Raw genomic sequence first — 56776 nt, 5'->3', positions numbered from 1 at the left:
ATGTCGATGGTCTTGTCGATGGCGGCATCGGTCACTTCGGCCGACAGCTTTTCAACTTCAGCGTCCGACAGGTCGGCGATCTTGACTTCAGGGAACACTTCGAAGATGGCGTCAAACGTAACCTGACCTTCAGGAGCGCCTTCCTTTTCGGTGATGCGGGGCTGGCCGGCCACGCGCAGGTTGGCTTCGTTGGCGGCCACCGCAAAGGCTTCACCAACCTTGTCGTTGAGCACTTCGTACTGCACCGAGTAGCCATAGCGCTGGGCCACCACGGTCATGGGGACCTTGCCTGGACGGAAGCCGTCCATCTTGACCGTGCGTGCCAGGCGCTTGAGGCGCGTGTCGACTTCGGACTGAATCAGGGTGACGGGCACGCTCAGCGTGATCTTGCGCTCGAGCTTCTCAAGGGTTTCAACAGTAACGGCCATGGCTATTCCTCTTATGAATGTGGATCGTGCTGGCTGCAGCGCAGCAGCGCCGTGTTCCGCAAAGTCTCACATGGGTGGTGCGCGGGGGGGGACTCGAACCCCCACACCATTGCTGGCGTCAGGACCTAAACCTGGTGCGTCTACCAATTTCGCCACCCGCGCGGTTCTACAAACAAACAGGCGGCAACCACAGCTGCCGCCTGCATGAAATCGGTCAACCTTCTATTTTACCCTGATGCGAGAGGCCTCCCGAATCGGCCTCAGGCAAGAACCTCAGGCTCGGGCCTTTTGACGCGGAACCAGGCCGCGTACATCGCGGGCAAAGCCAGCAGCGTCAGCACCGTGGCCACGATGAGGCCGCCCATGATGGCCACGGCCATCGGACCCCAGAACACGCTTCGCGACAACGGGATCATGGCCAGCACAGCCGCCGCCGCGGTCAGCACGATAGGGCGCAGACGGCGAACCGCAGACTCGACGATGGCATCCCAGGCAGGCACGCCGCGGGCGCGGTCCTGCTCGATCTGGTCGATCAGGATCACCGAGTTACGCTGAATCATGCCCATGAGTGCGATCACCCCCAGCAACGCCACAAACCCGAACGGGCGGTTGAGCAGCAGCAGCGCCGCCGCCACGCCAGCCAGTCCCAGCGGCCCGGTCAGGAACACCAGCATGGCGCGGCTGAAGCTGTGCAGCTGCAGCATCAGCAGCGTGAAGGTGATGAACAGCATGATGGGGATACCCGCGGCAATCGACGCCGAGCCCTTGGAGCTTTCCTCCACCGCGCCAGCCACCTCGATGCGGTAACCGCCCTGCCCGGCCGAACGCCAGCCGGCTTCGATGGCCTTGAGCGACGGCAGCAGCGATGCCGTGACGGTAGCGCCCTGCAGGCCCTCGGTCACGTCGCCCTGCACGGTGATGGCGTAGTCGCGGTTCTCGCGCCACATCACACCGGGCTCCCAGGTGAACACGGGCTTGGCGATCTGCGTGAGCGGAATCGACTTGCCTGATGCCGTGGGCAGATAAGCGTTGGCGATGTCGGTAATGGCGTTGCGCTCGTCCAGAGGCTGGCGCAGCAGGATGTCGATGAGCTTGTCGCCCTCGCGGTACTGGCCCACCTGCGTGCCCGACAGGATGGTCTTGGAGGCCTGCGCGATCGACTGGCTGGTCACGCCCAACGCCCGCGCCTTGGCCTGGTCCACCTCCAGGCGCAGCACCTTCACCGATTCGTTCCAGTTATCGTTCACGCCGCGCATGTCCGGGCTCTTGCGCAGCTCGGCCTTGACCTCGTCGGCGCGTTCGCGCAGCGCCACCGGGTCGGGCCCGACCACACGGAACTGCACCGGGTACGGCACCGGCGGGCCATTGGGCAGCAGCTTGATACGGCCCCGGACCTCGGGAAACTCCTGCGCCAGCAGCGCGGGTAATTTCACCCGCAGTGACTCCCGCACCTTCAGATCCTGCGGCACCACGATGAACTGCGACACGTTGCTTTGCGGGAACACCTGGTCCAGCGGCAGATAGAAGCGGGGCACACCCGAACCCACCCAGGTACTGACCGTGTTCACGCCAGGCTCGGCCAGCAGGCGCTGTTCCACGCGCTTGGTGACTTCTTCATTGCCGGCAAACGACGTGCCCTCCGGGAACCAGATGTCCACCAGAATTTCAGGACGGCTCGAATCCGGGAAAAACTGCTGCTGCACCTTGCCCATGCCCGCAATACCCAGCGCAAAGGTGAGCACGGTCGCGCCGATGGTGATCCAGCGGTGCTGCACGCACCAGTCCACCATGCGGCGGAAGGTGCGATAAAACGCGCTGTCAAACACCTCGTGCGGGTCTTCGGTCACGCCCTTGCTGGCCTGCGCAGCCAGCACATGAGGTGGGACACGCAGTAGCAACGTTCCCAGGTAAGGGACGAAGTAGACAGACACGATCCAGCTGAGCACCAGCGCGATCACCGTCACGGCAAAGATCGCAAAGGTGTACTCGCCAGTGACCGATTTCGCGATGCCGATGGGCAGAAACCCGGCCGCCGTGATCAGCGTACCCGTCAGCATGGGCATGGCCGTGATCTCGTAGGCAAAGGTCGCGGCGCGCACCTTGTCGTAGCCCTCTTCAAGCTTGAGCACCATCATTTCCACAGCAATGATGGCGTCGTCCACCAGCAGGCCCAGCGCGATGATGAGCGAGCCCAGCGAGATCTTGTGCAGCCCGATGCCCCAGTACCACATGGCCAGAAACGTAACGGCCAGCACCAGCGGAATGGTGATGCCCACCACCAGCCCTGGGCGCGGGTCGATGTACCACTGGCGGTAGAACGGATGCTTGCCCGGCCGCTTGTGCAGCCCCAGGGCCACAAAGCTCACGGCCAGCACGATGACCACGGCCTCGATCAGCACCTTGACGAACTCGTTGACCGAAGTGGACACGGCCTTGGGCTGGTCCTGCACGTTGACCAGCTTTACCCCTGCGGGCAGCGAAGCTCCGATGCGGTCGACGGTCGTGTGCAGTGCCTTGCCCAGCGCAATGATGTCGCCACCCTTGGCCATCGACACGCCCAGCGCGATCACCTCGCGCCCCTGGTGGCGTACCTTCACAGTGGCCGGGTCCACATACCCGCGCTTGATTTCGGCAATGTCGCCAAGGCGCAGTTGCGCGCCCCCGGCACCGGCCCCCGAGCCCGGCCCACGGATCGGCATGGCGCGCAGGTCTTCAATGGCGTTGAACTGGCCTGCCACGCGCACCTGCACCTGGTCTTGCGGCGTCTGCACGGCACCCGCGGCTTCCACGGCGTTTTGCTGACCCAGCTGCGCCAGCACCTGGTTCATGTCCAGGCCCAGCTGCGACAGGCGCTTTTGCGAGATCTCGATGAAGACCTTTTCATCCTGCACGCCAAACTGCTCGACCTTGGCCACGTCGGGCACGCGCAGCAGCTGCTGGCGCACGTCGTCGGCAAACGACTTGAGTTCGGCATAGCTGAAGCCTTCGGACTCCAGCGCGTAGATCACGCCATACACGTCGCCGAAGTCGTCATTGAAGAACGGCCCCTGGATGCCCTGGGGCAAGGTGTAGCGCATGTCGCCCACCTTTTTGCGCACGGTGTACCAGACGTTGGCCACCTCGCTGGCCTTCGACGAATCCTTGATCTGGAAAATGATCTGCGACTCGCCGGGCTTGGAGTAGCTGCGGATCTTGTCAGCGTAGGGCACCTCCTGCAGGGTGCGCTCGATCTTGTCGGTCACCTGCTCAGCCACCTGCTGCGCCGTGGCGCCCGGCCAGTACGTGCGCACCACCATCGCGCGGAAGGTAAACGGCGGGTCTTCGTCCTGCCCAAGCTGGAAGTAGGCGGCGAAGCCCAGCAGCATCAGCACGACCATGAGGTAGCGGGTCAGCGCCGGATGGTCGAGGGCCCATTTGGAGAGGTTGAACCCCTCTTTGGGTTGTACTTGCGTCATGGCGTGGCCTCAGTTAGCGGCAGACGCCGGGGCGGATGCAGGTACGGCGCCTGCAGCGGGCGCAGCCACGGCAGAGTTTGCTACTGAATTGGTAGCTGTCTGCGCTTTGGTGACGGGCGCTGGGCCGCCTTTTTGCTGGTAAACCGTGACTTTTTGCCCCGGCGACAGCACATGCACGCCGGTGGCCACCACCTGCATGCCGGGCGCAAGGCCCGCAGCCACCACGGCCTGGTTGCCGTCTGCCGTGGCAATCTGCACCACTTGCGACTTCACGGTGCTGCTGGCGGCGTCGTACACCCACACGGCGGTGGATTGGCCTTCCTGGCGCAGCGCGCTGGTGGGCAGCTTGATGGCTGCGATGCCCGCATGGCTCAGGGCCTTGGGCGTGGCGTACACGGTGGAGCCCAGCGGCGGCGCCTGCACGCCGTCAATCGCCACCTTCACCTGGAAGGTACGGGTAGCCGCATCAGCGCTGGCAGCCACTTCGCGCACGCGGCCGGTCAGCGCCTGGCCGCCCGCCCAGCCGCGCACCGCCACTTCCGAGCCCGTGGTGATCAGTGCAACCTTGTCTTCCGGCACGGCAAACACCACATCGCGCGGGCCGTCCTGGGCAATGCGCACCACCGGCGTGCCGGCCGACACCACCTGGCCCGGCTCGGCATCGATGCCGGTGACCACACCGGCCACGTCCGACACCAGCGTGGTGTAGGCCGCCTGATTGCCCTGCGAAGACAGCTGTGCTCGCGCCTGGTCGAGCGTGGCCTGCGCGGCCTTGAGGGATGCCTCGCGGCGCTCCAGCTCGGCACCGCTGATGAAGTTCTGGTCCTTGAGCGTCTGGTAGCGCTTGAAGTCGGCCGCCGCCAGGTCGCGTTGGGTAGTAGCCGATGCCAGCTGCGCGCGGGCCGCATCGGTGGCCAACTGGTAGTCACGCGGGTCCAGCTGGGCCAGCACCTGCCCGGCCTTCACGCGCTGGCCCAGCTCGGCCTGGCGCTGCACAATCTTGCCCGCCACCCGGAACCCCAGACGGGATTCCACCCGGGCACGCACCTCGCCCGAATACTCCAGCGTGGACTCCATCGCGCCCACCCCCACCGTCATCAGCTTGACGGCCCGCACAGGCTCTTCAGGCGGTGCGGGGCGGGAGCATGCGGCCAGGGCGGCCGCCGCTGCCAGCGCGATCAGATACCTGGAAGGCCGTGTGTAGGACCGCGAAGCGGGGTGTGAGCGCATGGGAAATCCGGTGAAAGAAGGGTGCGACAAGCCAAGGCACGCGTGCCCGAAACCGGCTGGCGCGTGCGCAGGCAGGAAGCCGCCTGGACCCTTGTGTGAAACATCTGTTGGCAGATTACTGACTGACCGGTTAGTAATCTATGAGAACCGCTGGACCTTGTCAAGCGACAATCGGGCCGTGAACCCGCACGCAAAACCCACGCCCGATACCGCGGCGACGCCCCCGTCCACCCCACCGGTGCCCGTTCAGGCCGCACCGGTGACGCACTACGAAAACTTCCCCGTCGCCTCGGTGCTCTGCCCGCCGCACCTGCGCCAGCCCATCGCGGCCATCTACGCCTTTGCCCGCACGGCCGACGACATCGCTGACGAAGGCGACGCCCCGGCACAGGAGCGCCTGGACGACCTGGCCGCCTACCGTACAGACCTGCAAGCCATTGCCGAAGGCCGCTCCCCCTCCCCCCGCTGGGCCGCCGTGTTCGGGCCCCTGCAAGGGGTGCTGCGTACGCACCACCTTCCGGTGCAACTGCTGGATGACCTGCTCAGCGCCTTCATGCAGGACGTGCACAAGACGCGCGACGCCGAGGGCTACCTGGACCGGGGCGAGCTGCTGGACTATTGCCGCCGCTCGGCGAATCCTGTGGGGCGCCTGCTGCTGCACCTGTATGGCGTAACGGATGCGCAGGCCCTGGCGCAGAGCGACGCCATCTGCACGGCGCTGCAGCTCATCAACTTCTGGCAGGACCTCTCGGTCGACATCCCGCGCGGCCGCCACTACCTGCCGCGTGCCGACTGCGTGACCCACGGCGCCTGCCAGGCCGAGCTGCAAGCCTTGCAGAGCACGCCCCAGAACATGCGGCTGATTGCCGACTGCACCCGCTGGGCACGCACCCTGATGGAAAGCGGTGCCCCCCTGGTGCACCGCCTGCCCGGCCGCGCCGGGTGGGAACTGCGCCTGGTGGTGCAAGGCGGCCTGCGCATCCTCGACAAGGTCGAGGCGCTGCGCGGCGGCAGCCTGCACACCCGCCCGCGCCTGCACGCCTGGGACTGGTGCGCGATGCTGGCCCGCGCGGTGGTCATGTAAGAAAGATTCATGGGCAGCAAGCGGCGGCAGCCTTCCGGGGGATGCCCGGGCTGTTTTTTGAGTCAAATCTGGCGCTAGCGCTTGTATTTATTGCCCTCAATGCTATCAATTAGATAGCACGCGGCAGTCCCATCCATGGCGTGTCGCCAGGCCCGTCACTGGCCGGCAAGGGATTGCGAGCATGCGCCGCGCGCCCATCGGCAGTTAGCCTCGCGGCCGCCAGGTTCAACGCACGGGTCATCCCCCCGTGCCGCGGACTACCGCCCTCGCCCGGCCACCCGCCGGGCGAGGCTTTCTTTGTTGCACCCCTGTCGGTACCGGCCGACCCCGCCACCATGCCCGTCAGCGTTTTCGACCTCTTCAAGATCGGTATCGGCCCCTCCAGCTCGCACACCGTGGGGCCCATGATTGCGGCGCGCCAGTTTGCCTGCCACTTGCAGGATGCATTGGGGCTGCAGGCAGTGCACAGCGTGACGGTCGAGCTGTTTGGCTCGCTCTCGGCCACGGGCGTGGGCCACGGCACCGACAAGGCCGTGCTGCTGGGCCTGGCCGGTCACGAGCCCGACCGCATCGACCCCGACCAGATCGCGCCCGTCATTGCCGATATCCGCGCCAGCGGCTCGCTGCTGCTGATGGGCCAGCACCGCGTGCCGTTCACTGAAAAGGAACACCTGCTGTTTCGCCGCAAAAGCCTGCCGCTGCACCCCAACGGCATGTGCTTTCACGCGTTGGATGCCGCGGGTGCCGAACTGGCAACGCGCGAGTACTACTCGGTGGGCGGCGGATTTGTGGTGGATGCAGCCGGCGAGCGGGTGCTCAACCACGCCACCGCCCTGCCCGGCACCGCGGGCCACGGCCAAGGGCTGCCGCACCCGTTTCGCACCGGGTCCGAGCTGCTGGCGCAGTGCCAGGCCACAGGCCTTTCGCCCGCAAAGGTGATGGCCGCCAATGAACAGCACTGGCGCAGCAGCGCCGAGGTGCGCCGCCAGCTCATGGCCATCTGGCAGGCCATGGCCGGGGCCGTGCGGCGCGGCTGTGCCAGCACCGGCCACCTGCCCGGCCCCATGCAGGTGCGCCGCCGCGCCGCCGAGCTGCAGCACCAGCTCAGCAGCGCGCCCGAGGCCGCCCTGCGCGATCCGCTGTCAATGCTGGACTGGGTGAATCTGTACGCCATGGCCGTGAACGAGGAAAACGCTGCGGGCGGCCGCGTCGTCACAGCCCCGACCAACGGCGCAGCGGGCGTCATCCCGGCCGTGCTGCACTACTACGTGAACTTCATCCAGGGCACGCACAAGCCCAATGAAGACGGCATTGCCGACTTTTTGCTCACCGCAGGCGCCATCGGCCTCATCTACAAGGAAAACGCATCGCTTTCCGGCGCCGAAGTGGGCTGCCAGGGCGAGGTGGGCGTGGCCTGCTCCATGGCCGCCGGGGCCCTGGCCGCGGTGATGGGCGGCACGCCCGAGCAGATCGAGAACGCGGCCGAGATCGGTATGGAGCACAACCTGGGCATGACCTGCGACCCGGTGGGCGGGCTGGTGCAGATCCCCTGCATCGAACGCAATGCCATGGGCGCCATCAAGGCCATCAACGCCGCGCGCATGGCCTTGCGCGGCGACGGCCAGCATGTGGTCTCGCTCGACAAGGTGATCAAGACCATGATGCAGACCGGCGCCGACATGAAGAGCAAATACAAGGAAACCTCGCGCGGCGGCCTGGCGGTGAACGTGGTGGAGTGCTGACGGGGCCGCACTGCCAGCGTGCCAGCGCGGCGGCGAGGTAGTGCCGTGTACCAAGCCACAGCTCCAGGAGCATTTGCTATTTATTCAATAGCTATAAGTGCAATCAACACGTGCGCTAGCGGCCAAAAAAACCTCAAAACCCGCCATACCGCCTGCCCCGGTGTGCCATGGGACAATCCCGCCCCATGACACCGCAGCAGTACGTACAACAAAAGGCCGTGGCCTCGGGCAGCAGCTTCTATTACGCCTTTCTGTTCCTGCCCGCGCCGCGCCGCGCGGCCATCACGGCGTTCTATGCGTTCTGCCGCGAGGTGGACGATGTGGTGGACGAGGTAAGCGATGCCGGTGTGGCCCGCACCAAGCTGGCGTGGTGGCAGAGCGAAGTGGCCAAGTCGTTTGCCGGGCAGCCCACTCACCCGGTGATGCTGGCGCTGATGCCACACACCACTGAATACGGTATCGAGCAGCGCCACCTGCAGGCCGTCATCGACGGCTGCCAGATGGACCTGGAGCAGACGCGCTACCTGGACTTTGCGGGCCTCAAAGGCTACTGCCACCTGGTGGCGGGCATCGTGGGCGAAGTGGCGGCGCGCATCTTTGGCCAGACCGACCCGCGCACCACCGAATACGCGCACACGCTGGGCCTGGCGTTCCAGCTGACCAACATCATCCGCGACGTGGGCGAAGACGCCATGCTGGGCCGTATCTACTTGCCGGTGAGCGAGCTGCAGCAGTTCGACGTGAAGGCGCACGAGATCCTGAAGCGCACGTATTCAGACCGGTTCACCGCCCTGATGCGCTTTCAGGCCGAGCGCGCACACGGCCTGTATGACCAGGCGCTGGCCATGCTGCCCGACGCCGACCGCCGCACCCAAAAGCCCGGTCTGATGATGGCCAGCATCTACCGCACGCTGTTGCGCGAGATCGAGCACGAAAACTTCCAGGTGCTGCACCAGCGCATCAAGCTCACGCCGCTGCGCAAGTTCTGGCTGGCCTGGAAGCTGCAGGCGCTGGGCAGGATGTAGTGACCCGCCCCATGCAGGTCGCCGCGAACGTGGCCGTGGTGGGCGCAGGCTGGGCCGGCATGGCCGCAGCCATTGCGCACACCGAGGCCGGCCACAAGGTTACGGTGCTGGAAGCCGCCCGCACCCTGGGCGGCCGCGCGCGCGCCGTGCCGGGCGTGCTGCCCAATGGCGCGCCCGCCACCCTCGACAACGGCCAGCACATCCTCATTGGCGCCTACACCGAAAGCCTGCGCCTGATGCGGCTCGTGGGCGTCAACCCCGATGCAGCCTTGCTGCGCTTGCCGCTCACCCTGCAGTTCCCCGACGGCCAAGGTCTGCGTCTGCCCGATTTGCCGCCGCCGCTCGATGCCCTGCTGGGCATTGCGCGCGCCAAGGGCTGGGGCTGGGTCGACAAGCTGGCGCTGCTGCGCACAGCCACAGCCTGGCAGCTGCGCGGGTTCCGCTGCGACGCGGACACATCGGTGGCCACGCTCTGCGCTCCTCTCACCCCGCGCCTGATGGCCGAGTTCATCGACCCGCTGTGCGTGTCGGCCCTTAACACCCCGGCCACCCAGGCCAGCGGCCAGGTGTTTCTGCGGGTACTGCGCGACAGCCTTTTCAGCGGTCGGGGCGGCTCCAACCTGCTGCTGCCGCGCGTGGACCTGGGCAGCCTGTTCCCGCAGGCGGCAGCGCAGTGGCTGGCGCAGCGCGGCGGGCAGGTGCTGACCGGCCAGCGTGTGCAGGCGCTGCAGCCGCTGGCAGGGGGGCGCTGGGCACTGGAATGCAAACGAGATGCAGCCGGCACCGACAGCCCTGCATCAACGCCTGCCGTGTTCGATCACGTCACGCTGGCCTGCCCCTCATGGGAGGCTGCCCGGCTGGTGGCGGATGTGGGCCAGGCGCCGGATGCAGCCCATGTCAGCACCGCCAGCGCTTGGGCCGCCTGCGCCGGTGCGCTGCGTTTTGAAGCCATCACCACCGTCTATGCCCACGCCGTGGGCGTGCGCCTGCCGCAACCCATGCTGGCGCTGCGCAGCTCGGCCACGCAGCCTGCGCAGTTCGTGTTTGACCGGGGCCAGCTGGACGGCCAGCACGGCCTGCTGGCCTTTGTGGTGAGCGCCAGCCAGGGCGACCGCGCCAGCATCGGACAGCAGGTGCTGCAGCAGGCCACGGTGCAACTGGGCCTGCCGCCGCTGCAGCCCGTGCAGACCGTGGTGGAAAAGCGTGCCACCTTTGCCTGCACGCCCGGCCTGCAGCGGCCCGCCATGCATGTGCTGCAGGGGCTCGCGGCCTGCGGCGACTATGTGGACGGGCCCTATCCGGCCACGCTGGAAGGTGCGGTGCTGAGCGGCACGGCCGTGGCGCGCAGCGTCGGCGCATCTGCCACTGCCTGATCCCGCTGACCCCGTCAGCAACCGGTTGCCGGGAAATCCGGTGACTGACAGCATTCCGAAAGCTGGCTTTGGGCAGCATGGGCTCCCAGGACGCGGGGCATGCCGCCCGCGCGCCCCTATTCCAATATCTCGGAGACACCCCATGCCTGCAGACCACACACCCCACTTCCTGAACCCGAGCCGGCGCCAGCTGCTGGGCGCCAGCGGCGCACTCGCCCTGGGCGGCCTGCTGCCCGCAGCGGCCTCGGCCCAGTCCGCATGGCCCGCGAAATCCGTGCGCTTCGTCGTGCCGTTTGCGCCGGGCGGCAGCTCGGAGATCGTGGCCCGGTCCACCGCGGCCGAGCTGTCCAAAACCCTGGGCCAAAGCGTCTATGTGGACAACAAGCCCGGCGCGGCCGGCAACATTGCCATGTCGGAAGTGGCGCGTGCGGAAGACCAGCACACGCTGATCCTGGGCCACATCGGCACGCTGGCGGTCAACCCGTTCATCTTCGACAAGCTACCCTACGACGCCAACAAGGACTTCAAGCCCGTGAGCCTGCTGGCCAAGGTGCCCAGCCTGTACGTGGTGCACCCCGACGTGCCCGCCACGAACCTCAAGGAGTTCATCGCATACGTCAAGAAGAACCCCGGCCGCCTGAGCTACGGCTCGGCAGGCAACGGCAGTGCAGGCCACCTGGCGTTTGAATACCTCAAGATGACGGCCGAGATCTTCATGCTGCACGTGCCCTACCGCGGCACCGGCCCCATGATGACCGACCTGCTCGCAGGCCGCCTTGAAGCATCTGCCGTGGGTGCGGCTGCGGTGCTGCCGTTCATCAAGTCGGGCAAGGTGCGCTGCATCGCCACCGGCTCGGCCAAGCGCCTGCCGCAGCTGCCCGACGTGGGCACTGTGGCTGAGCAGGGCTTCCCCGGCTTCGAGATGACGCAGTGGTACGGAATGATGGCACCCGCCAACATCTCCGCCGCCAACCTCGACAAGCTGGCCACGGAGACTGCCAAGGCGGTCAAGGCCCCCGCATCGCTGGAGCGCCTGAACGCAGACGCGGCCGAAGCCATCGGCGGCACGCCTGCGCAGTTCGCACAGTTCATTGCGGCCGAGCAGGAGCGTTGGAAGAAGGTGCTGTTGCGCGCGAAGGTGAAACCTGATTAACCCCCTGAGCCGCTTCGCGTCTTCCCCCTTTCTCTCGACCCGCTACGCGAGTCGGGAAGGGGGACGCAGCCAGTGCAGCGGGGCGGCCCTTGCACGGCTGCCTGGCATGGGGAGGGCGTTTTCGCAGGCCCGCTGCTGGCACAAACGCACCGCGCTGAACTGCGCGATCGGAAAAAAGCGCTACGCCGCACAAACAGTAGCATCCCCCCATGCGCATCCTTCTGGCTGAAGACGACCACCACCTGGGCACCTGGTTGAGCCGGGCGTTGGAGCATGCGGGCATCCAGGTCGAGTGGGTGAACGACGGCCGGCTGGCCGACCGGGCCTTGCAGCAGAACGACCACGATGCGCTGGTGCTGGACCTGGGCCTGCCCGGGCTGGATGGCCATGCCGTGCTGCAGCGGCTGCGCGCGCGCGACCAGCGGCTGCCCGCCCTCATCCTCACCGCGCGCGACTCGCTGGACCAGCGGGTGCAGTCACTGAATGCGGGTGCGGACGACTTCCTGGCCAAGCCGTTCGAGCTGGCCGAGCTGGAGGCGCGCCTGCAGGCCCTGGTGCGCCGCGCGCGCGGCAGCGATCACCCGCGGCTGGCTTGCGGCCCGCTGGTGTACGACGGCGCGCGCCGGCAGTTTGTGCTGCACGGCGAGCCGCTGTCGCTCTCGCCGCGCGAGCAGGCTGTGTTGCGCGTGCTGGTGCAGCGCAGTGGCGAGCCGTTTTCCAAGCAGCAGATCCTGGATCGCGTGTTCCCGGACGATGAAGACGTGCACCCGGAAGCGGTGGAGGTGTTTGTGCACCGCCTGCGCAAGCGTCTTGATGGCAGTGGCGTGCGCATCACCACCCTGCGGGGCCTGGGCTACGCGCTGGAGACCGGAGGCCCGGCGTGATCAGCCCGCACCGCCGAATACACCGTGCCGCATGGGCAGCGGAGCCCGCACCGTGCGCCTGACCCGCCGCCTGCGCCGCGCCAGCCTGTGGCAGCTGCTGGCATGGCTGCTGCTGCCACTGCTGGTGGCGGTCACCAGCATCGAGCTGTGGATGACGCGGCAGGATGCGCTGGGCGCCGCCAATGCGGCGTACGACCGGTCGCTGCTGGGCGCGCTCAAGTCGATTGACGCCAACATCTCGGGCAGCTCGGGCGGGCTGTCGGTCGAGCTGCCCTACACCATGCTCGAGTTCTTTGAGCTGACCGCCAGCGGCAACGTGTACTTCCGCGTGGCGTCATCCGACGGGCTGGTGGAGCTGGGCAACGCCGACCTGCCCCTGCCCCCCGCACCGCTGGCCGCGGGCGTGCCCCTGTTCTACGACGCCACCTACTTTGGCGAGACGGTGCGGCTGGCCGCCTACCGCCGTGCACTCGACCCGGCCACGCCCGAGCGCACGGTGCTGGTACAGGTGGCAGAAAGCACGCGCTCGCGGCAGGAGTTCACCGCCCACTTCGTGCAGCGGGCGGCGCGGCGCGATGCGCTGGTGCTGGCGCTGATGGTGCTGGGCACCGCGGCCATGCTGGCGTTTGCCCTGCGCCCGCTGGCACGGCTGGCACAGGGCGTGCGCACCCGCAGCCCCGACGACATGACACCGCTGGCCGACGCCGACCTGCCCGCCGAAGTGCGCCCGCTGGTCGATGCGGTCAATCAGCAAATGGCGCGCACGCAAGACCTGGTGGCGCAGCAGCGGCAGTTTCTGGACGACGCATCGCACCAGCTGCGCACCCACCTGACCACGCTGCAAATGCAGGCCGACTACGCCCGGCGCGAGGACGACCCCGCACAGATTCGGCAGGCACTGGACGCCATGGGCAGCGAGCTTGCCCGCGCCACGCGCAGCACCCAGCAGCTGCTGGCCCTGGGCCGCAGCGACACCGCCGCCGTGGACCTGGCCCCGTGCGACCTGGCCGAGCTGCTGCGCGCGGTGGCGCTGCAGTTGCTACCCCAGGCACGGCAGCGGCAGATTGACTTTGGCATCCACGCCGCCACGGCTGATCTGCAGGCCATTGCCGACAGCGGGCTGCTGCGCGAGGCGCTGACCAACCTGGCGGCCAACGCCATTGCCTACACGCCCGAGCACGGCACCGTCACCGTGTGCGCCGCCAGCGACAGCATGGGCTGGAGCATCAGCGTGGAAGACAACGGCCCCGGCCTGAGCCCGGACGAACGCGACGCGCTGGGCCAGCGCTACCGCCGCGGCTCGCAGGCCACGGCGGGGGGCTCGGGCCTGGGGCTGGCCATTGCCAGGTCGATTGCCGAGCGGCACCGCGGCAGCCTGCGCCTGCAGGCACGCGATGACGGCCCCGGCCTGCGGGCCATACTGTGGTGGCCAAGGCCCTGAGCCGCGAGAGCCCACACCTGTCCGGCACACCCATTTCAGACACGTACACACACCGCCATGGCCCACCACCGCCGCCACGCACTGCTTGCACTGGCCTGCTGCGCCGGCACTGCCGCTGCCTCGCAATGGGCGCGTGCTGCCAGCCCGGCACCGCCATCGGTACGCCCCAGAGAGGCACTGGCCGATGCGACCACCGGCCCGGCCGAATGCGTGGCCCCGGCGCGCCCCGGCGGCGGTTTTGACCTGACCTGCAGCGTAGTGGCCGAGGCCCTGCAGGCCGTGCGCCCCGGCCGCGAACCGCTGCGCACCCGCTATCTGCCCGGCGGCATCGGTGCCGTGGCGTTTGACCAGGCGGCCACCGGGCGGCTGGGCGGGCCGGGCACGCTGGTCGCGTTTTCCAGCGGCTCGCTGCTCAACATCGCGCAGGGCCGCTTCGGCCCGCACACGGCATCGGCCGTGCGCTGGATTGCCACCCTGGGCAACGACTACGGCGTGGTGGCCGTGCACCGCGACTCGCCTCACCGCCGCCTGCAGGACGTGGTGGCGGCCCTGCAAAAGGATCTGTCGCGGGTCGTGTTTGGCGCCGGCGGCACGCTGGGCAGCCAGGACTGGATCAAGGCGGCCCTGCTGGTGCGGGCAGCCGGGCAAGACCACAAGCGCATGCGCTTTGTGTCGTTCGAAGGTGGTGGCGAGGCCCTGAAGGCGCTGCGCGGCGGGCATGTGGGCGTCTTCACCGGCGATGCGGCCGAGGCCAGCAAGGCCCTTTCGCAAGACATGCCTGTGCGCATACTGGCCGTGCTGTCGGCCGAGCGGCTACCAGGCCGCATGGCCCAGGTGCCCACGGCGCGTGAGCAGGGTGTGGACCTGGTGTGGAGCACCGTGCGCGGCCTGTACATGGCCGCCAGCGTGCCCGATACAGCGGCCGCTGCGTGGACCGCCGCCCTGCAAGAGGCCCAGGCCGCGCCCGGCTACCCTGCGCTGTGCGAGCGGCTGGGGCTGTACCCGTTTGCGCTCAGCGGGGCCGCGCTGCAAGACTTTGTGCAGCGCAGCCTGACGGAATACCGGCAGCTGGCACAGGATCTGGGCCTGCGTACCTGGCCGAAGTAGCCAGCGCTAGCGTGCCGGGTGCACTGACGGCGCTGCTACGGGCACCGTGTGCCGTGCGGGCCGCGCGGCCATTGCGCGGTGCCGCCCACGGTCAACCCTGCGGGCGTTCTGCAGCCAAGGGCACCGTGGCAGCGTTGCCTGCCACCGATGCAGGTTGCACCGGTGGCCGCGCGGCCGGCGGCGACCACGGCCCCGGTGGCACCACCTGCGGCTCGGCCGTGTCGGCCATGTAGTGCGGCGACATGATCTGCACGCCGTTTTCGTTGAACACGTCCTGCACATTGGCATGCAGCTCGTTCATGGCCTCCACGCGGCGGCGGGGCGCATTCTTGGTGCTCTGGGCACACAGCCGGTACTCCACATAAAAGTCCGACAGCGCCGTCTGCACGACATACGGCGCAGGATGCGTGGCCACCGACGGGGTGCGCGCAGCGGCTTCCAGCAGCATCGCGTGCACCTGCCGCCAGGGGGTGGAGTAGCCAATGGTGACGGACGTGTGCAGCACAAAGTGCCCGTCTTCCACCAGCCGCGAAAAGTTGCGGATGGGCTGGCTGAACATCACGCTGTTGGGCACGCTCACCTCTTCGCCCATGCCGGTATGGATGCGCGTGGTGAACATGCCCAGCCCCACCACAGTGCCTTCCGTATCACCCGCCTTGATGTATTCGCCCACCCGCAAAGAGCGCGAATACATGAGGCTCAGCCCTGACAGCGCCTGCCCCACCACGCTCGATGCGCCCAGCGAGATCATCAGGCCCACCAGCACCGACAGCCCCTTGAACGCCTCGCTGCCGGCCCCCGGCAGGTACGGGTAGGCCATGACCAGCGCAAACAGCCAGATCAGCACCGTGGCCAGGCGCCGTGTGGGCAGGGCTGTGTCCACATCCAGCCAGGCATAGCGCACCTCGCCGCGCTGCACACGGTCAAGCACGGCCGCCGTGGCGCGGGCGGCCAGGCGCGCCATCACAAAGATCAGCCCGGCTACCAGCAGGCCCGGTATGGCACTGGCAATGCCCAGCGCCAGGTCCTTGACCACGCCCAGGACCCAGGCGGTGGAGCGTTCGCTCCACGGACGCGTGTAGGCAAACTGGTGCAGCACGTAGATGGCCCACGCGTCCACCAGCACCACCACCACCGCCCAGCTCACGGCACTGGCCGCCATGCGGATGGCCGAGGCGGTGTGTGCAAGGTAGGTGGCCAGCACGCGCCGCGCCGTGCTGCCGCTCGCAGCCGGCTGTGCCAGCCCCGACTGCAGCCGCACCACGGCGCGCCTGCGCAGCACAAACACCAGCCGGACCAGCACCCCCGCCAGCACCGTGGCCGCCAGGGCTTTGGCTGTGGCCCACAGCATGCGGCGCGGGTCGCGTGCCTCGCGGTACTCGGCCACCGCCAGGTTGAGCTTTTGCAAAACGTTGAGCGAAGCCGCGTCCATCTGGCTGGCGGCACGCAGCACCGACAGGTCGCCCGGCACCATGAAGAACAGCGTGGTGCCATGCAGCTCGAAGCGCACGGCATCGACCAGCGGCGTGCGCGTGACCACGCCGTCACCGGGCAGGGCCAGCGCGGTTTCCAGCGCCGCCTGCGCCAGCCGCGCGCGGTCGGCCGGGGTGTCGCCCAGCAAAGTGGCGCGGAAGGTCATCACCTGGCGCTGCTGCAGCCAGAGCACGGCGGCAGCGTCTTCGGACGGCACATGCGGCGCGACGGCACCCGGGGAGGCGGCAGGGGCGGCAGGCCCAGCCGCCGCCACAGTCAACGCAGCGGGCGGCGCGGCCGGGCTTTCAAGGCCCTGCGCTGCTGCGTGGCGCAGCGGCAAAATGGCCAGCGTCAGGGCCGCGAGCAGCCAGCACATCCACGGGCCGCAACCCGCGCGCAAGGGCAGTTTCATCAACAGCGTCACCGGGCTCCGCTCCTCGTGCATGGGCACCAAAAGCACCGAAGATACCGGATGTAAGCAGTACCCTATTGCTTATTTTTCCAGCCACCACTGGATGATGACCTTGGCGATAAAGCCCAGAAAGCCCACACCCAGCCCCAGAAACAGCACAAAGGTGCCAAAGCGCCCGGCCTTGGACTCCCATGCCAGCTGGCCAATGATGAACAGCATGTAGGCAATGAACGCGCCCACGCCATAGGTCAGGAAAAAACCCGAGATCTGCGCCTCGGTAAAGCCGAAGATCACGGTGCCGCTCCGGGTCGAGTCACTGGCGGTGACGCGGCCTCGCGCTCCGGCAGGCTTGAAGGGTCCACCAGGTCGCGGTAGGCGTGCCAGCTGGCATGGCCCAGCATGGGCATGATGAGGATCAGCGCCAGCAGCAGCGAGCCCAGCCCCAGCAGCGTAAAGCCCAGGATGAGGGCCGCCCAGAACGCCATGGGCAGCGGGTTGACCAGCACTGCCTGCCAGCTGGTCAGCACGGCCTGCAGCAGCGTGGCGCGGCGGTCCAGCAGCAGGGGCATGGCCACCACGCTGGATGCAAAAATGGGCGCGGCCATCAGGCTGCCCAGCGCGAGCCAGAGTTCGAACAGCCAGCCATCACGCGCCATGACCACATGGCGCAGAAAATCCACCGGCGTCTCGATCGGCACCGGCGCCAGCAGCGTGATGAGCGCCGCCGAGGTGACCACCCAGCCCGTGGCCGCCAGCGCCAGCAGCGCGCCGAACTGCACCATGCACCAGTAGTCGTTGCCCCATTTGTTGACGTGGCTGTTTTGCCAGTTGGCCCAGGTCTTGAGCACCACGCCCAGGTTGGCGGGTTCCCCGCGCTCCAGGGCGCGGCTCAGGGCATACAGGCTGGTGGCCAGCACAGGCGCAATGACCAGAAAGCCCGACAGGGCACCGGCCAGAAACCAGAAGCGGTGGTACCCCACGGCAAAGATCACCGCGCCAAACAGCGACAGCGCAAAGCCGTGCGCAAAGCTGATCCAGCCCGCGCGTGCCATGTCGCGCCACGCCAGCACCAGCCAGGTCAGGGGCTGCATGAGCCCTATGGAACGGACCGTGGGCAGGTGGATGGTGTTGCGGGGCATGGCGGGGTGTGAGGGGACGGGTGAGTCTGACGCGATCAGTGGGCGCGATCAAGCGCCCGGGCGGGTGTCGCGCGCAAGTCTTGATCTACGACAAGAAACGACGCGGCGAGCGTGGCCGACGTGGCCAGGCACCTACGCCTCCAGGGGTGACCTGCGTAACCCTCGCGAGGGGTGGTAGTGCGGATCGGGATGGGCCGCAAGGCGTCTTTTTGCAGCCAATAGCCGGGCTATTGGCAAGAAAAGCAACGCAGCGGACCGCCCGAGGCCGCGCTATCACAGCCCGCAGGGAGTTACGCTGGTCATCCCTAGGAGGCGGCACAGCTCCGACAGGCTGCTCACCGTGGCGTGCGGCGGCGTGTCGTACGGCCAGGCGTGCTCGGCGGGGTTGAACCACACGGCCTGCATGCCAGCGTCCATGGCGCCGCGGGCGTCCAGCGTGGCGTCGTCGCCCACATGCAGCACCTCGTGGGGCTGCACCTGCAGCGCGGCGGCGGCAGCGTGGAAGATGCGCGCATCCGGCTTGGCAATGCCAAACACCTGGGCGCTCAGGCTGTGGCGGAAATACTGGCCAATGCCCACGCGGTGCACATCCGCATTGCCGTTGGAGACAGCCGCCACCGGGTACCGGGCCGACAGAAAAGCCAGCGACTCGTGCGCGTCGGCAAACAGGTCCACGCGCTGGCGCTCCGTAAAAAACAGGTCAAACGCGGGCTCGGCCAGCGAGGGCTCGTCGCCCGCCTGCGTGAGCGCCATGCGGATGGATTCGCGCCGTAGAGCGCTCAGGTCGTGCTGCAGGTCGGGCCGCAGCGTGACCATCTGGTTGCGAATGGCGCGCAGCGCGGCCGTGTCCTTGAACAGCGCGGCCGTGGCGGGGGCGTGCTCGGTCATCCAAGCCAGCAGCACGGCCTCGGCCCGCTCAATGGTGGGCCAGATGGGCCAGAGCGTGTCGTCCAGGTCGAGCGTGACGGCGCGGATGCGGGAGAGGTCGAGGTTCTGTGGATGTGGCATGCGGTGCGCCGTAGGCCGTGCGGCCCGGCCAGCAGTGGGTGACGGTCACGAAGAATAGCGCGGCCCGCAAAGACCCGGCGTCACCGGCGCTGCACACGTTTTGCCACAATCGCCCCCATGCTTTCATCCCCTTTCGCCTCCGAACCCCCCTACACCCACGGCCAAGCCGAGCGCACCGCCGTGCTGCTGTGCAACCTGGGCACGCCCGATGCAGCCACCGCACCAGCCGTGCGCCGCTACCTGGCGCAGTTTCTGGGGGACCACCGCGTGGTCGAGATCCCCCGGCTGGTGTGGATGGTGATCCTGCACGGCATCATCCTGCGGGTGCGGCCCGCCAAGTCGGCCGCCAAGTACGCCACCGTATGGACGCCCGAGGGCTCCCCCCTGGCGGTGTGGACAGCCAAGCAGGCCACGTTGCTGCGCGGCTGGCTGGGCGAAGCGGGCCACGGGGTGCTGGTGCGCCACGCCATGCGCTACGGCAACCCGTCCATCGAAAGCCAACTGGATGCCCTGAAGGCCGAAGGCGCCACGCGCATCCTCATCCTGCCGCTGTACCCGCAATATTCAGCCACCACCACGGCCAGCGTGTTTGATGCCGTCTACACCTGGGCCGCGAAGACCCGCAACGTGCCCGAGCTGCGTTTTGTGAACCGCTACCACGACGCTCCCGGCTACATCGACGCCCTGGCCCGCACCATCGAATCGCACTGGAAAACGCACGGCCAGCCCGACCAGCTGGTGATGAGCTTTCATGGCGTGCCCGAGCGCACCCTGCACCTGGGCGACCCCTACCACTGCGAAGCCCGCAAAACCGGCCGCCTGCTGGCCGAGCGCCTGGGCCTGCGTGAAGACCGCTACCGCGTTACCTTCCAGTCGCGCTTTGGCAGGGCGAAGTGGCTGGAGCCCTACACCCAGCCCACCATCGAGGCCCTCGGTGCCGCCGGTACGCGGCGCGTGGACGTGGTGTGCCCCGGCTTTACCAGCGACTGCCTGGAAACGCTGGAAGAAATCAACATGGAAGTGCGCGAGGCCTTCCTGCACGCGGGGGGCCAGGAGTTCCACTACATCCCGTGCCTGAACGACAACAACCACTGGATCACCGCACTGAGCCGCGTGGCCCAGCAGCACCTGGCCGGCTGGCCCACCGAAGCGCCTTCGGCCGCCACCCTGGCCGATGCCCGCAAGCACGCGCTGGCGGGCGGGGCACCCCAGGGCGTGTGCCCCGTCAAGCACTGACGGACTGCTGCGCGGGGCGCATGGCTGCGCGCCCAAACTCCGCCGCCGGTTGAGGCATGGCATGGCCGCGCCGCGGCTTTACAGGCGTTGGGGCAGACCTTGGGGCAGGCACTTGCGCCAAACACTACGCTTTTGATAGCAATCAAGGCATTAATATCAAGGGCCATAGGCCGTTTTCGCTCAGAATCGGCCTCCAGACACGCTTTTCGGGCTCCGGTAGCCCTGCCAGCCCGTACCCCCGGCCCCCCGCACCATTCACCCGCGCCCATGCCCGCCATCGCCCTTGCCCCGCACCAGCTCCGCCTGACCATCGACCCCGACTCACTGGGCTTTGCCAGCACCGCGGAACTGCAGGCCCTCCCCCTGCCGTGGATCGGCCAGGAGCGGGCCCAGGCAGCAGCACAGTTCGGGCTGACCATGGTGCAGCCCGACTACCACCTGTTTGTGCTGGGCGAAGTGGGCAGCGGCCGTGCATCGCTCATGCACCAGGCCATGCGCGAAGTGGCCGCCACGCGGCCCGTGCCGCCCGACCTGTGCTACCTGCACAACTTTGACGCGCCTGAGCACCCCCGTGCGCTGCGGCTGCCTGCGGGCCAGGGCCGCTTGCTGCGCAAGGCGATGGCAGAACTGGCGCGCACGCTGCAGACCGACATCCCGCGCCACCTCAGCAGCCCCGACTTTCGCGCCCAGGCGCGCACCATTGAGCAGGCCTACGAGGTGCAGGAAACCCAGGCCTTTTCTGCACTGGAAGGCTTCGCGCGCGAGCGCGAGTTCCGCCTGTCGAGGTCAGACGACGACGGCGGCCACATGGTCTTCACCATCACCGGCCCCAACGGCCAGCCGCTGACCGAAACCGAGGCACGCGCCCTGCCGCCCGAGCAGCGCGCTCGCATCGACGCAGCCGAGCAGGCCCTGCGCGCCGAGATCGTGGCGTTTGCACAAACGCTGCGCCCGCTGGAGCGTGTGCGCGACGATGCCCTGAACGACCTGCGCAAGCGCACCGTGCGCCCGCTGGTGCAGCAGGCACTGGAGGCCGTGCGCAGTGCCGTGGCGGCCCAGCCCGACGCACTGCAGACCTGGCTGGTGCAGGTGGAGCGTGAACTGCTGCAGCACCTGCACTGGTTCGAGCTGGCCGAGCCACCCGCACGGGATGCCGCCGCCGATGCACCGATGCCAGCCGACAAAGGTAGCAGCAGCAGCGGCAGCAACACCGACGATGGCGATGACGGCGACGACGCGCAAGACGCGCTCGACCACCTGCTGCACCTGTGCCAGATCCACCTGGCGGTAGACCACCACGACCAGCGCGGCGCGCCGGTGATCGTGGAAGACAACCCCCAGCACCGCACGCTGTTCGGCAGCATCGAAACCCGCCACGACGGCGACACCCCCCAGGCCGACTACACCGGCATCCGCGCGGGCAGCCTGCTGCGGGCGCACGGCGGCTTTGTGCTGCTGCACCTGCACGACCTGACCGGCGAAGACGGCCTGTGGGCGCGCCTGCGGCGCTTTCTGCGCTCCAGCCGCCTGCACATCGACGAATCAGGCAGTGGCGGCAGCGGCGGCGCACCCGTGGCGCTGCAGCCTGAAGCCGTGCAGGTGGACGTGAAGATCGTGCTGATCGGCACCGTGGACGAGTACTACGCCCTGCAAGAGGCCGACCCCGACACCGCACGGCGCTTTCGGGCCAAGGTGGATTTTGTGGAGCGCTTCGCCGCCAGCGCCGACACGCGCCGCGCCACCGCCATCTTTGTGGCGCACAGCTGCCAGCGCCGGGGCCTGCCGCACTTTGGCGCAGCCGCCGTTGCGCTGCTGCTGGAGCAGGCCCACCGCGAGGCCGATGACCAGGGCCGCCAGAGCGCCCAGTTTGGCCACATCGAGGCCTCGCTGATCGAAGCCGCCGCCCTGTGCCAGGCACGTGGCGGCACGCTGGTCGAGGCCGCTGACGTACAGGCCGCCCACCACGCCCGCATGCTGCGCCACAACTACCCCGAAGAGCAGCTGCACGAATCCATCGTGGAGGGCGAACGACTCATCACGCTGACTGGCAGCGTTGCGGGGCAGATCAACGCCCTCACGCAGATCGACCTGGGCGACTACCGCTTTGGCTTCCCCGTGCGCATTACCGCGCGCACCTTTGCCGGGCAAGAGGGCCTGCTCAACATCGAGCGCGAGGTCGACATGTCAGGCCCCATCCACGACAAGGGCGTGCTCATCCTGCACAGCTACCTGACTGCCCTGTTCAGCCATGTGGCACCGCTGGCGCTCAATGCCTCCATCGTGTTCGAGCAGGAATACAGCGGCGTGGAAGGCGACTCGGCCTCGTGCGCCGAGCTGTACGCGCTGCTGTCCAGCCTGTCAGGCCTGCCTCTGCGCCAGGGCATCGCCATCACCGGCGCGCTCAACCAGCATGGCGAAGTGCTGCCCGTGGGCGGCATCAACGAAAAGATCGAAGGCTGGTTCCGCACCTGCGCCACGGCGGGGCTGGACGGCACGCAAGGCGTACTCATCCCCGCCCGCAACCAGCGCCACCTGATGCTCAGCCGCGCCGTGCTGGACGCGGTGGAAAGCGGGCTGTTCCACGTCTACACCATGCAGCATGTGAGCGAAGGCATTGCGCTGCTGACGGGCGAGGCGTCGGGGATGAGCCCGGCGGAGTTGGTGCGTGCGCAGGCCGATGCACTGGCCGGAGGCGCGGCCACGGTGGAAGACACGGTGATGCAGCGGGCGGAGCAGACGCTGCGGGCGTATCGGAGGGCTTGTCAGGTGGCGGGGGGAGCGCGGAGGGGGCGTGGGGGGCGGGGTCGGATAACAGGGAGAAGTTTCTTATGAGCACGAGCGCCATTCAACACATCATTGCCATGCCTACGGATGTTGCTGCGTCTGGCCAAACCTTCTTCCAAGGGTTTGCTTTGGCGTTGATTCCCGACTACTTGGCAATCATGGACATGCTTGTCAGATTTCCACACGACATGGTGGAGCTTGGCCTTGCGGGGGACGCATTTATTGCATCCAAGATAGCAGGCTCGGCCCTCTGCATTCGCATGCTCAGGGCAGACCTGCTCACAGAGGGCCATGCCGAGGTTGGAGGGTTGCCTACCGTCATATGGAGCACAGACAAGTCGGCAGCTGATGTAGAGGCGAGGCTGCACTGCTTCGCGGTTAGGCCATTGCATATAACGCTCAACCGCTTTGCGGGCGCAGTCTCAATGGCCGATCTCAGCGCCGACGCGATTTATGGTCATCTACTGGCGCTGGCGGAACGAACTGCGGCCCACGACAGCAGTTTTCAAGTTCTCGTCGAGTTAATGAAGGCACGCCCTCCTGCCGATAGGGAGCAAGGGCTGCTCCCATTCGTCCCGAAGCTACACAACTGCACGAAACCGTCAGCTGCAGTGCTACGGCTGTACGGCTACAACTTGGACAACAGTGAGGTTATAGAGCCGACGCTTGGCCGTGGCATCGAGGCACACATTGATGCAATCGTAGAGTTTTCCGAAATGATCGATCAGTTGCGGCAAGGCCTTGAGGTGTACGCCCTGCGGAAAAACGACGCGATCATCTTCTGCGCGTCTATCTATGCCTTGCTGTACAAGATCGACAACAAGATTTGGAACCCTATTCTTCGTGATCTGGATCGTGACAAGCGAAATTTCGTCAAGGCCATGCTGGTACGCAGCAGGGGGTACGGCAATGGCAGCATCACATTCGCCGGAACAAAGGTAGAAGACTTCAATCCATACGCGGACCCTGTCGTGGGCCCGCTCTTGAAACACAGGCAATTCGAACAGCGTTTTTTTTCAACTGTCATCGCAGTACTGGCTGCAAATCAATTCGTACCGGCATTTCGGCTGCCAGATGCCGTAATGCTCCACCACGACCGGCTGAGTGAAATCTACTCGCTAGTTAGCTCGAATAAGCCGACCCGGCTAGCAGAGCTAAATCGACATTTGGCCGAGTACAGCGGCGAGATCCGCAGCGAGGTAGGAGAGAAGTTGTGGAAGGCGATGTTCGACGGCCGCGAACGACTGCTGACCATCTGTGATTTTCCGATCGAGTGGCTATCCATCGACGGTTTACCGGCGATGTTCCGCTACGAGATGTCGCGCATCCCATCCACGCCAGGGAATGTGGCAGTCCAGGTGGCCCTAGCCCATCCAAGGATTACGGTACCGAAGATGGCGTTAGATCACATCCTTGTGATCCGGTCGTTCGCACCGGACGACCCGATTCGTAGCGACCTTGAGCTAGCCATCGCCAAATACGACTTGGGCGAGATGAAGGTCGAGATTGTCGACGTGTCTACGAGAGATGAGCTGATCGACGCGATGAACGCGCATCAAGGGGTCATGGTCATTTTCGACTGTCATGGCAACCATGGCGGAAAGACGCAACCAGCATGGCTGCAGATCGGTAAAGAGAAAGTCGACGTTTGGGATCTCAAACATGTAGCGCGCATGACTCACATCGTGGTGCTGGCAGCATGCAGCACCCATCCCGTGGACGGATCGCATGCCTCCGTGGCCAACGGGTTTCTCGCCAACGGCGTTCAGTCAGTGTTAGGGACCTATGCGCCCGTGGACTCGCGCCACACGGCGATCTTCGTCGGACGGCTTTTGTATCGGGTTGCTGCATACCTGCCGCTAATTTCAAAGGATAGGCCCGTGAACTGGCGCGAGATTGTCGGCTCATTCTTCCGGATGTCATACGTAACAGATGTCCTGCAAGACCTCCTTGAAGTGCGCAAGGTGATCAACGAGACCCAGTATCGCAAGCTCCACTATGAAGCAAACATGGCGATAAATGGCAGAGCCCCCGATTGGCTGGAAAAGCTGCAGCAAGGCGTCGCTGATTTCACTGCGATGGAACCAGGCGATGTCAGCAAAATCTGGGCTGCACGGTATCAGTTTGTTGAAACGATGCTGTTTGGGCAGTTTGGGCAGCCGGAAAACATTTTCATCGTAAGTAACGATTCGTACAGCGAAGTCGAAAGTGATGGATAGCTATTCCAGCACGAAGGGGCTTTGCCATAAGTAGAGTCATAGAAGTTCATTGCCATCATCTAGCGAACTGAGGCAACAAATAGCACGACAGAGCTCATGCGTTAATGCCTGCATCTACTCTACAGGTAGACAGCGCGCAGATCGCCATCGCAGTATTTAGCATCGACTACGCCACCTCGACACGCCCCCGCAACCACCCCACAACATCCCCCGTCACCTCATCCCGATTCGTCTCATTCAAGATTTCATGCCGCGCCGCCGGGTACAGCTTGACCGTCACGTCGGCCACACCGGCATCCCGATACCGCTGGCCCAGTTGCTCCAATAAGACCCCGCCTGCGGCCAGCGGGTCTGCGTCGCCGGATGCGATGAGGATGGGCAGGTCGCTGCGGATGCGCGCGAGTTGAGTGGGGTCGGCCAGGCGGGGGGCGGGGGCGAAGAGTGCGGGGATGACATCAGGCGGCACGTCCCAGCCGCACCAGGGGTCGGCCACGTAGGCGTCAACCTCGGCACGGTCGCGCGACAGCCATTCGTAGCCGGTGCGGTGTTCAAAGCCCGCGTTGAAGGGGGCAATCCCGGCTAGTGCGTATGCAGGCGCGTCGGCAATGGCAGCGGCGAGCAGATCGAGGGCGGTGGAGCCTGACAGGATGACGCCGGACCAGGTGGCGGAGTGGTCGTAGTGGCCGCGCAAGTTGCCCGCGCCTTCCTGGGCGGTGCGCGCGGGCATTTTTGAATCAAATGGGCCCCTAGCCCTTTTTTTATTTGGTCATCTAGCTATTAAATAAATAGCAACCGTATTCCCATCCATGGTGCACGGCACGCTCCTGGCGGGGCCGCCCACAGCGGCTCATCCACCATGGCGGCATCCTGCGCAAACGGCTACTGCGCCCTATGCACATCCCGCGAAACACGGGCAGCCCGCATTGCCTCCCGGATTGCACCGACCACGGCCTCGGGCTTTTCCAGCGGAATGCCGTGGCCGCTGTCCACCCACAACTGGGTGGAGCCCGGGTACAGCTGGGAAATGTCGGCGCGCTTACGCTCGGCATCGGTGGCCAAGGCCGACGGGGCACCCGCGGCGCGCAAGGCACTGAGCACCCACACGGGCACGGCTGGGTCTACAGGCAGGCTTGACACTTGTGTGCCCGTGTCGTCCAGCGCTGCGAGTTCATGCTTGGCGGTGTCCGATGTCGTTGCGCGGAACACCAGCTTCAGCCACGTCGGCCAATGGTCCGGGTTGCCCGCACCCTTGACCTGATCGGGGTGCGTTGAATCCACCAGCACCAGCGCTGCCACGTCTGCGGGGTATTGGCGAGCGAAGAGCTGCATGTACAGGCCGCCCAGCGAGTGCCCCACCAGCACATAGGGCGGTGGCAGGTCGCGCGCCTGCAGCAGGGCCCGCAGCTCTTCCACCACCTGGGCGCCATCGCGCGGCAGCATGGACGCGTCGCTGCCACCATGGCCTGCGCGGTTGTAGGCCAGTGCGCGGCTATTTGCCACGGTGTCCGGCCATACCTTGGCCCACCAGTCGAGCGTGGCGCCCAGCCCGTTCTCGAACACCACCACGGGCGTGCCCTGGCCCTCCAGCGCGAATTCCACACTGCGCCCCGCTACCGTACCCGTGGTGGTGCCAGGCACCGTTGCGCAGCCGCTCAACAGCAAAAGCAGCAGGCATATTGCCCATGGCCATCGTTTCACGTTGCCTTGCCCATTTCTGCACATACAGCGCCCTTGACCGACCGCAGCCCGGGCACGGGGGTTGCCAGCCATGCACCGGGTCCCCCATGGATGCCGCAGCGACTGCACGCGGCTTCGTGACGAGCCGACACCGCGCTAAGCATCAGCAGCGGCCTGCAGCGCGCAGCAGCGCATTGCACTCCTTGCCACCAGCGGGCCCGCGCTGCGCTGCGGCCGCAGCGGGCGGCGTGCTGCTGTTGCCGCTCTGGCCGCCCACGACCGCGGTGCAGATGGCGTCGGAATGCGGCGTCTGCCCGAAGCTCATGGCACTCTGAAAGCCGGTCGCGCTGTACAGATAGCACCGGTAGCTGGCGCCGTCGCGCGTGGCCACGGTGTAGTTGATGCGGCCACCGGTTTCTTCGCTGCGGTCGCTGATGGTCAACTGGGCCGGGGTGCGCCCCAGCGCCTGTGCGGTGCGTTGTGCCAGCCCGTCCTGGGTGATGGTGGACGCGCAGCCGGTCAGCAGGGCCAACGCGGTCGCAATGGGGAACAGGGATCGAAGGTACATGGCAGGCCTTGGGGTCGTGGAGAAAATCAGAGGAAGAAGGAGGCGTACCGGTCACGGGGCGCGGCGCGGTCCAGGGGCCCGCCCCCGGTATCCAGCGCGCTGATGAAAAACACGGGCCGGGCGCCGCCAGAGCCACCATCGCGCGGTGCGTCGCCCCCGCCGCTGCATGCCGCCAGGGGTAGCGCCGCAATGGCGAACAGCGCCCTCGCCGTCAGTCGGGCCATGCGGCCGCGCAAGGAAAACTGGGAATACACACGCATCAGGGACTCCACGGGCCGAGGCTATGAGCAGGCGGCCTCGGAAAGCAACTTCGGACAAAGGGACAGAAACGACAGGCAATACAAGACCCTGCGGCCCTGCAACGGGCCACACACAGCGGGTGAAACGAAAGAAAAATCAGCCCGGCTTGCGGGTCACGACAAAGGCGCGAATGTCCTTGCCGCGCGTGCCATGCCGTTCGGCGCAGACGGCCTGAAGGCCTTGCTGTGCCAAGGCTGCATGCAGGCGCTGCTCAGACAAGCACAGCACCGGCGGTGCCATGCCGATGGCACGCATCAGCGGCACGGCCACATGGGGAATCAGCGGGTTCATCTCGGCAAGACAGGGCGTCTTGGAAATCAGCAGGCCCCCCGGGCGCAGGGCCCGCGCCAACAGCGCAAGCGCTGCATCCAGGTCGCTGACCAGATGCAGCACATTGAAGGCGAGCACTGCGTCATACGCTCCCTGCCCAAATGCCATGGCGTCGGCATCGGCAACCTCAAAGCGCAGATGGGGCGTTGGCTGCGCTGCCAGCCGCTGGTGCGCAATGGCAATCATTGCGGGCGACACGTCGGTCGCCAGCAGGCTCCGTGTGAACGGCGCCATGCGCAACGCAGTGCTGCCGGTGCCGCAGCCTATCTCGAGCACGTCCTGCGACGGGGAAAGCAGGCTCTGAACGCGGCGCAACGTGGTCTCGTACCCTGCCAGGTCGGCGATGGAGTCGGCCGCGTACTTGGGCGCAATGCGGTCCCAGAAACGGACCCTGGCCGTGCCCGAAGCGGGGACGGCGGCAGCATGCGCAGCGTTGGCAACCGGGGACATTGCGGGAGAGGACGACATGGGATGGGAGCGGCTGAAGTGGAGGCGGTTTCGGGGGCAATGTGCTATGCCCTGATCCTATCCATGCATGAAGCATTGCGAAACTGCGGTAGATTGCAGCGAACATATACATTTCCGCATGGATAACCTCGACTGGAACCAACTGAAAGCTTTTCTGCAGACTGCCCAGACGGGCTCGCTGTCTGCCGCAGCGCGCAAGCTGGGCCTGAGCCAACCCACCTTGAGCCGGCAGGTGGCGGCCATCGAACAGCAGATGGGTGTGACGCTGTTCGAGCGGGTGGGCAAGGCGATGATGTTGACCCCCACGGGGCTTGACCTGCTGGAGCACGCCCGCGCCATGGGCGCCGCGGCCGAGGCGCTGGGCATGGCCGCCAGCGGCCGGTCGCAGGCGGTGGGGGGCGTGGTGTCGGTGTCCGCCACCGACGCAGTGGCCACCTATTTGCTCCCCCCCATCGTGCAGCGCCTGCGGGCGCAGGAGCCCGGCATTGCGGTAGAGGTCATCGCGTCCAACGCCATCAGCGACCTGCTGCGCCGCGAGGCAGACATTGCTATCCGCCACGTGCAGCCCGGGCAGCCCGACCTGATCGCCCGGCTGGTGCGCGAAGCGCAGGCCTTCTTCTATGCATCGGAAGAGTGGGTACGCCACCACGGGCATCCGCGCAGCGCAGAAGACGCCGTGCACCTGCCGTTTGTGGGCTCGGACCGCAATGGCCAATATCTCGGGTATTTGCGCCAGCATGGTCTGAACCTGACCGAGGCCAACTTCAGTTGCTACTCCGATCACACAGTGGCGCACTGGGCGCTCGTGCAGCAGGGCATGGGCATCGGCGCCATGATGAATGAGATCGCCAGCCGGACACCGGGCATGGTGCGCGTGCTGGACGAGGTGCCAGCGGTACGGTTTCCCCTCTGGCTCGTATCGCACCGCGAACTGCGTACCTCGCGCAGGATCCGGGTGGTGTTTGAGGCCCTCGCCCGGGAGCTGGCCGACACGACTTCTTGACCGCGTGCGAGGCGACTCGCATTTGGCGCGGACCCTGCCGCTGTAGAGGGCAATGCACCGGGCCAATTGCACGGGAACGGCCTCACAGGCTAAAATGAAACCTCTTGTAACAGGCAAACCGTGCGAAAGCGCGGGACGCAAAGCCACCGGCCTACCGCGTAACAACGCCATGGCAGCGGGGCCGCCGGCGCCGGGGACCGAATCCCCCGCCGGCCTCTGAACGATGAAAGAGGCCACCATGCAACCGATCTGCCGCGCGCGGTTTCTCCGCCGCTCCATCCTTTCACTGGCGATTCCCGCCGCGCTCTCGCTGGCAGGCCTGTCCCTTGGCGCAAACGCGGGCCCGTCGGCGCCCGGTGCACCAGCCAGCGCCCAGCAACCCGACCGCACACGCTATGTGGTCGTCATGCTGCCTACCGCCAGCGATGTGCGTCAGCATGCCGAATCGCTGGCCAACGGCGCTGGCACCAAGCCGGATTTCGTCTACGAGCACGCCATCAAGGGCTTTGCCGTGACCCTGCCCACGCAGACCAGCGCACACTTTCTGGACGCCATGCGCAGGCATCCCCTGGTGCAGTCGGTAGAAGAAGACGTGGCAGTCCGCCATCAGCAAACCGCCCAGCTCGGCGCAACCTGGGGCCTGGACCGCTCGGACCAGCGCGCACTGCCGCTGGATGGAACCTACCGCTACACAGCCACTGGCCTGGGCGTGCAGATCCTGGTGCTGGACACCGGCGTCCGTGCAACCCACACAGAGCTGAGCGGCCGTGTGCGTGCGGGCTACACCGCCATTGCCGACGGCAACGGCACCAACGACTGCAACGGCCATGGCACCCACGTGGCGGCCACGGCGGCTGGCAGCACCTACGGTGTTGCCAAGGCGGCCAGCGTGGTCCCGGTGCGCGTGCTGGGGTGCGACGGCTCAGGCACCATGAGCGGTGTGCTCGCCGGGCTGGACTGGGCTGCCGTCAACGCGGTACGCCCGGCCGTACTCAACATGTCGCTGGGCGGTGGCGCCACCTCCACTCTCGACAGCGCCGTCGCCAATGTGGTGGCGCGCGGCATCCCCGTGGCAGTGGCCGCCGGCAATTCCAACGTGGACGCCTGCACCACGTCGCCAGCGCGGGAGCCATCGGCAATCACGGTTGGGGCCACGGCCAGCAACGATGCGCGCGCTTCGTATTCCAACTGGGGCCGGTGCCTGGATGTGTTCGCGCCTGGCTCGGCCATTACCTCGGCTGGCATCGCCGGCGACACGGCACTTGCAACCATGAGCGGCACGTCGATGGCTGCGCCCCATGTAGCGGGCAACGTGGCCCTGCTGCTCCATGCGCAACCTGCACTCACACCCAGCCAGGTGGTCCAGCTCATCACCACCCGCGCGACACCGAACAAGGTGACCACGCCGGGCACCGGCTCGCCCAACCTGCTGCTGTACACCGGTACCGACAGTGCCATCACCACGCAAGCCGTGTCGGTGGGCGCACTGACCGGCTCGCGCACAACAGCCAAGAATGGCTGGACAGCCACGGCAACGGTGACAGTGCTCAATGCCAACGGCAGCGTCGTTCCAGGCGCGACGGTTTCTGGTCGGTTCAGTGTGACGACAGGCACCTTTGCATGCACCACGGGCAGCACCGGCACCTGTGCGGTATCGGTCACGCTGAAAAACACGGTGACGTCAGCCACGTTTTCGGTGAGCGGCATCTCCGGCACGGGGATGACCTACGACCCTGCAAAGAACGTGGTGTCGTCCGTGGCGATCACCCGATAGGCCCGAACAACCATCTCGCCCATTTCGCCCAAAACGGGCGTGCATGCCCGCACGCCTTGAAGGTCAGACGGCGCCGTGTGCCTCGACGTACAGCGCATACAGCGAATGGCTGCTGGCCATGTACAGGCGGTTGCCCTTGGGGCCGCCAAAGCACAGGTTGGCACAGCGCTCGGGCAGGCGAATGTGGGCCAGTGGCTTGCCCGCAGGGCTGAAAACCATCACGCCATCCAGTTCCTCGGGCTTGCCCCGGAGCTGGTACACCTTGCGGCCGCCCATGTCGACGGGCTCGGCATTCAGCGCGCCATTGCTGCCCCAGCCGCACCACAGGTTGCCGTCGCGGTCGACCTTGAAGCCATCGAGTGCGCCAAAGTCGGCCGCGTCGATGAGCTTGGTCTTGTTGGACACACTGCCATCGGCCCCCACGTCATACGCCCAGATGCTGCGGTTGGGTGTGCCCTTCCACTCCACCACGTAAAGCTTTTTCTCGTCAGGGCTGAAGGCCAGGCCGTTGGGGTTGACCAGGTCGGTGATGATGGCGGTCAGCTTGCCGTCGGTGCCGATGCGGTAGACATTAGTGGTGGCTTGCTCGGGCTTGGCCCGAGAGCCCTCCCACTCGCCGTTGATGCCGAACAGCGGGTCGGTAAACCAGATGGTGTCATCGCTTCTGACAACGACGTCGTTGGGCGCGTTCAGGCGCTTGCCCTCAAAGCTGTCGGCCAGCACGGTGACCCTGCCGTTGGCCTCGGTGCGGGTCACGCGGCGCGTGACCGAATGCTCGCACGTGACAAGTCGCCCCTGGCGGTCACGCACATTGCCGTTGGCCCAGTTTGCCTTTTCGCGGAACACCGTGAAGCTGCCGGTCTTCTCGTCGAACCTCATGATCCGGTTGTTCGGAATGTCGCTGACGAGCAGATGCCCGGGGCCGCCATCGGCGCCGGGAAAGTACGCAGGACCTTCGGCCCAGCGCATGCCCGTGGCCACCTGCTCCACCGTACTGCTGTAGATGCGGTACCGGGCGAACGACGGGTCCAGGATCTGCACCGACGGGTCGGGGTATCGCTGGTTGGGCACAAAGGCAAAGGACTGCGCAAGGGCCGGAGCCCCCGCTGCAACCAGACCCGCTGCGCTGGCGGCTTTCAGGAAATGACGGCGGTTGTTGTAGTGGCTTGTGTTCATGGGGTCTCCTCGTGGCGGACGCTTTCGCGGGCGCCTGTCACCGCAGCATGCAGGGCTTCTTGTTGTCGAACTTCCAGCCCGGGATCAGGTACTGCATGGCCATGGCATCGTCACGCGCGCCCAGGCCATGCTGCAGGTACAGCTGGTGGGCCTTTTCAACCTCGACCATGTCGATCTCGATACCCAGGCCCGGCTTTTGAGGCACCTGCACATAGCCGCCTTCAATCCTCAGAGGGTCTTGGGTCAGGCGCTGGCCGTCCTGCCAGATCCAGTGGGTGTCGATGGCGGTGACCTTGCCCGGTGCGGCTGCGCCCACATGCGTGAACATGGCCAGTGAAATGTCGAAATGGTTGTTGGAGTGGCTGCCCCAGGTCAGCCCCCAGTCGCGGCAGGTCTGCGCCACGCGCACGCTGCCGGCCATGGTCCAGAAGTGCGGGTCTGCCAGCGGTATGTCCACACTCTGCAGGGCCAGCGAATGCGCCAGTTGCCGCCAGTCGGTGGCGACCATGTTGGTGGCTGTGGGCAAGCCCGTGGCGCGACGGAACTCGGCCATCACCTCTCGGCCGCTGAAGCCATCCTCGGCGCCACACGGGTCTTCGGCATACGCGACGATGCCGCGCATCTTCTCGCCCAGGCGAATCGCGTCTTTCAGCAACCAGCCGCCGTTGGGGTCCAGCGTGACACGCGCCTCTGGAAAGCGCTGGTGCAGCGCGGTCACGGCCTCCACCTCGGCATCGCCCGCCAGCACCCCGCCCTTGAGCTTGAAATCCTGAAAACCGTAGCGCTGGTGCGCAGCCTCGGCCAGGCGCACCACGGCCTCGGGCGTCATCGCCGCTTCATGGCGCAGGCGGCACCAGTCGTCGGCACTGTCGGGTTCGCTGGCCGGGTCCGCATACGGTAGATCGGTTTTGGTGCGGTCCCCCACAAAGAAAAGGTAGCCCAGCATCTGCACCGCATCGCGTTGCTGGCCCTCGCCAAGCAGGGCCGCCACCGGCACGCCCAGGTGCTGGCCCTGCAGGTCCAGCAGTGCCGATTCCACGGCCGTGACGGCGTGGATAGTGGTGCGCAAGTCAAACGTCTGCAGGCCGCGCCCGCCGCTGTCACGATCGGCAAACTTCGTGCGCATGGCGTTCAGGATGGACTGCAGGTTGCCGATGGGCTGACCTTCCACGAGCGGCCGCGCGTCTTCCAGGGTCTGGCGGATCTTCTCGCCGCCGGGCACTTCGCCCAGGCCGGTGTGGCCGGCGTTGTCCGTCACGATGACGATGTTGCGTGTGAAAAAGGGTGCGTGCGCGCCCGAGAGGTTGAGCAGCATGCCGTCCCGGCCAGCAACCGGGACAACACGCATCGACAGGACGATCGGTGCGGTCATGGATGTTTTCAGTCTGCCTTGATGTTTCGGGCCGTGATGAGCTTGGCCCAGCGGGCGTATTCGCCCGCCTGGAACGAAGCAAACTGCTCTGGCGTGTTCAGCACGATCTCGAAGCCCAGCTCTGCCAGGCGCGCCGAGGTGGCTGGCTCGCGGATGATGGAGACGATGGCCTCATGCATGCGCTTCTTGATGTCAGCAGGCAACCCCCTGGGCGCGGCCACGGCCTGCCACGACTGCACGCCTGCATTTTTCACGCCGTTCTCTTCCAGCGTGGGCACTTCGGGCAACAGCGGCGAACGCTTTTCGCTGGTGATGGCCAGCGCACGGAGCTTGCCCGCCTTGATCTGCGGCATGGCCGTGTTGATGTTCATGAAGGACGACTCCACCTGGTTGCCCAGCAGGTCGGTCATCACCGGGCCGCCGCCCCGGTAGGGGATGTGCACGCCACTCGTACCCGTCTGCTGCCAGAACAGCTCGGCCGTCAGGTGGTCGCTGGAGCCGTTGCCCGACGATGCAAACGTCATCTTGCCGGGGTTGGCCTTCAGGTAGGTCATCACATCTGCCAGCGATCTGTGTGCCGACACGGCAGGCACGACCAGGACATTGGGGGCTTGTACGACCACGGTGATCGGATCCAGGTCCTTGATGGCGTCGTAGTTCGTCTTGATCAGGTGCGGCGCTATCACGAACGGGCCCAGCGAAGCCACCAGAAACGTATGCCCATCGGCAGGCGCACGCGCCACCTGCGTGGCGCCAATGGTTCCGGTGGCGCCTGCCTTGTTGTCCACCACCACGGTCACACCGCCGCCGAGCTTCTCGCTGAGCTTGGCCGAGATCGTGCGGGCAATCATGTCGGTGGAACCGCCTGGCGGAAAGGGCACGACCAGCGTGACCGGTTTGTCGGGCCATGCGAAGGCAGAAACACTGGTGGCCGCAGCGACCAGCAGCGTGATGAGGGACTTTTTCATGATGGGTTGTCTCCGTCTTGTCTGTCTTGTCTGTCTGTTTATTGCAAGGTAATCTTTTCTTCGCGCACGATCTGGGCCATCTCGGGCAGTTCCGCCTTGATCCATGCTGCGAACTCGGCGCCAGTCATGCGGGAGGCCTCCAACCCCAGCGACTGCAGTTTTTCACTCACATCGGGCAACGCCGTGATGCGCAGCACCTCGGCATGGACCAGGTCCACCACCGCGCGGGGTGTACCGGCCGGGGCCAGCAAGCCCTGCCAGCTGCCGGTGAGAAACTGGGGCACCGATTCAGCCACCGCAGGCGTCTCGGGCAGTTCGCTCCAGCGCTTGGCCGACGAAACGGCCAGCAGCTTGAGCTTGCCGGACTTCACGTGCGGGTAGGTGGCCACCATGCCGTTCATGGTCACATCCATGTGGCCGCCCACCAGGTCGGTCATGGCCTGGGCCCCGCCCTTGTAGGGCACGTAGTTCCACTCGATGCCCGTGCGCCGGGCAAACTGGACCCCGGCGATGTGCGTAGCGCTGCCCATGCCGGCAGCGGCTGCAAAGTTGAGCTTGCCCGGGTTGGCCTTGGCGTACTTCACCAGCTCGGCAACGTTGTTGACCGGCACCTTGGAGCTGACCACCAGCAGGTGCGGCGAGTAGCCGACCATGGCCACCGGCACAAAGTCCTTTTGCACGTCAAACGGCAGCTTGTACAGCGCCGGGCTGATGGTGAGGTTGCCCACGTCCATCAGCACAAACGTATAGCCGTCAGGCGCCGACTTGGCCACCATGTCGGCGCCGATGGTGCCTGCATTGCCGGCCTTGTTGTCCACCACCACGGGCTGGCCCAGCTTCTCGCTCATCTTCTGGCCCAAGAGGCGCGCCAGCACGTCAGACGTGCCTCCCGCAGGGAACGGCACAACGATGCGGATCGGCTTGGACGGATAGGCCTGGGCCAGCGCCGGAGAACTGCCCAGGGCCAGGGTGGCGGCCGCTACAGCGGCCAGTACAACGCGACGTGTTTGCATGTCTGTCTCTCTCTCATTTTTCTGCGGATGAAGGCCACAGCGGGTGCCCGCGGCGCCGTGCCGCGGGTGCGTGACCTGGGGTTTTACTGGGGACCGAGGGCGTCGATCAGCGCCTTGAGTTCGTCCATCTCGCCAGGCTTGAGGTCCGACAGCGGGGCCCGCACGGGGCCGGCACCGTGGCCCACCAGGCGTGCGCCCGCCTTGATGATGCTCACGCCGTAACCTTCCACGCGATTGCGGATCTTCAGGTAGGGCATGAAGAAGGTCTTGAGCAACCGGTGTTGCGTGACCATGTCGTCGGTGCGCACGGCTTCGTAGAACTGCATGGCCGTCTTGGGGATGAAGTTGAAAACCGCAGACGAATACACCGGCGTGCCCAGCGCCTTGTAGGCCGCGGCGTAGACCTCGGCCGTGGGCAGGCCGCCCAGGTACGCAAAGCGGTCACCCATCGCCATGTAGATGGAAGACATGAGTTCGATGTTGCCCATACCGTCCTTGAAGCCGATCAGGTTCGGGCAACGCTGGGCCAGGATGGCCAGCGATTTGGGCGTGAACTTGGTGCGGTCGCGGTTGTAGACGATGACGCCAAACTGCACGCTCTTGCACACCTGCTCCACATGGGCAATGAGGCCTTCCTGCCCGGCTTCGGTCAGGTAATGCGGGAGCAGCAGGATGCCGTGGGCGCCCAGGCGTTCGGCCTCCTGTGCATGGGCTATGGCGGTACGCGTGGGGCCGCCGGCACCCGCGATGATCGGGACCTTGCCGCGGCAAGTGTCCACCGCGGTGCGGATGATGTCGCCGTACTCGGCGCCATAGAGCGAGAAATACTCGCCAGTGCCGCCTGCAGCGAACAGTGCGCTGGCGCCATAGGGAGCCAGCCATTCCAGGCGGGCTGCGTACGACTTCGCATTGAAGTCGCCCTGCGCATCAAAGTCGGTCACGGGAAATGACAGCAGTCCGGAGGACATGACTTGCTTGAGGTCTTGCGGGGTGTATTGCATGAAAAGTCCTGGTGCGGTGATCGGGCTCATGCTTTGTTACAGTGCATGAATCCCGAGAGATCAGTTGTACGTTGTCTGACAACTTGGCATGATTGTGGAAACACGTGCAAAGACTGTCAAGGAAAAAACCATGAACCCAGTGAAAACCCTAGGTGATGCGGCTCCCACGGCAGAGCGGCCGCGGCGCCCGCGCGGTCTGGTACCCGAGATTGTTTCGGCCCTGCAGGCCGACATGGCCGAAGGCCGGCTCGCACCCGGCGACAAGCTGCCTACGGAAGCCGCCCTGATGGAGCGCTTTGACGTGAGCCGTACCGTGGTGCGCGAGGCCATTTCGCACCTGCAGGCAGCAGGCCGCGTGGCCACCCGGCACGGCATCGGGACGTTCGTCACGCAGCAGGCTGAGCCGGCGCCCACCTTTCGCATCGCACCGGAAGACTTCGCCACGGTCGCCGACGTCATTTCGCTGCTGGAGCTGCGCATCAGCCTGGAAAGCGAGGCCGCCAGCCTGGCTGCGCAGCGCCGCGATGACGCCAGCCTCTCAGCCATGGCCGCGGCGCTGGCCTCTTTCGAGGCGGCCATCCGCGCCGACTCGGATGCCGTGCCCTCGGACTTCCAGTTCCACATGGAAGTGGCCCGCGCCACGGGCAACCGCCACTTTGCCGACCTCATGACGTATCTGGGGACCGTCATCATCCCCCGCACCCGGCTGAAAACCGCCGCCGACGCGCCCGAGGGCCGTCTGGCTTACCTCGAGCGGGTACACCATGAGCACGAGAGCATCTACCGCGCCATACGCGAACGCGATGCCGAGGCCGCCCGCGCAGCCATGCGCACCCACCTGGCGAACAGCCGCGAACGCCTACGCAGGGCACAGGCGGTGGACGCAGCCGCCTGAGTTCGGCATCCAGGACATGCCACGTCAGGACACGGCCAATCGCTGTAGGTTGTCAGACATCCGTTAACATGATGGGTTCTTGGAAATTCCTCCAGAGCCCAGTTTTTGTACGGACCGTCCAGCGATGAGCAACCTCGTTTCCTTCAACGCCCGCACGGGCGAATCCCTCGGTGAGCCATTGGCCACATCCAGCGCAACCCAGATCGACGCCGCCGTGGTGGCCGCGCACCATGCCTTCGGCGACTGGGCCCGCAGCAGCGGCGCACAGCGCGCCACGCTGCTGCGCCAACTTGCCGACGGCCTCGAAGCGGAGCGCGAATCCCTGGTTGCGCTGGCCGACCTGGAAACCGCCCTCGGCCCGGTTCGCCTGAACGGCGAGCTCGACCGCACCACCTTCCAGCTGCGCCGCTTTGCCGACATCGCACAGCGCGGAGAGCCATTCGCCGTGCTAGACGACCCTGCCGTGGCCGGTGCCCCACCCGCTGGCCACCCGGCCATGCAGCTGCACCGCATACCGCTGGGCCCGGTGGCCATGTTTGCCGCCAGCAATTTCCCGTTTGCCTTTTCGGTGCTGGGGGGCGACACCGCATCGGCGCTTGCTGCCGGCTGCCCCGTGGTGGTCAAGGCGCATCCCGGTCACCCTGCCCTGTCGCGGCAGGTGTTTGCCATTGCCCAGCGCTCGCTCCAGGCGCTCGGCCTGCCTGCTGGGCTGATCGGCATGGTGCAAGGCGCAGGTATTGATGTGGGCGTGCAGCTCATCCGCCACCCGCTGATCGCGGCCGGCGCGTTCACCGGCTCCACCCGCGGCGGCGCTGCGCTGCACGCCGAGGCCAACGCACGCGCACGCCCTATCCCGTTCTACGGTGAACTGGGCTCCATCAACCCGCTGGTCGCCCTGCCCTCTGCACTGGCCACCCGCGGCGCCGAACTGGCCAGCACGCTGGCCGCGTCCATCACGCTCGGATGCGGACAGTTTTGCACCAACCCCGGCCTGCTGGTGCTGCTGGACGGCCCCGAGACCGAGGCCTTTGTGCCCCAGCTGGCAGAGGCGCTGGGCAAGCTGCAGCCGCACCCCATGCTGACCGCCGGCATGCGCACAGCCTTTGACGCCGGGGTACAGGCATTGGTCGGCGCTGGCGCCACACCCTTGGTACAGGGCCGGGGTGCGGGGCTGGCACCCGGACCGCAGTTGCTGCAGGTCAGCGCCCAGCGGTTCATCGACACCCACGCGCTGCGCGACGAAGTGTTCGGCCCTGCCAGCCTGATCGTGCGCTGCGCCAGCCTTGCCCAGGTGCAGGACGTATTGAACAGCGTGGGGGGCAGCCTGACCGTAACCATCTGGGGTGCAGACGACGACACGGCCGAGCACCGGGCGCTGGTGCGCGCCGCGATGCAGATCGCCGGCCGTGTGCTGTTTGCGGGGGTCCCCACCGGCGTTGCCGTGACCGCCGCCCAGCACCACGGCGGCCCCTGGCCCGCCAGCACGGCGCCCATGACCACGTCGGTAGGCGACGCGGCGCTCCACCGCTTTCTGCGCCCGGTGTGCCTGCAGGATGCGCCCGCCTGGCTGCTGGAGCGATCCGGGCAGCCTTGCTGAGGAGGGCTCGGGGCGGCTGATCGGCCGCGCCCGCGCGCTTCAGGCGCGGACCAGCCCTGAAAACACCAAAGGGTTAGCCGACGAGTTGGCGGATGCGTAGGGAAACAGCGTCTGCAGGGTAAGGCCCGGGTCCAGCCCGAAGGTCTGCGCGCACGTGCTGGCCACCAGCACATCCAGCGCCAGCGTGGGCCTGAGGTCGCGCCCCTCCAGCAGTTGTCCGGCGGCAAGGCCCGGCCAGTCGGCCACCACGCGGCCACCTTGCACCGCCCCGCCCACCAGCATGGCCGCAGCGCCCGTGCCGTGGTCGGTGCCGCCAGTGCCATTGGCGCGCGCGGTGCGGCCGAACTCGGTGGCCACCAGCACCACCGTGTCGGCCCACACGGGGCCCAGCCCATCGCGCAGGCCCGCCATCAACGCGTCCAGCCCCTTGAGCTGGGTGGCCAGCCGTGCGTTTTGCGCGCTGTGCGTATCCCAGCCACTGGTTTCGATCATGGCAATGCGCGGCCCATCCGCCTTGCCCAGGAAGCCTGCCGCCATGCGCCCCAGGGCCCCACCGTCCTGCCGGCGCTCGCCACGGCTGCCAGGCCCGCCACCGCCGGCCATGCCCCGTGCATCCAGGGCCGATGACCACAGGCCGTGCAGCTGTGCATCGCGCGCATACAGCTGCTCCACGCGCTGCATGAGGTCGTCGTCCGCCTCGGGCAGGTTCGACGGCGCGTAGGTGACCACCGGTGCGGTACCGCGCAATGCCATGGGCACTGCCGATGCAAACGCGATGGCGGCCTTGTCGTCTGGGGGCAGCATGCGCACCAGGCGGTTCAGCCAGCCATCCTTGAGCTGGTACGGAACGCTCGCGCCGGTTTCCAGCACGTTCTGCGCATCGAAATGCGACCGCTCGCGGTACGGCGACGCCACGGCGTGGATGAGCTGGGCCTGCCCTGCGGTGTACATCTGGTGTAGCTGCGCCAGCGCAGGATGCAGCGCAAACGTGCCATCCAGGCGCAACGCGCTCGCAGGGTCTATGGCCAGTGCGCCGCGCAGGTCTGCATAGGCCGGGTCTGCATACGGCACCACAGTGTTGAGCCCGTCGGCGGCGCCACGCTGCACCACAAACACAAACCGGCGCGCCGTAGCGGCCCGCGCAAACACCATGCGCGGCGCAGCCAGCACGGCGGCCGCGCCCATGAAGCTTCTTCGATGCAGGGTCATGGTGCTTATCTCCTCAGGAATTCGGGCGAGACCAGCATCAGTGCCAGCGCCGTGCGCCCGCTCTCTGCGCGGGCAATGGCATCGGCCGTGGCGCGGGTGAGCGTGCCGGGCAGCAGCTGCGGGGCCAGAGCCCGGGCGTCTACCGCATCGCCGGCCTGACCTGCAAGGCGCTGGGCCACCTCCACCCTGCGCAGCAGGGCATCGGGCGCAGCCCAGGTGGCTGCGAGGTCGTCGTACCCGGCAGGCGAGCCGGGGCGCCACACCGGCTGGCCCAGCTGGTTCATCAGCGCCGCGGCCTGCGCGGGCGGCACATGCGTGCGGCCCAGGGCGCGCAACGAAGACACGCCCCAGTCCCACGGCGACTTGAACTTGGGCTGAGCGGCCTCCCAGGCCTCGGGCGCCGTGGCCAGCGCCCGGTACACCGCGCGGAGGTCACCACCGGTGCCCACGAATACCTCGGCCAGCCGCTGTACCAGCGCGGGCGGCGGATCATCGGCCACAAAGTGGCGCGCGAGCTTGGTGGCAATGTGCCGCGCCGTGGCCGGGCTGGTGGCGATGTCATGCAGGATGTCCAGCGCCTGCTGCTCGCCGCCCTCGGCATAGGTGCGGCCCAGCACGGTGCGCGCGCCCGGCTCGTGCAGACCGGGCACAAACCGGAACGTGGCGCCCGCCGCATTGCCTGCGCCGCGCTCGCTGTCACCCGGCAGCGTCCAGCCAGTCAGGGCCCGCGCAAACTCGGTCACGTCGGCCTGGCTGTAGCCGCTGCGCACGCCGAGTGTGTGCAGCTCCAGAATCTCGCGGGCCAGGTTTTCATTGAGGCCGCGCTGGCGCTGCGTATCGCGGCTGTCTGCCCTGCGCCCGGCGGGGCTCTGCGGCCCTATCGACTGGGCCTGGTCCAGGTACAGCAGCATGGCCGGGTGCCGCACGGCCGCCAGCAACAGGTCTTCAAAGCGCCCCAGCACGTTCGGCCGGATCGCGTCGGCCTCAAGGCTGCCCGCCATGGCCACGATCAGCACCTTGTCGACCGACACCGCAAAGTGGTTGGCCCAGAAATGCACCAGCCGCTCGACAAAGGGGGTGCGCGTCTGCAGCGCCTGGTCCATGCGTGCGCCCACTGCGGCCAGGTATTCGTCCCGCCCGCGCCGCAGATAGGCCTCGCGGATGCCTGCACGCTCGCCCTCGGGCGCCTGCCGCACGGCGCGCTGCTGGGTCAGCCACACCTCGACCAGATCCGGAGTGCGCGCCAGGGTCTGTAGGGGCGCTGGCAGCGTCTCGTAGGCGTCCAGCTGGGCCAGTACCCAGCGGCCCGGGTCGTCAGGCACCGGGTCACCGGGGCGCGCCCCCAGTCCAAAACGGTTCAGGGCAATCGACGGTGCGTGGGCTGAAGTGCGCATGGGGTGAATTCTGGCCGGCCCGGATGCGCGCGGTGTGTACCCGGCTTGGCTGGCGTGTATCGCACTGGTAAAGCCTGCCGTCCCTTGGGTGCATCAGCACGGCGTACCGGGGTTACCAGGGCAGGTTCTGGCCGTTGTACGCATGAAAGCTGCCTGTCTGCTCCACGCCCAGGCCGTCGAGCACGCCCAGCATGTCGGCGGCGGCTTGCGCCGCGTCGCGGCCAATCTCTGCGCCGTTGAACGGCGCCGACAGCGCAGACGTAACGGTACCGGGGTGCAGCGCCACCAGCACCGCCTGGGGGTGCGTGCGGGCCACTTCGATCGATGCCGTCTTGAGCAGCATGTTGAGCGCGGCCTTGGAAGCCCGGTAGCTGTACCAGCCGCCCAGCCGGTTGTCGCCAATGCTGCCCACCTTGGCCGACAGCACGGCCAGCACGCTGCGCTCGCGGCGCGCGAGCAGCGGTGCAAAGTGCGCCAGCACCAGCGCCGGGCCAAAGGTGTTGGTGCGAAACGTGGCCTCCATCTGCGCGTAGTGGAGCTGGCCCAGGCGCTTTTCGGGCAGGCCCTGCGGCCCGTGCAGCATGCCCGCCGCGTTGATGACCAGGTGCAGCGGCCCGCCGGCGCCCACCTGCGCCGCGGCGCGGGCCACGCTGGCCTCGTCATCGAAATCGATGGCGGGCGTGGTACTGCGGCCCAGGCCCAGCGCCTCGCCGCAGCGGGGGTCTGCGCGCAGGTGCGCCAGCATGGCAGCGCCGATGGCGCCCGTCGCGCCGATGACCAGCGCGCGGTAGGAGTTGGGCAGGGATTGCATGGCTTCCTTGGAATGACGATGACCCGGGTAACGTCTGCGCATTCAGCGGTACGTCCACGGCGGGGGGCGCCGGTGATCGCAATGCGGGGCGGCGCACCGGCGAATGACGCGATGGTGCCGTGAAAGCAATGGTTGTGTCGATCGTAAGGAACTGTGCTGTCGATGGCGTCCTACCCAGGGCTGACGGCGCGATTTTTAGCATCGGCTTCCGCCGCCCCTTTTGGCTGCATCACCTGAATAGGAAAACACCATGCTTTTCACCACCATCCGACGCCAACCCTTGCCCCGCGGTCGCACCCTGCTGGCTGCCCCGCTGATTGCGCTGGCCGCCGTTGCGCTTACCGCATGTGACCGCACAGACAAGCCACCGACCCCCACCAGCTCCGGCACCGGTTCGTCGTCGTATGGCGGAACGAGTACGGGCACAGGTACCGGTTCTACCAGCTCGTCGTCCATGGGCGGTACGACCGGCGCGGCCGGCACGAGCGGCTCGGGCGCTGCAGGCATGTCGGGGTCGACGGACTCCACCGGCTCCATGGGTCGCACAACGGGCGGCATTCCGAACAGCACGACAGGCGCGGGGACTGGTTCGGGCGCCACGGGCGCGGGCAGCAGCGCCGGCACATCGGGCGCCACGGGCACGACCGGCACGGGGGCCTCCACCAACGGTGGCACCTCCGCCCCTGCGGCCAGCGACGCTACATCGGGTTCGCCCAACTCCACGCCCAACAGCAGCACTGGCAATGCCACACGATGATCCTGTGGACAGGGGCATTACCGGGGACGCTCAACCTGGATTAGCCGAGCGGTTCACGGCACGCAACAGCCCGGGCCACGCGGTGGCGGTGGAGCAGGTCACTGTGTCAGTGGGCGAGGACGCCATCGGCGGCATCGTGTGGTCGCACGCGCCCTCCACTGCTTTCCGCCTGGAAAACGGCCAGCCGGTGGAGCGCGTGGAGGAGTCGACGTACCCCACCGTGCGCACCGGCGAACTGCGGCGGCGCGAGGAAGGCGACCACGGCATCACCCACCACCTGCAACACCCGTCGGCCGGTGGCTGATCCATCGGGCTGAGGAGGTAACCCGAAACCGCGCATTGCGCTCAGCGCTTCCTGAGGGCCGGTCCAACGCCGGATCAGGGCATGCAGGCGCATCAGGCAAATCTTGCAGGCTGCGTACAAAAATTCTTGCCGCTCAAGCTGCCGCACACTCCAGCGCAGCCCAGGCACTTTCCACCAGCTCAAAGTGCTCGGGCACGTTCAAGGCCGGCGCATGGCCGCAGCCGGGCACCTCCACCACGCGGACCAGGCCGCGGGCACCGGGGCCGCGCGTGAGCATCTCGGCGGTGGTTTCGCGCAGCACCAGGTCAGAGTCCACCCCGCGCAGGCACAGCACCGGCACATCCAGCGCGTCGTAGTGCTCCCAGATCAGGTAATCGTCGGCGTGGTGGGTGAACTGCTGCACCATGGCCGGGTCGTAGTGCGGCGTCACGCGCCCGTCGGGCAGGCGGCGGGTGGAGGTTTCCGTCAGGCGGCGCCATTGCGCGTCGCTGAGCCAGCCATAGGGCTGGTACACCTGACGGAAAAACGCCTCCAGCTCGACCACCGTGTCAAACGCAGGCGGGGTGCCAGCGTAGGCCTTGATGCGGTCAATGGCCACGCTGGCGAGTTGTGGCGCGTTGTCGTTGAGCACCAGGCTACGGATGCGGCCTTTGAGGCGCGGCTCGGCCAACCCGGCAGCGCACACGGTGCCGATGGCGCCGCCCATGGATGTGCCCACCCAGTGCGCGTGCTCGATGCCCAGCTGGTCAAACAGGTCGGCCGCAATGCGCGCGTAGAAAGCCAGCTGGTATTCCTGCCCCGGATCGCGCGCCCACTGGCTGAGGCCGCGGCCCAGGGTGTCGGGGCAGATCACGCGGTAGCGCGGCGCCAGGTGGGCTGCCAGCTCGTCCATGTCGCGGCCGGTGCGTGCCAGTCCGTGCCAGGCAATGACGACCGGCGCGTCGGCTGCGCCCCATTCGGTGTAATGGATTTCATAGCCGGCGCAGGTGGCGTAGCGTGAGGTGGGGCTCATGGGGCACCTTGGGACGTAAAAGCAGAAGGAAACGAAAGGCGCGAGCGCGGGTCAGCGCGCTGCCCGGGTGTGCTGCGCCGCCGCTGCGCGCAGGCGGCCCACCACCCCGGTCGGAAAGTAATACACCGACAGCACAAACAGCACGCCGAGCCACAGCAGCCAGCGGTCGGGCGACAGCAGGGCCGACAGCCAGGGCAGGCTCGAAGCCGCCTCGCTGCCCATGCGCAGCAAATCCTGCAGATAGCTTTGCGCCACCAGGAACAGCACGGCGCCGATGGCCGAGCCATAGATGGTGCCCATGCCCCCGATCACCACGATGAGCAGGCAGTCCATCATGATCTCGAAGCTGAGCGATGTGTCCGGCCCGTTGTAGCGCAGCCATAGCGCCAGCATGGCGCCCGCCACCGTGGCAAACAGCGCCGACAGCACGCTGGAGGTGGTGCGGTAGACCACCACCCGGTAGCCGATGGCCTCGGCACGGAACTCGTTTTCGCGGATGGCCTGCAGCACGCGCCCAAAGGGCGAATTCACGATGCGCAGCAGGGCCAGTACCAGCACCACGGCCGTCACGAACAGCAGGTAGTACGAGATGAGCCGACCGTCGATGGTCACCCCCAGGAAGGGCTCTTCAAACGGCTCGAAGCTGGGTGACAGCAACTGCGGCAGCTTGAAGGTCAGCCCGTCTTCGCCGCCCGTGATGTCCGACAGCTGCGAGGCCAGCGTCTGGAACGCGGCAGCCACCGCCAGCGTGATCATGGCGAAGAAGATGGCCCGCACCCGCAGCGAAAACAGCCCCACCGCCAGCGACAGCAACAGCGACAGCACCAGTGCGCCGCCCAGACCCACACCCAGTGCCGTCCAGGTGGGCCCCAGGCGCGTGGTGGCCACGGCAATGCCATACGCACCGATGCCAAAGAACATGGTGTGCGCAAAGCTCACGATGCCGGTGTAGCCCAGCAGCAGGTCAAAGCTGGCCACCAGAACCACAAAGATCAGCACCTTGGCAGCCACATTGAGCGCCTTGACACCCGGGAACAGGAAGGGCGCGAACGCCAGCCCGAGCAGGATGGCCAGCAGGATGGCCGCCAGCACTTTGCTGCGGGGGTAGTCACCGGAGAGAAGTCTGTTCATCATGTCAACCTTTCGGCATTTGCTTCAATGCGCTCGCACAGGCATGCACCTGGCCAGCGGCCGCCGTGCAAGGGCCGCCCCGCAGTACGGGCGGCGTCCCCCTTCCAGGGGGAAGGCGCGAAGCGACTCAGGGGGTGTTTCATCTGTTCGCGACCGGATAGACGCCCTGCGGACGCCACAGCAGGATGGCCACCATCAGCGCAATGTTGGAAAACAGCGCCACCTTGGGGGCCAGAAAGCCGGTGTAGTTGGCCATGAGCCCCACCAGCAGCGCGCCGATGAGGGCGCCGCCGGTGCTGCCCAGCCCGCCGATGATGATCACGATGAAGATCAGCACGTTGACCTGCGCACCCATCTGCGGAATCACGTTCTGCTGGTACAGGCCCCACATCACACCGCCCAGCCCGGCGAGGGCCGAGCCCACCACGAACACGCCCACAAACAGGCGGCGGATGCGGTAACCCAGGCTTTCCACCATTTCGCGGTCCTGCACGCCGGCGCGGATCAGCAGGCCTACCTTGGTGCGCGAGAGAACCCAGGCGAGCACGCCAAACACCACCAGGCCCACGGCCACCGCCACCAGGCGGTATTTCTCGATGGCGGCGTCGCCGATGAGCAGCGAGCCACGCATGGCTTCAGGCAACGGCAGCGGGATCTGCGCCGGGCCCCAGATGACCTTGATGAGTTCCTCGCCAATGATCATGCCGCCCATGGTGATGAGGATTTGCTTGAGGTGCTGGCCGTACACCGGCCGCACGATGAAGCGCTCGAACGCCAGCCCCACGGCACCCGCCACGGCCATGGCGACCACCATGGCGGGCAGCACCGCCATCAGGTTGCGCCACAGGTCGGCGCTTTGCGTGTAGTCGCCCATGGCGCCCAGCACGCTGGTGGCCACGAAAGCGCCCAGCGCAATGAACACACCATGGCCGAAGTTGAGCACGTCCATCAGGCCGAACACGAGCGTGAGGCCCGAGGCGATGATGAAGATGATCATGCCCATGGCCAGCCCGGCCACCGTGAGCGTGAGCCAGGTGCTGGGCGAGCCCACGAAGGGCAGCACCACCAGCGCCAGCGCTGGCACCAGTGCCAGCGGTTTCCAGTCGAAGTCACGCGCGGCGCTGGTCATGTCCGGGCCTCCAGGCATTTAGCTACATTTTTAATAGCAATGGGGGCAATTGATACCTGGGCCTGGGCCCGAAAAGGCTTGAAATTCATAGTGCCAACCCCAGCAGCGACCGCTGCAGTGCTTCGTCTTCGGCCAGCGCGGCCATGCTGCCCGCGTGCACCACCTTGCCGTTGTCCATCACGGCCACGGTGTCGCCCAGGCGTTTGGCGAAGTTGATGTTCTGCTCGACCAGCAAAATCGTGACGCCGCTCTTTTTGAGCTGGTCAAACGCCTCGATCATGTTGTTGATGATGGCCGGTGCCAGGCCCTTGCTGGGCTCGTCCACGATGAGCAGGTCGCGCGGCTCCACGATGGCGCGGCTCACGGCCACCATCTGTTTTTGGCCGCCGCTGAGCTTGCCGGCCGGGTGGTTCCAGAACTTCTCCACGGCCGGGAAGAGCCGGAAGATCCACTGCAGCCGGGCCTCGTCCATCTGCGCAGCATTGCGCGCGCCGCGGGCGGCCAGCAGCATGTTTTCTTTCACCGTGAGGTCGGCAAAGATGCCCATGTTTTCAGGCACGTAGGCGATGTTCATGCCGGCAATCTGCGGCGTGTTCATCGCGGTGATGTCCTTGCCGGCAAAGTGCACGCTGCCCTGCGACGCATGCCACAGGCCCATGATGGTGCGCAGCGTGGTCGTCTTGCCCGCGCCGTTGCGGCCCAGCAGCATGGTGAGTTGGCCCTTGGGCACGGCCAGATCGACGCCATGCAGGATGTGGTACGCGCCGATGTGCGTATGCACGCCCTTGAGTTCGAGCAGGTTGGGCGTCGTGGTGGTGGTGCGGGCGGTCATGCGGCGGTCTCCTTGCCGGGTTCCTTGGAGACACCCAGGTAGGCTTCCTGCACCACGGGCGATGCGATGACTTCGGCCGGCAGGCCGTCGGCCACCAGGGTGCCGTTGGTCAGCACGATGATGCGGTCGGCCAGCTCACGCACCACGTCCATCTTGTGCTCCACCAGCAGGATGATCTTGGTCTTGTCTTTCTTCAGCTCGCGGATCAGGTTCAGGATCACGGGGGCCTCGTCGTGGCTCATGCCAGCGGTGGGTTCGTCAAACATGTAGACCTGCGGCTCCAGCGCCATGAGCAACGCCACTTCGAGCTTGCGCTGGTCGCCGTGCGGCAGACTGGCCACAGGGGTGTCGCGTCGCTCGTGCATGGCCACGGTGTCCAGGATCTCTTCGGCCCGCGTGGTGAGCGCGCGGTGGTCGCTCCAGATGCTCCACAGGTTCAACCCGTGGCGGTGCTTGCCATCACGGGTGGCCTGCACGGCCAGGCGCACGTTCTCCAGCACCGTGAGGTTGGGGAACAGGTTGGTGAGCTGGAACGCGCGGCCCAGCCCGGCGTGCGTGCGCGCCGATACCGACTGGCCCGTCAGCTCTTGCCCGCCCAGCGTCACGCTGCCGCTGCTGGCCTTGAGCTGCCCGGAGATGAGGTTGAAGTACGTGGTCTTGCCCGCGCCGTTGGGGCCCACGATGGCGGTCAGCGTGCCGGGCTCGAAAGCGCAGGTCACGGCATTGACCGCCACGTGGCCGCCGAAGCGGATGGTCAAGTCCCTGGTGGCCAAGGTGCTCATGGGTGGTGGTTCACTTTCACGGTGGTCATCGTTAGGTTCGAAGCGCTCGCAACTGGCGGGGCCGAGGCCAGCGACCGCCGCGCAAGGGCCGCCCCGCCGCGCTGGCGGTGTCCACCTTCCCGAATGGCGTGGCCATTCGAGAGAAGGGGGAAGGCGCGAAGCGACTCAGGGGGTTGTACATATTCAACATGTGCCCACGACGTAGTAGCCGGGCCCCGTCTGCTTGAGGGTGGATGTGGTGAACACGTTCCACCAGCCCATGCCCTGGTTGGAGCCCAGTGCGTAGGCAAAGCCCAGGTAGGCGTACGCGCGGCCCGCCAGCGTGTGGGCGTAATTGCTGGCCGTGGTGCAGGTGCCCGTGCCGCCGCCCGCAGCCGCCAGCGTTGTGCCCGATGCGGCAGCGGATGCGGCCCCCTCGGCCCCGTTGGCGTCGGCAGCGCGCACCGTCCAGCTGTAGGTGGTGGAGGGGGTGAGGCTGGTGTCGGTGTAGCTGGTGGCGTTTACCGGCAATGCATTGGCCTTGTTGCCATTGCGATAGACGTTGTAACTGGCCGCGCCCGCCACGGCGCTCCATGCCAGGCCCATGCTGCTGGCCGTGGCTGCACTCGTTGACAGGCCCGTGGGCGCCGGCAGCGCCGCGGGCGGGTTGGTGGTGTCGCCGCCGCTGGAAACACGGTCCACCATCGCCTTGATGGCGGCCATCTGCGGGCCGGTCTTTTTGGAATAGTTGGCGCTGTCGTAGCCCCACCAGTCCCAGCAGCTGTTGGTGGCGGCAGTGCTGGTCTGCGGGTACAGCACGACGATGTTGTTGGTGTCGGCCCAGCGGTTGTAGCCGGTGCTCTTCACGTACTGCTGCTGCACATCACTCACGTTCTGCTTGCAGCCATGCAGGGCCACATGCACCTTGCAGCTGGAGCTGCCACCGGCCTGGCAGGCCTGCGGCACATACGCCCAACCGGTGGTGGCCATACCGTGGCCGCTGATGAATTCACTCTGGTTGAACTCGATGAAATTGCCGGCAGGCAGCGCCGCGGTGTTGCGAGCATTGAGCGGGCCGTACAGGTGCTGCAGCATGGCGCCTGCCAGGTCAAAGCCGCAGTTGCTGATGTAGGGCGCGCCCTTGGTGGCGCAGGCGTTGCCGTAGTCGTCGGTCACCATGGCGTGTTCGGCTGCAATGTCCTTTTTGTAGACCACATTGGCCGCGGGCACAAAGCTGCCGTAGTAGGTGCGCAGCGCGTCCATTACCCCGGTCTTGACCACGCTGTCGAGGGTGCCCGAGAACAGGTACACGCGCGAGTTCTGCAGGTTGGCCACCGGGTCGATGGTGCCCTGGCTGGCCCAGGTGTTGGTGGTGCTGACCAGCGTGCTGGTGGGTATGCCCGTGGGGCTGGCCATGCAGCGCCCGGTGGCGTTCACCACCGAACCCTCGGCACAGTAAAAAGGCCCACCTGCGACCACGCCCGCGCCCTTGGCAAACGTGGCCGAATACGCCACGTGCAGCTGCACGGCCATGAAGCCACCTGACGAGAGGCCCGACACGGTGGTCTGCGTCTTGTCGATCTTGAGCGCGGGCAGGTTGACGGCAGCAGTGGCTGCGCCTGCCCCGAAAATTGCCAGCGTTGCGCTGGCGGCATGCAAGGCCGCCCGGACGAATGAAATAGCCATGTTGTCTGTCTCCTGATGTGGGGGGAACGAAACCGACCATCCCCTCGTGTCATCCGGGGGTTCATGCTTTCAACGGGATAGAAAAAGGGGCGGCCGCCCCTGCGGGGATGAACCCCGGCGGTCAGGGCACGCATGCCCTGCCCCGCCGGGCCTCGCTAACGCGCTGAAAAGCGCCGGATCAGCGGTTGTTGCGGATCGGCACGTTCATTTCTTCAGGCTTGATCTCGCGCACCAGCTCGGGCACGCCCCAGGCAAAGGCCGGGTCCACCTTGATCTTGAAGTGGTACATGCTCTGCATGGCCTGGTGGTCTTCTTTGCGGAAGGTCATCTTGCCCTTGGGCGTGTCAAAACTCATGCCTTCCATGGTCTTGATGAGCTTGTTGGTGTTGGTGTCGCCACCGGTGGCCTTGAGGGCTGTGACCAGCGCCATGGCCGAGCTGAAGCCGCCCGCGGTGAAGAAGTCTGGCGGCGTCTTGAACTCCTTGTAATGCGCAGCCACCAGGGCTTCGTTCACAGGGTTCTTGGGGATGCCGAAGTAGTAGTACGTGGCGCCTTCCATGCCGGGGAAGTTCTTGTAGGCCGCCATGGCCGGCAGGATGTTGCCGCCGGTAGAGATCTCGATGCCGTAGCGCTTGAGGTCCATGTCGGCAATCTTGAACGGGTTGCCCGCGCCGGCCCACACGATCCAGATGACCTTGCGGCCGGGCTGGTCCTTGAGCTTGTCGATCAGGCGCTGGGCACCGGCGGTGAAGTCGGTGGTGGCGGCAGGCAGGTATTCCTCGTGCGCGACCTTGGCTTTCTTCACGGCGTCCTTGAAGGCCTTGACGCCATCGCGACCGAAGGCGTTGTCCTGTGCAAGCGTGGCAATGGTCACGCCTTCCTTGTCGACCGCCACGGCGTTGCTGATGGCGTCCTGGCTGCTGTTGCGGCCGGTGCGGAAGATGTACTTGTTCCACTTGTCGCCAGTGATGGAGTCGGCCACAGCGGGCTCGACCAGCAGGATCTTCTTGTATTCCTCAGCCACAGGCAGCATGGCCAGCGCCACGCCCGACGAGGTGGGGCCCACGGCGATGTCGGCCTTGTCGTCCGAGTAGGCCGTGGCCAGCAGGCTCTTGCCCAGGTCAGGCTTGCCCTGGTCGTCCTTCTCGATCACGACCAGCTTCTTGCCGTTGACGGTCATGCTGCCGCCCGTCGCATAGCTCAGGCCCATCATCAGGCCAGTCTGGGTCTGCTTGCCGTAAGCTTCCAGCGGGCCGGTCTTGCTGTAGACGTGGGCGATGCGGATTTCGCCGGAAGACTGCGCGAACGCAGGCGCAGACAAAGTGGCGGCGGTAACGGCGGCAGAGGCCAGTGCGATAAGGGTGCGGCGGTGCATGCGATGTCTCCTGTTGTGATGCCTGAACATTGCACAGTCCATGCCAGCACGCAAGCCGTTGATTTGTAAGGCTTTGCCACGCCACCCATCAACCCAATGTCTTTAATTCAGACAATCAAAATGTCCGAAATAAATACAATTGCCTGAAATTTACTCAGGGTTTTCCAGACGTCCGTAAAGCGTCGCCCGCGAAATGCCCAGTTGCCGCGCGGTGGCCAGCTTGTTGCCGCCATGGGCCTTGAGTGCAGCCGCAATGGCGCGGCGTTCCAGCTCGGCCACCTGCTCGGCCAAAGGGCGCAGCAGCAGGCTTTCATCGTCGGCCTCGGCCAGTGGCGCCGCATCCTGCACCGGCGCGGGGGCCGCGGGCTCCACGCCGGCCTCGCGCAACACGCGTTCGAGCTGGGCAGCATCGATGGATTGCGAGTCCGACCGCATCACCGCCTGCTCCAGCACGTTGCGCAGTTCGCGGATGTTGCCGCGCCACGGCTGGCCGGCCAGCAGGGCCATCGCGTCGGGCAGGAGTTCGGGCGGGGGCGTGCCGTTGCGGAGGGCCAGGTCTTCGCCCAGTGCCTCTACCAGCGCAGGGATGTCGGTGCGGCGCACGCGCAGCGGCGGCACGCGCACGGGCAGCACATGCAGGCGATAGAAAAGGTCTTCGCGGAACTTGCCCTCGCGCACCAGCGTGGCCAGGTCGCGCGACGTGGCCGCCAGGATGCGCACGTTGAACGGCACCAGCTTGTTGCTGCCCAGCGGTTCGATCTCACCCTCTTGCAGGGCGCGCAGCAACTTGGCCTGCAGGCTTTGCGGCATGTCGCCGATTTCATCGAGGAACAGCGTGCCGCCGTCGGCGAGCTTGAACTTGCCGTCGCGCCCCTTGCGATCGGCGCCGGTATAGGCACCGGGGGCTACGCCAAAGAACTCGGCCTCCAGCAGCGTATCGGGAATGGCGGCGATGTTGACGCTCACAAACGGCCCTGCGGCGCGGCTCGATGCCGCGTGAATCGCGTGCGCCAGCAGCTCCTTGCCGGTGCCGGTTTCACCCAGCAGCAGCACGGGGCTGCTCGACTGCGCCGCCCGCCGCGCCTGGCGCTTGACCTCGGCCGCGGCGGGGCTGGAGCCCACAAAGCTGGCAAACGTGTACTTGGCCCGGCGCTGCCCGTCGCCCGCCGTGGTGAGCGAGCGGTTGCGCTGGCTGGCCAGCTCGCGCCGCGCGTCGTCCAGGTCGCGCTGCAGCAGCGCAAACTTGCTAATCAAAGGTTGCAGCGTGGTCTCGGGGTGGTCAAACAGCACGATGCCGATGGCGCCGATCACGCGGTCCGCATCGTCGCGCAGCGGGATGCGGCTGACCACAAAGGTGCCCGCCTTGTTGGTCAGCAGGTCGATCAGCACCGGCTGGCCGGTCTCCAGCACCTTGCGCATCTGGGTGTTGGGGATGACCTCCTCCACCGTGCGGCCCACGAACTGGTCGACAGACGAAAAGCCGAGGTCAGGCAAAAACCGCTGGTAGCCCTCGTTGACCCACACGATGCGCCCGCTGCGGTCCACCAGGAACATGCCCTGGCTGACGCTGGAAAACAGCTGGAACATGGACCGCGCGGCCAGCTCCAGAATGCCTTGGGCATCCAGCGGCAGCGCGGGGTCTTGGTCAACGGTCAGGGGCATGCGGGGATGGTAGCGCGGCGCTACAGGGGCCGGCCGGACCGGCGTGGCTGGTCTGCAGAAGAGGCTGCGAACGCCAGGCGCAAGCGGTCGCAAGGCGCCGGTGCAACCCAAAGACAGCCCCCTAGAAATGCTACATTAATTATAGCATCATAGGCAATCAACGCCTGGACTTCAAGCCGTTTTCGTCTGAAAACTGCTTTCACTGGCGTCTGGATCGGCCGGGTGCAGCCGATCGACCGGTGGCTCTGCACCGGAGAGCCCTTGTGGTGCTGGCGGCGATGCCAGGGATTCCAGCATCTGGACCTGCAGCGACGCCAGGCTGTGCCCCACCAGAACGCAGGCCTTGCCGGTGCGACGGCAATGGTCCTGCACCCGCCAGTAGTCGTCGTGGCTGATGCAGCCGGTCTGGCAAATCACGAGGCTGGCTGCGGCCAGCCCTGTATCCGCCTCTAGCGACCGGGCAATTGCGCTGTGGCCCGGCGCTACGCGCAGCACCGGGATCATGTCCTGCGCCGCTGCCGTGTTGTTTGCAGTGGCCGGCTCTGGAACGTTTTGCCGCCAGCCCAAACGCTCGCGCGACAGGGCCGCGATGCGCTCGGCCATGGCCGCCACCTGGCGCGCTAGCACGCCGCGTCGCGGCAGGCCCGGTGCAATGGTCTCGAGCTCGGCCAGCGCCTCCTGCGCCATGGCAAGCCGCGTCTCCCGCACCATGACCGCAGCACGCAGGCGCACGACTTCGGCTTGTAGCGCGTCAACCTGTGCGGCCTGCGCCGCAAGCGCTGCGCTGCAACGCAATTGCGCCTGGCCCAACTGGCGGCTGAGCACCAGAAACTCATGGGAAAGTGACTGCATACCGCTCCGTTAAATAAGAACCATTCGTATTCTATGGTAGCATCGCCCCCGATGAACAGGCCTCCTGGTGGGGGCGCCAGGGCCCAGCAGCTTTGGTGCGAAGCCTGCACATCGCAGCCTGCGATGCAGTTGCCGTCGGGTTGTGCGAGCCAAAAAAAACCGCGCCCTGGGGCGCGGTTTTTTGCAGGCAAGGGCGTACCGGAGAGTGTCAGCCCGCCACCGCCATGGCCATGCGCCTGGCGGCCCAGCGGCGCAACAGGCGCGGCAGGATGAGCACGGTCAGGATGATCACGATCAGCGTGATCGAGCCTGGGCGCTCCAGGAAGATCGTCCACTTGCCTTCACCGATGGCCACGGCATTGCGCATCTGCGCTTCGGCCAGCGGGCCCAGGATCATGCCTACCACCACCGGCGCAGCCGGAAAGTCAAAGCGGCGCATCACCACCCCCAGCAGGCCAATCGCATACAGCAGCACCAGGTCGAAAGCACTTTGGCGCATGCCGTACACACCCAGCGTGGAGAACACCAGAATGCCCGCGTACAGGTATGACTTGGGGATGTTCAGCAGCTTCACCCACAGGCCCACCAGCGGCAGGTTCAGGATGAGCAGCATCACGTTGCCGATGTACATCGACGCGATCAGCGCCCACACCAGTGCACCGTTGGTGTCAAACAGCTGCGGGCCGGGCTGGATGCCGTAGTTCTGGAACGCCCCCAGAAGAATGGCGGTGGTGTTGGACGTGGGAATGCCCAGCGTGAGCAGCGGTATCAGCGTGGCCGTGATGGCCGCGTTGTTGGCCGCCTCGGGGCCCGCCACGCCTTCGATGGCCCCCGTGGTGCCAAACTCTTCCTTGTTCTTGCTCAGCTTTTTCTCGGCCGCATAGCTCAGGAAGGTCGGGATCTCGCTGCCGCCCGCAGGGATGGTGCCAAACGGGAAACCAATGGCGGTTGCGCGCAGCCACGCGGGCCAGGAGCGCTTCCACTCGTCTTTGGTCATGTGCGTGCTGGTCAGCCGGTTCTGGGTTTCGTCAGAACGGCCTTCGTACATCACGTTGTATAGCGCCTCGCCCACCGCGAACAGGCCCACGGCAATCAGCACCACCTCGATGCCGTCCATGAACTCGGGCACGCCACCGGTGTAGCGCGCCTGGCCCGTGATCTGGTCAATGCCGATAAGCCCCATCGCCAGGCCGACAAACAGCGCCACCATGCCGCGCAGCGTGCTCTTGCCCAGCACGGCGCTCACCGTAGTGAAGGCCAGCACCATCAGCAGGAAGTATTCAGGCGGGCCCAGGCGCACGGCGTATTCGGCCACCAGGGGGGCAAAGAACGTGACCAGCACGGTAGCAATCGTGCCCGCGACAAACGAGCCAATGGCGGCCGTGGCCAGCGCGGCACCGGCGCGGCCGTTCTTGGCCATCTTGTTGCCCTCCATGGCGGTCACCATGGAGCCCGCCTCACCGGGTGTGTTCAGCAGGATGGACGTGGTGGAGCCGCCGTACATCGCACCGTAGTAGATGCCGGCAAAGAAGATCATCGAAGCTGTGGCTTCGACCTTGACCGTGATGGGCAGCAGCATGGCCACGGCCACGGCCGGGCCAATGCCGGGCAGCACGCCCACGGCCGTGCCGATCATGCAGCCCACAAAGGCCCACATGAGGTTGATGGGTGTTGCCGCAGTGGCAAAACCCTGCATGAGGAGATTTAACGTTTCCATGTCTGGTAGGCCTTACAGCCACCCTGTGTTGGTAAGGCCGGGCAGGTTGATGGCCAGCAATTGCGTGAACATCCAGTACACCGGCGCAGCCACTGCAAAGCCGATGAGGGAATCCTTGATCCAGGCCTGCAGGCGCAGGTCGAGTTCGCCTTCGGCGCTCTTGAAGCCGCGCACCGACAGCACAAAGCACAGGGCGCAGCTCAGGATGAAGCCGAGCGTGGTGATGAGCATCGCATTGAGCAGCAGCCCGGCCGTCACCCAGATGAAGCCTTTCCAGTGGGCGCGCACGTCGCCAGAGCCCTCTTCCAGATCGCGAAAGCCGCCCGTCAGCGCGTGCGCCACGCACAGCACGCCGCAGATCAGCAACGCAATGCTGACCACCCACGGAAAAAAGTTGGGGCCTACGCCGCCGTAGCCCGCTTCCGAGCTGACCGAACTGGCACCCCAGGCCATGGCCAGCGCCAGCAGCACAAGCCCCACCCCGATGAGGGTCTGCAGGGGCGTGGAGCGCGATGAGTGTTGTTGTGTCATGTTTTTTCTTTCGCACTGTCCGCGCATGGCGGCGCTACCAGCAACCGCAGAGGCTGCGGCGGCGCGCCATGCATTGCCTCAGATCAGATCATTCCGGACTTGGCCATCGTGGCGCGCATGCTCGCGAACTCGGAATCCACGAAGTTCGCGAATTCATCGCCTGCCATCCAGGCGGGTGTCCAGCCGTTCTTCTCCATGGCGTCCTGCCAGGCCTTGCTCTTGTAGGTCTTGGCCAGCGCGTCGATGAGTGCCTTGCGCTGCTCGGCAGTGATGCCAGG

Annotated in this window: 49 protein-coding genes, 1 tRNA gene and 1 riboswitch (2 of these 51 cut by a window edge); of the genes, 17 read left to right on the top strand and 33 right to left on the bottom strand. The window is 66.5% G+C overall.

Annotated elements, in window-relative coordinates; all coding sequences use genetic code 11:
* From tig to ACTPOI_RS17605, 4 genes are all read right to left on the bottom strand, one after another.
* Nucleotides 1-428, bottom strand: the 5' portion of a protein-coding gene (gene tig / locus ACTPOI_RS17620; RefSeq protein ID WP_440111125.1) for a trigger factor. 886 nt of this gene lie to the left of the window's left edge; the window shows 428 of its 1314 coding nt (coding positions 1-428); the start codon lies at nucleotides 426-428; the stop codon falls past the left edge of the window.
* A gap of 75 nt (nucleotides 429-503) precedes the next feature.
* Nucleotides 504-590: transfer RNA gene (locus ACTPOI_RS17615), tRNA-Leu, on the bottom strand.
* 98 nt (nucleotides 591-688) lie between these two features.
* Nucleotides 689-3883 carry an efflux RND transporter permease subunit gene (locus ACTPOI_RS17610; RefSeq protein ID WP_440111123.1) on the bottom strand — a complete coding sequence of 1065 codons (3195 nt, stop codon included), beginning with the start codon at nucleotides 3881-3883 and terminating at the stop codon, nucleotides 689-691.
* 9 nt (nucleotides 3884-3892) lie between these two features.
* Nucleotides 3893-5113, bottom strand: coding sequence for an efflux RND transporter periplasmic adaptor subunit (locus tag ACTPOI_RS17605; protein WP_440111121.1), 1221 nt, complete (start codon nucleotides 5111-5113; stop codon nucleotides 3893-3895).
* A 178-nt stretch (nucleotides 5114-5291) separates the two neighbouring features.
* Here ACTPOI_RS17605 and hpnC point away from each other — a divergent pair, with 178 nt between their 5' ends.
* The 8 genes from hpnC to ACTPOI_RS17565 all read left to right on the top strand — a co-directional run bounded on the left by hpnC (nucleotide 5292) and on the right by ACTPOI_RS17565 (nucleotide 14922).
* Entirely contained in the window at nucleotides 5292-6197 is a 906-nt protein-coding gene (gene hpnC / locus ACTPOI_RS17600; protein ID WP_440111117.1) for a squalene synthase HpnC, read from the top strand.
* A 335-nt stretch (nucleotides 6198-6532) separates the two neighbouring features.
* Entirely contained in the window at nucleotides 6533-7939 is a 1407-nt protein-coding gene (locus tag ACTPOI_RS17595; protein WP_440111115.1) for an L-serine ammonia-lyase, read from the top strand.
* Nucleotides 7940-8124: 185 nt separating this feature from the next.
* Nucleotides 8125-8964, top strand: coding sequence for a presqualene diphosphate synthase HpnD (gene hpnD / locus ACTPOI_RS17590; protein ID WP_440111113.1), 840 nt, complete (start codon nucleotides 8125-8127; stop codon nucleotides 8962-8964).
* An 11-nt stretch (nucleotides 8965-8975) separates the two neighbouring features.
* On the top strand, nucleotides 8976-10337 hold the full coding sequence (gene hpnE / locus ACTPOI_RS17585; RefSeq protein ID WP_440111111.1) for a hydroxysqualene dehydroxylase HpnE: 1362 nt from the start codon (nucleotides 8976-8978) through the stop codon (nucleotides 10335-10337).
* Between the two features lie 142 nt (nucleotides 10338-10479).
* On the top strand, nucleotides 10480-11490 hold the full coding sequence (locus ACTPOI_RS17580; RefSeq protein WP_440111109.1) for a Bug family tripartite tricarboxylate transporter substrate binding protein: 1011 nt from the start codon (nucleotides 10480-10482) through the stop codon (nucleotides 11488-11490).
* Nucleotides 11491-11699: 209 nt separating this feature from the next.
* Nucleotides 11700-12374, top strand: a complete 675-nt coding sequence (locus ACTPOI_RS17575; protein WP_291517769.1) for a response regulator — start codon at nucleotides 11700-11702, stop codon at nucleotides 12372-12374.
* A gap of 31 nt (nucleotides 12375-12405) precedes the next feature.
* On the top strand, nucleotides 12406-13815 hold the full coding sequence (locus tag ACTPOI_RS17570; protein ID WP_440111107.1) for a sensor histidine kinase N-terminal domain-containing protein: 1410 nt from the start codon (nucleotides 12406-12408) through the stop codon (nucleotides 13813-13815).
* A 57-nt stretch (nucleotides 13816-13872) separates the two neighbouring features.
* A complete protein-coding gene (locus tag ACTPOI_RS17565; protein ID WP_440111105.1) occupies nucleotides 13873-14922 on the top strand; it encodes a tripartite tricarboxylate transporter substrate-binding protein in 1050 nt (349 codons plus the stop codon).
* A gap of 91 nt (nucleotides 14923-15013) precedes the next feature.
* Here ACTPOI_RS17565 and ACTPOI_RS17560 read toward each other — a convergent pair whose 3' ends face one another.
* The 4 genes from ACTPOI_RS17560 to ACTPOI_RS17545 all read right to left on the bottom strand — a co-directional run bounded on the left by ACTPOI_RS17560 (nucleotide 15014) and on the right by ACTPOI_RS17545 (nucleotide 18954).
* On the bottom strand, nucleotides 15014-16807 hold the full coding sequence (locus ACTPOI_RS17560) for a mechanosensitive ion channel family protein (RefSeq protein WP_440111103.1): 1794 nt from the start codon (nucleotides 16805-16807) through the stop codon (nucleotides 15014-15016).
* Between the two features lie 81 nt (nucleotides 16808-16888).
* A complete protein-coding gene (locus tag ACTPOI_RS17555; RefSeq protein WP_440111101.1) occupies nucleotides 16889-17101 on the bottom strand; it encodes a DUF2788 domain-containing protein in 213 nt (70 codons plus the stop codon).
* Complete coding sequence (locus ACTPOI_RS17550; protein WP_440111099.1) at nucleotides 17098-17946, bottom strand: DUF2189 domain-containing protein; 849 nt, start codon at nucleotides 17944-17946, stop codon at nucleotides 17098-17100. The genes ACTPOI_RS17555 and ACTPOI_RS17550 overlap by 4 nt, the downstream gene beginning before the upstream one ends.
* A 273-nt stretch (nucleotides 17947-18219) precedes the next feature.
* Entirely contained in the window at nucleotides 18220-18954 is a 735-nt protein-coding gene (locus ACTPOI_RS17545; protein ID WP_440111097.1) for an HAD-IA family hydrolase, read from the bottom strand.
* A 117-nt stretch (nucleotides 18955-19071) separates the two neighbouring features.
* On the opposite strand from ACTPOI_RS17545, the gene hemH reads away from it, so the two are divergent.
* The 3 genes from hemH to ACTPOI_RS17530 all read left to right on the top strand — a co-directional run bounded on the left by hemH (nucleotide 19072) and on the right by ACTPOI_RS17530 (nucleotide 25193).
* On the top strand, nucleotides 19072-20190 hold the full coding sequence (gene hemH / locus ACTPOI_RS17540; RefSeq protein WP_440111095.1) for a ferrochelatase: 1119 nt from the start codon (nucleotides 19072-19074) through the stop codon (nucleotides 20188-20190).
* A gap of 267 nt (nucleotides 20191-20457) precedes the next feature.
* Nucleotides 20458-23022, top strand: coding sequence for a Lon protease family protein (locus tag ACTPOI_RS17535; protein ID WP_440111093.1), 2565 nt, complete (start codon nucleotides 20458-20460; stop codon nucleotides 23020-23022).
* Nucleotides 23019-25193 (top strand): CHAT domain-containing protein, encoded by a 2175-nt coding sequence (locus ACTPOI_RS17530; protein ID WP_440111091.1) that lies wholly within the window; start codon nucleotides 23019-23021, stop codon nucleotides 25191-25193. Before ACTPOI_RS17535 ends, ACTPOI_RS17530 begins: the two co-directional genes overlap by 4 nt.
* 166 nt (nucleotides 25194-25359) lie before the next feature.
* On the opposite strand, the gene ACTPOI_RS17525 is transcribed toward ACTPOI_RS17530, so the two are convergent.
* From ACTPOI_RS17525 to ACTPOI_RS17505, 5 genes are all read right to left on the bottom strand, one after another.
* Nucleotides 25360-25920 (bottom strand): serine aminopeptidase domain-containing protein, encoded by a 561-nt coding sequence (locus ACTPOI_RS17525; RefSeq protein ID WP_440111089.1) that lies wholly within the window; start codon nucleotides 25918-25920, stop codon nucleotides 25360-25362.
* A 152-nt stretch (nucleotides 25921-26072) separates the two neighbouring features.
* On the bottom strand, nucleotides 26073-26831 hold the full coding sequence (locus ACTPOI_RS17520) for an alpha/beta fold hydrolase (protein ID WP_440111087.1): 759 nt from the start codon (nucleotides 26829-26831) through the stop codon (nucleotides 26073-26075).
* 202 nt (nucleotides 26832-27033) lie between these two features.
* Complete coding sequence (locus ACTPOI_RS17515) at nucleotides 27034-27438, bottom strand: hypothetical protein (protein ID WP_291518914.1); 405 nt, start codon at nucleotides 27436-27438, stop codon at nucleotides 27034-27036.
* A gap of 26 nt (nucleotides 27439-27464) precedes the next feature.
* Nucleotides 27465-27698, bottom strand: a complete 234-nt coding sequence (locus ACTPOI_RS17510; protein ID WP_440111085.1) for a hypothetical protein — start codon at nucleotides 27696-27698, stop codon at nucleotides 27465-27467.
* 136 nt (nucleotides 27699-27834) lie between these two features.
* On the bottom strand, nucleotides 27835-28536 hold the full coding sequence (locus ACTPOI_RS17505; protein ID WP_440111083.1) for a class I SAM-dependent methyltransferase: 702 nt from the start codon (nucleotides 28534-28536) through the stop codon (nucleotides 27835-27837).
* A gap of 118 nt (nucleotides 28537-28654) precedes the next feature.
* On the opposite strand from ACTPOI_RS17505, the gene ACTPOI_RS17500 reads away from it, so the two are divergent.
* The gene (locus ACTPOI_RS17500) at nucleotides 28655-29539 is read left to right on the top strand and encodes a LysR family transcriptional regulator (protein WP_440111081.1); all 885 of its coding nucleotides are present in this window, start codon (nucleotides 28655-28657) and stop codon (nucleotides 29537-29539) included.
* A gap of 102 nt (nucleotides 29540-29641) precedes the next feature.
* Nucleotides 29642-29728: riboswitch (cyclic di-GMP riboswitch) on the top strand.
* A 49-nt stretch (nucleotides 29729-29777) separates the two neighbouring features.
* Entirely contained in the window at nucleotides 29778-31313 is a 1536-nt protein-coding gene (locus ACTPOI_RS17495; RefSeq protein ID WP_440111079.1) for a S8 family serine peptidase, read from the top strand.
* 63 nt (nucleotides 31314-31376) lie between these two features.
* On the opposite strand, the gene ACTPOI_RS17490 is transcribed toward ACTPOI_RS17495, so the two are convergent.
* The 5 genes from ACTPOI_RS17490 to kdgD form a co-directional block, all read right to left on the bottom strand.
* Nucleotides 31377-32489, bottom strand: coding sequence for an SMP-30/gluconolactonase/LRE family protein (locus ACTPOI_RS17490; RefSeq protein ID WP_440111077.1), 1113 nt, complete (start codon nucleotides 32487-32489; stop codon nucleotides 31377-31379).
* 37 nt (nucleotides 32490-32526) lie between these two features.
* A complete protein-coding gene (gudD, locus tag ACTPOI_RS17485; protein WP_440111075.1) occupies nucleotides 32527-33861 on the bottom strand; it encodes a glucarate dehydratase in 1335 nt (444 codons plus the stop codon).
* An 8-nt stretch (nucleotides 33862-33869) separates the two neighbouring features.
* On the bottom strand, nucleotides 33870-34829 hold the full coding sequence (locus ACTPOI_RS17480) for a Bug family tripartite tricarboxylate transporter substrate binding protein (protein ID WP_440111073.1): 960 nt from the start codon (nucleotides 34827-34829) through the stop codon (nucleotides 33870-33872).
* A 38-nt stretch (nucleotides 34830-34867) separates the two neighbouring features.
* Nucleotides 34868-35842: a Bug family tripartite tricarboxylate transporter substrate binding protein gene (locus ACTPOI_RS17475; RefSeq protein WP_440111071.1), complete on the bottom strand. Its 975-nt coding sequence runs from the start codon at nucleotides 35840-35842 to the stop codon at nucleotides 34868-34870.
* Nucleotides 35843-35925: 83 nt separating this feature from the next.
* Nucleotides 35926-36843 (bottom strand): 5-dehydro-4-deoxyglucarate dehydratase, encoded by a 918-nt coding sequence (gene kdgD / locus ACTPOI_RS17470; RefSeq protein ID WP_440111069.1) that lies wholly within the window; start codon nucleotides 36841-36843, stop codon nucleotides 35926-35928.
* Nucleotides 36844-36973: 130 nt separating this feature from the next.
* On the opposite strand from kdgD, the gene ACTPOI_RS17465 reads away from it, so the two are divergent.
* Nucleotides 36974-37738, top strand: coding sequence for a FadR/GntR family transcriptional regulator (locus tag ACTPOI_RS17465; protein ID WP_440111067.1), 765 nt, complete (start codon nucleotides 36974-36976; stop codon nucleotides 37736-37738).
* 124 nt (nucleotides 37739-37862) lie between these two features.
* Nucleotides 37863-39335: an aldehyde dehydrogenase (NADP(+)) gene (locus ACTPOI_RS17460; protein WP_440111065.1), complete on the top strand. Its 1473-nt coding sequence runs from the start codon at nucleotides 37863-37865 to the stop codon at nucleotides 39333-39335.
* Nucleotides 39336-39374: 39 nt separating this feature from the next.
* On the opposite strand, the gene ACTPOI_RS17455 is transcribed toward ACTPOI_RS17460, so the two are convergent.
* The 3 genes from ACTPOI_RS17455 to ACTPOI_RS17445 form a co-directional block, all read right to left on the bottom strand.
* Nucleotides 39375-40544: a DUF1501 domain-containing protein gene (locus ACTPOI_RS17455; RefSeq protein ID WP_440111063.1), complete on the bottom strand. Its 1170-nt coding sequence runs from the start codon at nucleotides 40542-40544 to the stop codon at nucleotides 39375-39377.
* A 5-nt stretch (nucleotides 40545-40549) separates the two neighbouring features.
* Nucleotides 40550-41938 carry a DUF1800 domain-containing protein gene (locus tag ACTPOI_RS17450; RefSeq protein WP_440111061.1) on the bottom strand — a complete coding sequence of 463 codons (1389 nt, stop codon included), beginning with the start codon at nucleotides 41936-41938 and terminating at the stop codon, nucleotides 40550-40552.
* Between the two features lie 112 nt (nucleotides 41939-42050).
* The gene (locus ACTPOI_RS17445; protein ID WP_440111059.1) at nucleotides 42051-42749 is read right to left on the bottom strand and encodes an SDR family NAD(P)-dependent oxidoreductase; all 699 of its coding nucleotides are present in this window, start codon (nucleotides 42747-42749) and stop codon (nucleotides 42051-42053) included.
* 250 nt (nucleotides 42750-42999) lie between these two features.
* Here ACTPOI_RS17445 and ACTPOI_RS17440 point away from each other — a divergent pair, with 250 nt between their 5' ends.
* Both ACTPOI_RS17440 and ACTPOI_RS17435 read left to right on the top strand, forming a co-directional pair.
* Nucleotides 43000-43506 (top strand): hypothetical protein, encoded by a 507-nt coding sequence (locus ACTPOI_RS17440; protein WP_440111058.1) that lies wholly within the window; start codon nucleotides 43000-43002, stop codon nucleotides 43504-43506.
* Nucleotides 43493-43810 (top strand): hypothetical protein, encoded by a 318-nt coding sequence (locus tag ACTPOI_RS17435; protein ID WP_440111056.1) that lies wholly within the window; start codon nucleotides 43493-43495, stop codon nucleotides 43808-43810. Before ACTPOI_RS17440 ends, ACTPOI_RS17435 begins: the two co-directional genes overlap by 14 nt.
* 133 nt (nucleotides 43811-43943) lie before the next feature.
* On the opposite strand, the gene ACTPOI_RS17430 is transcribed toward ACTPOI_RS17435, so the two are convergent.
* From ACTPOI_RS17430 to ACTPOI_RS17375, 12 genes are all read right to left on the bottom strand, one after another.
* A complete protein-coding gene (locus tag ACTPOI_RS17430) occupies nucleotides 43944-44822 on the bottom strand; it encodes an alpha/beta fold hydrolase (RefSeq protein WP_440111054.1) in 879 nt (292 codons plus the stop codon).
* Nucleotides 44823-44873: 51 nt separating this feature from the next.
* Nucleotides 44874-45956 (bottom strand): branched-chain amino acid ABC transporter permease, encoded by a 1083-nt coding sequence (locus ACTPOI_RS17425; protein WP_440111052.1) that lies wholly within the window; start codon nucleotides 45954-45956, stop codon nucleotides 44874-44876.
* Nucleotides 45957-46092: 136 nt separating this feature from the next.
* Entirely contained in the window at nucleotides 46093-47082 is a 990-nt protein-coding gene (locus ACTPOI_RS17420) for a branched-chain amino acid ABC transporter permease (protein ID WP_440111050.1), read from the bottom strand.
* A gap of 85 nt (nucleotides 47083-47167) precedes the next feature.
* Nucleotides 47168-47914, bottom strand: a complete 747-nt coding sequence (locus tag ACTPOI_RS17415; RefSeq protein WP_440111048.1) for an ABC transporter ATP-binding protein — start codon at nucleotides 47912-47914, stop codon at nucleotides 47168-47170.
* Nucleotides 47911-48696: an ABC transporter ATP-binding protein gene (locus ACTPOI_RS17410; protein ID WP_440111046.1), complete on the bottom strand. Its 786-nt coding sequence runs from the start codon at nucleotides 48694-48696 to the stop codon at nucleotides 47911-47913. Before ACTPOI_RS17410 ends, ACTPOI_RS17415 begins: the two co-directional genes overlap by 4 nt.
* Nucleotides 48697-48879: 183 nt before the next feature.
* Entirely contained in the window at nucleotides 48880-50361 is a 1482-nt protein-coding gene (locus ACTPOI_RS17405; protein ID WP_440111044.1) for an extracellular catalytic domain type 2 short-chain-length polyhydroxyalkanoate depolymerase, read from the bottom strand.
* 178 nt (nucleotides 50362-50539) lie between these two features.
* A complete protein-coding gene (locus tag ACTPOI_RS17400) occupies nucleotides 50540-51736 on the bottom strand; it encodes a substrate-binding domain-containing protein (RefSeq protein WP_300460953.1) in 1197 nt (398 codons plus the stop codon).
* Nucleotides 51737-51886: 150 nt separating this feature from the next.
* A complete protein-coding gene (locus tag ACTPOI_RS17395; RefSeq protein WP_440111042.1) occupies nucleotides 51887-53398 on the bottom strand; it encodes a sigma-54 interaction domain-containing protein in 1512 nt (503 codons plus the stop codon).
* A gap of 171 nt (nucleotides 53399-53569) precedes the next feature.
* A complete protein-coding gene (locus ACTPOI_RS17390) occupies nucleotides 53570-54250 on the bottom strand; it encodes a DUF2325 domain-containing protein (protein WP_440111040.1) in 681 nt (226 codons plus the stop codon).
* Between the two features lie 208 nt (nucleotides 54251-54458).
* Nucleotides 54459-55967 (bottom strand): tripartite tricarboxylate transporter permease, encoded by a 1509-nt coding sequence (locus ACTPOI_RS17385; protein WP_440111038.1) that lies wholly within the window; start codon nucleotides 55965-55967, stop codon nucleotides 54459-54461.
* Nucleotides 55968-55979: 12 nt separating this feature from the next.
* Complete coding sequence (locus ACTPOI_RS17380; RefSeq protein WP_440111036.1) at nucleotides 55980-56498, bottom strand: tripartite tricarboxylate transporter TctB family protein; 519 nt, start codon at nucleotides 56496-56498, stop codon at nucleotides 55980-55982.
* 83 nt (nucleotides 56499-56581) lie between these two features.
* On the bottom strand, nucleotides 56582-56776 hold the 3' end of the coding sequence (locus ACTPOI_RS17375) for a Bug family tripartite tricarboxylate transporter substrate binding protein (RefSeq protein ID WP_440111034.1). It continues 765 nt past the right edge of the window; the window shows 195 of its 960 coding nt (coding positions 766-960); the start codon falls outside the window, past its right edge — the gene reads right to left on this strand; it ends in the stop codon at nucleotides 56582-56584.

Source organism: Acidovorax sp. BL-A-41-H1 (assembly GCF_051942715.1).
The sequence above is the reverse complement of the archived record's forward strand: the minus strand, read 5'-3'. Positions and strand labels throughout refer to the sequence as shown.

Coding starts and splice junctions, on each gene's coding strand:
- ACTPOI_RS17610 (WP_440111123.1), bottom strand. CDS start 3,883: ATGACGCAAGTACAACCCAAAGAGGGGTTCAACCTCTCCAAATGGGCC.
- ACTPOI_RS17605 (WP_440111121.1), bottom strand. CDS start 5,113: ATGCGCTCACACCCCGCTTCGCGGTCCTACACACGGCCTTCCAGGTAT.
- ACTPOI_RS17595 (WP_440111115.1), top strand. CDS start 6,533: ATGCCCGTCAGCGTTTTCGACCTCTTCAAGATCGGTATCGGCCCCTCC.
- hpnD (WP_440111113.1), top strand. CDS start 8,125: ATGACACCGCAGCAGTACGTACAACAAAAGGCCGTGGCCTCGGGCAGC.
- hpnE (WP_440111111.1), top strand. CDS start 8,976: ATGCAGGTCGCCGCGAACGTGGCCGTGGTGGGCGCAGGCTGGGCCGGC.
- ACTPOI_RS17580 (WP_440111109.1), top strand. CDS start 10,480: ATGCCTGCAGACCACACACCCCACTTCCTGAACCCGAGCCGGCGCCAG.
- ACTPOI_RS17575 (WP_291517769.1), top strand. CDS start 11,700: ATGCGCATCCTTCTGGCTGAAGACGACCACCACCTGGGCACCTGGTTG.
- ACTPOI_RS17570 (WP_440111107.1), top strand. CDS start 12,406: ATGGGCAGCGGAGCCCGCACCGTGCGCCTGACCCGCCGCCTGCGCCGC.
- ACTPOI_RS17565 (WP_440111105.1), top strand. CDS start 13,873: ATGGCCCACCACCGCCGCCACGCACTGCTTGCACTGGCCTGCTGCGCC.
- ACTPOI_RS17560 (WP_440111103.1), bottom strand. CDS start 16,807: ATGAAACTGCCCTTGCGCGCGGGTTGCGGCCCGTGGATGTGCTGGCTG.
- ACTPOI_RS17550 (WP_440111099.1), bottom strand. CDS start 17,946: ATGCCCCGCAACACCATCCACCTGCCCACGGTCCGTTCCATAGGGCTC.
- ACTPOI_RS17545 (WP_440111097.1), bottom strand. CDS start 18,954: ATGCCACATCCACAGAACCTCGACCTCTCCCGCATCCGCGCCGTCACG.
- hemH (WP_440111095.1), top strand. CDS start 19,072: ATGCTTTCATCCCCTTTCGCCTCCGAACCCCCCTACACCCACGGCCAA.
- ACTPOI_RS17535 (WP_440111093.1), top strand. CDS start 20,458: ATGCCCGCCATCGCCCTTGCCCCGCACCAGCTCCGCCTGACCATCGAC.
- ACTPOI_RS17530 (WP_440111091.1), top strand. CDS start 23,019: ATGAGCACGAGCGCCATTCAACACATCATTGCCATGCCTACGGATGTT.
- ACTPOI_RS17525 (WP_440111089.1), bottom strand. CDS start 25,920: ATGCCCGCGCGCACCGCCCAGGAAGGCGCGGGCAACTTGCGCGGCCAC.
- ACTPOI_RS17515 (WP_291518914.1), bottom strand. CDS start 27,438: ATGTACCTTCGATCCCTGTTCCCCATTGCGACCGCGTTGGCCCTGCTG.
- ACTPOI_RS17510 (WP_440111085.1), bottom strand. CDS start 27,698: ATGCGTGTGTATTCCCAGTTTTCCTTGCGCGGCCGCATGGCCCGACTG.
- ACTPOI_RS17505 (WP_440111083.1), bottom strand. CDS start 28,536: ATGTCGTCCTCTCCCGCAATGTCCCCGGTTGCCAACGCTGCGCATGCT.
- ACTPOI_RS17500 (WP_440111081.1), top strand. CDS start 28,655: ATGGATAACCTCGACTGGAACCAACTGAAAGCTTTTCTGCAGACTGCC.
- ACTPOI_RS17495 (WP_440111079.1), top strand. CDS start 29,778: ATGCAACCGATCTGCCGCGCGCGGTTTCTCCGCCGCTCCATCCTTTCA.
- ACTPOI_RS17490 (WP_440111077.1), bottom strand. CDS start 32,489: ATGAACACAAGCCACTACAACAACCGCCGTCATTTCCTGAAAGCCGCC.
- gudD (WP_440111075.1), bottom strand. CDS start 33,861: ATGACCGCACCGATCGTCCTGTCGATGCGTGTTGTCCCGGTTGCTGGC.
- ACTPOI_RS17480 (WP_440111073.1), bottom strand. CDS start 34,829: ATGAAAAAGTCCCTCATCACGCTGCTGGTCGCTGCGGCCACCAGTGTT.
- ACTPOI_RS17475 (WP_440111071.1), bottom strand. CDS start 35,842: ATGCAAACACGTCGCGTTGTACTGGCCGCTGTAGCGGCCGCCACCCTG.
- kdgD (WP_440111069.1), bottom strand. CDS start 36,843: ATGCAATACACCCCGCAAGACCTCAAGCAAGTCATGTCCTCCGGACTG.
- ACTPOI_RS17465 (WP_440111067.1), top strand. CDS start 36,974: ATGAACCCAGTGAAAACCCTAGGTGATGCGGCTCCCACGGCAGAGCGG.
- ACTPOI_RS17460 (WP_440111065.1), top strand. CDS start 37,863: ATGAGCAACCTCGTTTCCTTCAACGCCCGCACGGGCGAATCCCTCGGT.
- ACTPOI_RS17455 (WP_440111063.1), bottom strand. CDS start 40,544: ATGACCCTGCATCGAAGAAGCTTCATGGGCGCGGCCGCCGTGCTGGCT.
- ACTPOI_RS17450 (WP_440111061.1), bottom strand. CDS start 41,938: ATGCGCACTTCAGCCCACGCACCGTCGATTGCCCTGAACCGTTTTGGA.
- ACTPOI_RS17445 (WP_440111059.1), bottom strand. CDS start 42,749: ATGCAATCCCTGCCCAACTCCTACCGCGCGCTGGTCATCGGCGCGACG.
- ACTPOI_RS17440 (WP_440111058.1), top strand. CDS start 43,000: ATGCTTTTCACCACCATCCGACGCCAACCCTTGCCCCGCGGTCGCACC.
- ACTPOI_RS17435 (WP_440111056.1), top strand. CDS start 43,493: ATGCCACACGATGATCCTGTGGACAGGGGCATTACCGGGGACGCTCAA.
- ACTPOI_RS17430 (WP_440111054.1), bottom strand. CDS start 44,822: ATGAGCCCCACCTCACGCTACGCCACCTGCGCCGGCTATGAAATCCAT.
- ACTPOI_RS17425 (WP_440111052.1), bottom strand. CDS start 45,956: ATGATGAACAGACTTCTCTCCGGTGACTACCCCCGCAGCAAAGTGCTG.
- ACTPOI_RS17420 (WP_440111050.1), bottom strand. CDS start 47,082: ATGACCAGCGCCGCGCGTGACTTCGACTGGAAACCGCTGGCACTGGTG.
- ACTPOI_RS17415 (WP_440111048.1), bottom strand. CDS start 47,914: ATGACCGCCCGCACCACCACCACGACGCCCAACCTGCTCGAACTCAAG.
- ACTPOI_RS17410 (WP_440111046.1), bottom strand. CDS start 48,696: ATGAGCACCTTGGCCACCAGGGACTTGACCATCCGCTTCGGCGGCCAC.
- ACTPOI_RS17405 (WP_440111044.1), bottom strand. CDS start 50,361: ATGGCTATTTCATTCGTCCGGGCGGCCTTGCATGCCGCCAGCGCAACG.
- ACTPOI_RS17400 (WP_300460953.1), bottom strand. CDS start 51,736: ATGCACCGCCGCACCCTTATCGCACTGGCCTCTGCCGCCGTTACCGCC.
- ACTPOI_RS17395 (WP_440111042.1), bottom strand. CDS start 53,398: ATGCCCCTGACCGTTGACCAAGACCCCGCGCTGCCGCTGGATGCCCAA.
- ACTPOI_RS17390 (WP_440111040.1), bottom strand. CDS start 54,250: ATGCAGTCACTTTCCCATGAGTTTCTGGTGCTCAGCCGCCAGTTGGGC.
- ACTPOI_RS17385 (WP_440111038.1), bottom strand. CDS start 55,967: ATGGAAACGTTAAATCTCCTCATGCAGGGTTTTGCCACTGCGGCAACA.
- ACTPOI_RS17380 (WP_440111036.1), bottom strand. CDS start 56,498: ATGACACAACAACACTCATCGCGCTCCACGCCCCTGCAGACCCTCATC.